We start from the raw sequence: 56,094 nt of genomic DNA on the forward strand, positions 1-56,094 counted from the left end.
AGTGTCGAGTCGCTCACCGCCGATTCCCTGAGCGTCGACGCGCTGTTCGCCGAGGCGCTGGCCGCCGGCTCCATGGCCGGCGAATCCGTGCCTTCCGGCTCCGCGCGCAGCGCACAGGTCGACGACCTGACTCCCCGCCGACGCGCCAGCGCAGGCGGACGCCCCGGGCCGCGCGCCTCGAGCGCTCCCAGCGCCCCGAGAGCCAGCGCGCGCTCGATCACCCGCCGCGTCGCGACCAAGACGACCGTTGTGGTTGCCATGGGCTTCGTTGCGCTGATGGCCGTGGCCACCTCGGTTCCCGCCGAGGCCCTGCTGACGGCCGACGACGTCAAGGCTGCCGCTCTGATCGCGAAGATGCCGAGCAAGTCCGAGCCCGGCCAGTCGGTCATCGCCAGCGGCGCCGACTCGATCACCGTTCAGGCCGACGACTACGAGACGGCCACCATCGCCGAGGCTGCGGCGGCCAGCGGCATCCGGATGGAAGCCACCTTCGTCAACAACCCGAACGGTGCCGTGCAGTGGCCGTTCGCCGTCGGCGTGCACGTCGGCGACCGCTTCGGCTACCGCGACTGCGCCGGCTGCTCCAGCAACCACGGTGGCCAGGACTTCAACCCGGGCCTCGGCGCCGAGATCCAGTCCATCGCCGATGGCGTTGTGACGCTCGCCGAGGACGGCGAGGGCAGCCTCGGCGTTCACATGATGATCGAGCACCAGATCAACGGCGAGACCATCACCAGCGTGTACGCCCACATGCAGCACGGAACGATGCGGTACGGCGTCGGAGACGTGATCAAGGTCGGCGACGTGATCGGCAACACGGGCACCACCGGCATGAGCACGGGCCCGCACCTGCACTTCGAGATCCGCCTGGGCGGCATCAACGGCACAAAGACCGACCCGCTCGACTGGCTGTACGCCAACACCAACTAGCTCCCGCTCCGACACACCGGAGCACGCGCCAGCCACTCCCGGAAGCGGTGCCCGCGTGCGGCCGCTCCTGTGTTCTTTGCGCGCGCAGAAAAACAGGACCACACGCCGACCGCACCGCCATGCGGCGGCCGATCCCGTCTACTCCTGTGTTTTCGCCGCGGCCGTCACCGCCGCCGCCCTGGCCGCGGCGGTGACGCCTGTTGTGCTCCGCGTCTGTTGTGCACAGCGCCCGTTCGCCCCGCAGCTGTCCACAGCCCGCCGACGCGCCCGTCGGGCCGCGGACGGCGTCGAGACGATGAAGGCATGCCCATCGCCCTCGTCTCTCAGGTTCTTGCCTCCCTCGGAGGAGTCGCCCACTACTCTGGCTTGGAACGCGCCGGTGTCAGTCGCGCAGCCGTCGCCGCGGCACTGCGTCGTGGCGAGGTCTTTCGTGTGCGCAACGGCTGGTTCGCCTGCGCCGGGGCCCCGGCAGAGTTGGTACGGGCCGTGCGCGTTGGGGGCACGCTTACCGGCGCCTCTGCGGCCGCCCTCTACGGCCTCTGGACGATCGCCGACCCGCTCCTGCATCTGCGAGTGCGCTCGAGCACGAGTCGACTCGCGGCGCCCAGCGGCGGCGGGCGGCTGGTGCCGGGACGGCACGGCGTCTGCGTGCACTACAGAAGCGATCGGGTGAGCATCGCGGCAGACCCGCTGCTCCGGGCTCTCGCCGAGATGTTCAACTGCTCCGACGAGGTGGCCGCCCTCGTCGCTCTGGACTCGGCGCTGAACAGCGGCAAGCTCGGCGTCTGGCAGTTGCCGGAGCTGAAGGCGCTGATTCTGTCAACGCGGCGGGCGAGCGTCGACAAGGCGGATGCCGGAAGCCAGTCCGGCCTCGAGACGATTGTGCGGCTACTGATGCGCTCGCACGGCGTGCGCCTGCGCAGCCAGGTACAGATCGCCGGGGTCGGCCGCGTCGACCTGCTGATCGGGGACCGGCTGGTCGTAGAGCTGGACGGGCGTGGGTTCCACGAGGGGCGGTTCGAGGAAGACCGGGAGCGGGATTGGGAACTGATCCAGCGTGGCTATCTGGTGGTGCGGGTGAGCTACGCGATGGTCATGCAGCAGCGCGAGCGCGTTGAGGCCGGACTGCTGTCGCTGGTGCGCCGCGGCGCGCATCGCGGCCCGGTGTGGTGAGCGAAACACAGGACCAGGCGCCAGCCGCTGCTTCTGTGGCTCTCTGGGGGTGCGGGTGCAAGAAAGCAGGAGGAGAGCCGCGCCGACGCCGCATGGGCGGCCGGCAGGGCTCTCCTCCTGCATTCTCTGAGGCTGTGCCTAGGCGCTGAGCCAGACGGTCGTGTCGGCCGGCAGCAGGCGGGCGCCATCGGCGGAGCCGAGCGGCCCGCTGGCCAGCAGCACCGTGGCGCCGAGCGACTCCGGCAGTGCCACCGGCTCCGAGCCGGTGTTGCCGATGACGGTCACGGCCCCGTTGCGGAACGCGACCACGTCAGCGGCGTTGGAGCCGTCGACGCCGAGCGCCTCGGCATCCAGCCACTCCAGCGTGCCCGCGCCGAGCGCGTGCTGCTTGCGCAGGGCGAGCGCGCTCTTGTAGAGCTCGAGGGTCGAGCCCTCGACGCCGCTCTGCCGGTCGCGGGCCAGCGTCGCCCACTCGGTCGGCTGCGGCAGCCAGGAGGCGTCGCTCGGGCCGAAGCCGTACGAGGGCGCGTCGCCCTCCCAGGGCAGTGGCACGCGGCATCCGTCGCGGCCGTAGCGCTCCCCGTTGGTGCGGAACCAGGTCGGGTCCTGACGGGCGTCGTCCGGCAGGCCGATGACCTCGGGCAGGCCGAGCTCCTCGCCCTGGTAGATGTAGGCGCTGCCCGGCAGGGCGAGCATGAGGGCGGTCGCGGCGCGGGCGCGGCGCAGGCCGAGCTCGGCGATGGGCAGGCCCTTCGACTTCGGGCCGATGCCGTGGCCCTGCGGGTTCTCGGCGGTCAGCGCGAGGCGCGAGGCGTGCCGCACGACGTCGTGGTTGGAGAGCACCCAGGTGCTCGGGGCGCCGACCGAGGCGAAGGTCGCCAGCGAGTCGTCGATGACCTTGCGGAGGGCGTCGGCCTTCCAGGGCGTCTCGAGGTAGGCGAAGTTGAACGCCTGGTGCATCTCGTCCGGGCGCACCCACAGGGCGGTGCGGGGGAGCGGGTCGACCCACGCCTCGGCGGCGAGGATGCGGTCGCCCTCGTACTCGTTGAGCAGCGAGCGCCAGTCGCGGTAGATCTCGTGCACGCCGTCCTGCGCCCAGTACGGCGCACTCGGCAGCTCGTCCAGCGCGCCCTCGAGCAGGCCCTCGAGGCCGGCCGCGCCGCCCATGCTGCCGCCCTCGGCGGGCGGGGTGTAGTCGGGCAGGCCGTCGGCCTTGACCAGGCCGTGCGCGACATCGACGCGGAAGCCGTCGACGCCGCGGTCAAGCCAGAAGCGCAGGATGCGGCGGAACTCCTCGCGCACCTCCTCGTTCGACCAGTCGAAGTCGGGCTGCGAGCTGTCGAAGAGGTGCAGGTACCACTGGCCGGGCGTACCGTCCGGCTCGGTCACCCGGGTCCAGGCGCGGCCGCCGAACACCGACTCCCAATTGTTCGGGGGCAGCTCGCCGTTCTCGCCGGTGCCGTCGCGGAACAGGTAGCGGCCGCGCTCCGCGCTGCCCTTCGGTGCCGCCAGCGCCGCCTGGAACCAGGGGTGGTCGCTCGAGGAGTGGTTCGGGACCAGGTCGATGATGACCCGGATGCCGCGCTCATGCGCCTCGGCCAGCATCGCGTCGAAGTCAGCCAGCGTGCCGAACAGCGGGTCGACGTCGCAGTAATCGGCCACGTCGTAGCCGCCGTCGCGCTGCGGCGAGGTCTGGAACGGCGAGAGCCAGATCGCGTCGATGCCGAGCTCGGCCAGCGCGGGCAACCGCGAGCTGATGCCGGCGAGGTCGCCCATGCCGTCGCCGTTCGCGTCTGCGAACGAGCGGGGGTAAATCTGGTAAATCGCGGCAGTGCGCCACCACTCTGAAGTCATGTCGCATACTTTAGGCCGGATTTCCCGAAAATGGAAGCGGTTACATACGCGACCGCGGCAGCGGCCCCCCAGAGTGGAACGACTAGTTTGCGTATCCACAGGTAACGATCGGATCACGGCGGTTTGTGTATGCCGAGCCGAGCAGGTATACATGTAATCGCTTGCATTGTTGGCGGCACCGCGACAGGCAGCACATCGAGAGAACGGCCTCTCGGGCGTAGCGGGGCACCAACTGGTGCGCCGGGCGACTGCGAGGCCACTCACAGCGCTTATAGAAAGGCACACACCAATGATGGTGAAGAAGAAGGGCCTCCTGGCTGCCGGTGCAGTCGCGGTCGTTGCAACTCTGGCACTCGCGGGCTGCGCAAGCGGAACCTCCGACGCCCCCACCAGCGACAAGCCCGGCGCCTCCGCCGGAGCGCTCACCGTCTGGGTGGACGCCGAGCGCGTCGACGCCCTCAAGGGCGCGGCAGCGTCGTACACCGAGAAGACCGGCGTCGAGGTCAAGCTCGTCTCCAAGGACAACAACACCATCAAGGACGACTTCATCCAGCAGGTGCCGACCGGCAAGGGCCCGGACATCACCATGGGCGCCCACGACTGGGCCGGCGAGCTCTCGACCAACGGTGTCGTTGCCCCGCTCGAGCTCGGCGACAGCGCCGCCAACTACCTGCCGATCGCGATCGACGCCGCCACCTACGACGGATCCGTCTACCTGCTGCCGTACGCCGTCGAGAACATCGCCGTGCTGCGCAACGCAGACCTGATCCCCGAGCCCGCCGCCAACTTCGACGACATGATCGCCAAGGGCAAGGCAGCCGGCCTCGAGCAGCCCTTCGTCGTCGAGCAGGGCGCAGAGGGCAACCCCTACCACCTGTACCCGTTCCAGACCGGCTTCGGCGCCCCCGTCTTCGGCACCAACGACAAGGGCTACGACGCCACCGACCTGCAGCTCGGCAACGCCGGCGGCGAGCAGTTCGCCACCTGGCTCGGCAGCCAGGGCAAGAACGGCACCGGCGTCTTCAACACCGACATCGACGGTGAGATTGCCAAGCAGGCCTTCCTCGACGGCAAGGCGGCCTTCTGGCTGACCGGCCCGTGGAACGTCGGCGCGGCCATCGACGGCGGCATCAACGTCGCCATCGACACCGTCCCGAGCCCGACCGCCGACGTCGCCTCGCCGTTCGCCGGCGTCAAGGGCTTCTACCTCTCGTCCGAGTCGAAGAACAAGGTTGCCGCCAACGACTTCCTGGTCAACTACATCGGCACCGAAGAGGTCCAGCTCGAGCTGTTCAAGGCCGGCAACGTGCTCCCCGCGCTGAAGTCCGCCGCCGACACCGCCTCCTCCGACCCGATCATCGCCGGCTTCGCCGCCGTCGGTGCCCAGGCCGTCCCGATGCCCGCCATCCCCGCCATGGGCTCCGTCTGGCAGTACTGGGGCATCGCCGAGGCTGACATCATCAATGGTGCAGACCCCGTCGCCACCTGGCAGAAGCTCGCCGCCGACGTGCAGGCCGCAATCAACAAGTAACAACCTCGTGAGCCGGGGCGGATGCCATAAGCATCCGCTCCGGCTTTTCTCACCACCAGTCGAGAAGAACAGGCAGTAAATGAGCACCATGACCAGCAACGTCGGCGTCGACGCCGGCGAACCCACCCCGGAGAAGCCCAGCAAGCGGCAACGGCAGGCGGGCCACATCGCCGATCTGGCGTCCGCCGGCATCAAGGTGCTGCTGATCAAGATCATCGCCCTCGGAATCCTCGACGCACTGGCGCTCACCGCGGTCTTCATCCTGATCGGGCAGCGCGAGTGGCTCGTCACCGCCATCGTCGTCATCGCGACGGGCCTCATCAACTGGATCTACCTCGGCCGGCGCCGGCTGCCCGCCAAGTACCTCACGCCCGGCGTGATCTTCCTGCTGATCTTCCAGGTCTTCGTGCTCGGCTACACGGCCTACATCGGCTTCACCAACTACGGCACCGGCCACAACGGCACCAAGGATCAGGCCGTCTCCGCGCTGATGAGCTCCGCGCTCGAGCGTGTCGAAGACTCGCCCACCTTCGCCGTCACGGTGCTCGAGCAGGGCGACACCCTGAACCTGCTGGTCACCGACCCCGACGGGGCGGTGCGGGTCGGCAACGCCGAGACCCCCCTGCACGCAGTCGACAACGCCCAGATGGACGGCGGCAAGGCCGTCGGCCTCGACGGCTACAGCACGCTGAGCTTCCAGGAGATCCTGGCGCAGAGCGACGCGATCACCGCCCTCGCCGTGCCCGAGTCCGAGGACCCCAACGACGGCGCCCTGCGCACCCCGGACGGCAGCAGCGGCTACCTCTACGTCTCGAACCTCGAGTACGACGAGGCCGCAGGCACCATGACCGACACCCGCACCGACACCGTCTACACCGATGACGGCTCCGGCGCATTCACGGCCGCCGACGGCGAGCAGCTGATGCCCGGCTGGCAGGTCGTCGTCGGTGCAGACAACTTCGTCCGCGCCCTGACCGACGAGAGCATCCGCGGCCCGCTCGTCTACGTGACGATCTGGACATTCGTGTTCGCCCTCGTCTCGGTGGCGACAACCTTCTTCCTCGGGCTCTTCCTCGCCATTGTCTTCAACGACATGCGCATGCGCGGCCGCAAGTTCTACCGCGTTCTGATGATCCTCCCGTACGCCTTCCCGTCCTTCCTGTCCGCCCTGGTTTGGGCCGGCATGATGAACGAGAGCTTCGGCTTCATCAACCAGGTGCTGCTCGGCGGAGCCGCCGTCCCCTGGCTCACCGATCCGACGCTCGCGAAGGTCTCCATCCTGATCGTCAACCTCTGGCTCGGCTTCCCCTACATGTTCCTCGTCTGCACGGGGGCGCTGCAGTCGATCCCCGAGGAGCTGCAAGAGGCGGCGACGGTCGACGGGGCCAAGCCCTGGGCCGTGTTCCGGCTGATCAAGCTGCCGCTGCTGCTCGTCTCGCTGGCGCCGCTGCTGATCGCGTCCTTCGCGTTCAACTTCAACAACTTCAACCTGATCTACATGTTGACCAACGGCGGGCCGCGCGACTCCAGCGCGCCCATACCGGTCGGGCACACCGACATCCTGATCTCGATGGTCTACAAGGTGGCCTTCACCGGCCAGACGCGTGACTACGGCCTGGCCAGCGCGTTCACGATCATCATCTTCATTGTGGTCGCGATCATCTCGATCATCAGCTTCCGCAAGACCAAGGCGCTGGAGGAACTCAACTGATGAGCACCCTGACCAAGACCCCGGGCGCCGACAGCGACGACATGTCCACCCGCGCCATCACCAGCGGGCCCGGCGCGGGCCTCAACGGATACGGCACGTACGAGAAGCGCCCGTTCAACGCCGGCCGCTGGTTCCGGGCGACCGGCTGGCGCCACCTCGTCGGCGTCGTGATGATCGTCTTCTCCTGCTTCCCGCTGCTGTTCGTGCTCTCCTCCTCGCTGAACCCGAAGGGCACCCTGACCGGATCGAACGCGCTGTTCTCGGCCATCGGCCTGGACAGCTACGCGCGCATCCTCTCCAGCCCCGACATCCCGTACACGGACTGGTTCGTCAACACCCTGATCATCGCCGGCATCACGGCGCTGGCCACCGTGTTCCTCGGGGCGCTGGCCGCCTACTCCTTCTCGCGGATGCGGTTCACCGGCCGCCGCGTCGGGCTGGTGTCGATCGTCATCATCCAGATGTTCCCGCAGCTGCTGGCCGTCGTGGCCATCTTCCTGCTCATGTCGAGCATCGGCGACTGGTTCCCGGCCCTCGGCCTGAACACCCGCATCGGCCTGATCATGGTCTACCTGGGCGGCGCGCTCGGCGTGAACACCTACCTGATGTACGGCTTCTTCAACACGATCCCGGCCTCCATCGACGAGGCGGCGAAGATCGACGGGGCCAGCCACGCGCGCATCTTCTTCACCATCATCCTGCGCCTGGCCGCACCGATCCTGGCCGTCGTGGCGCTGCTCAGCTTCATCGCCACGATCAACGAGTTCGTGGTGGCATCCGTGATCCTGATCGACCCGGAGAACCAGACGCTCGCCGTGGGACTCACCAAGCTGGTCTCGAACCCGCGCTACGCCGACTGGAGCGCGTTCAGCGCCGGCGCCGTGATGGCGGCCCTGCCGGTCATGGCGGTGTTCCTGTTCCTGCAGAAGTACATCGTCGGCGGGCTGACCGCGGGCTCGGTCAAGTAGGCCGTACCGCCGCCCCACGCCGCACCGCACGAGACGGAGAATGGGTTTCATGCTCGCACCCCACCACGACGGATCCCCACTCCACGTCTCGACCCAGACGCCAGCGCTCGGTGAGACCGTGCGGGTGCGGCTGCGGGTGCCCGCGGGGGAGGCGGGGCCGGCCGGGCTCGGCCTGGCCGCGCTCGAGGCCGTCAGCGTGCGCTCCAACCCGAACCATGAACCGCGCTTCGCCCCGGCCGTGCTGCTCGGCGAGCACGGCGGCTGGGCCTGGTGGCAGGCCGAGGTCGAGGTCGAGAACCCGGTGCACGGGTACCGCTTCCTGCTGACCGGGCCGGCAGCGGATGCCGCGGGCGCCGGTGACGCAGCGGGCGCCGGCCTCCCGGCCCAGCGCTGGCTGAACGCCACCGGCCTGCACAACATCGAGCCCCTCGACGCAGAGGACTTCAAGCTCGTCGCGAGCCCGGCGGATATCGGCGCCCCGCCCGAGTGGCTGGCCTCCAGCGTGCTCTACCAGGTGTTCCCGGACCGCTTCGCGCGCTCGGCCGCGGCCGACGGGCGCGAGCTGCCGGAGTGGGCGATCGCCGCCACCTGGGGCGACCCCGTCGATCCGGAACCGCCCGCACGCTCCACCCAGTTCTACGGCGGCGACCTCGACGGCGTCACCGAGCGCCTCGGCCACCTGGCGGACCTCGGCGTCACGCTGCTCTACCTGACGCCCGTCTTCGCCGGCCGCTCCAACCACCGCTACGACGCCACCAACTTCGACGCCGTCGACCCGCTGCTCGGCGGCGACGAGGCCCTCGTGCGGCTCGTGGAGGCGGCGCACGCCCGCGGCATCCGCGTCATCGGCGACCTCACCAGCAACCACTCCGGCGACGCGCACGAGTGGTTCCTGGCGGCGCACCACCACCCGGAGTCGCCCGAGAGTGACTTCTACTACTGGAAGGACGCCGCCAACGACGGCTACGAGTCCTGGCTCGGCGTGCCCAGCCTGCCGAAGTTCAACTGGGCGTCCGCGGAGCTGCGCCGCCGCTTCATCGAGGGGTCGGACTCGGTCGTCGCCCGCTGGCTGAAGCCACCGTTCAATCTCGACGGCTGGCGCATCGACGTCGCCAACATGACCGGGCGGCTCGGCGCGGAGGACCTGAACGCCGAGGTGCGCCAGACGATCCGGCGCACGATGGTCGAGGTCAACCCGGACACGATCCTGCTGGGGGAGTCGACCAACGACGCCGCCAGCGACTTCCAGGGCGACGCCTGGCACGGCGCGATGACCTACACGACGTTCACCCGGCCCCTGTGGAGCTGGCTGATGCGGCCGGGCAGCGAGGCGGCCGGCGGCATCGGCTTCGCCGGGAATCGGGTGCCCAGCTACACCGGGCGGCAGTTCCACGCGGCGCACACCCGCTTCGTCGCCGGCTTCCCGTGGCGCACCCGCCTCGGCACGCTGAACGCGCTGAACACCCACGACACCCCGCGCTTTGCCACCAGCGCGCTGCCGGGCGCCGTGCCCGTCGCGCTCGGACTCTCGGTGACGCTGCCCGGCATCCCCGTGGTCTTCGCCGGCGACGAGTTCGGCCTGACCGGCGTCGACGGCGAGGCCTCGCGTACGCCCATCCCGTGGCCGCTGCTGGAGCAGGACCGGGCCGTGGCTGCCGCGGCGCTCGCCCAGGACACCGCCCGCCTCTACGCCGAGCTGATCGCGCTGCGCCGCGGCCAGCCGGCGCTGAACGGCGGCGGCATGCGCTGGCTGCACGTCGGCGACGACGTGCTGGTGTTCGTGCGCGAGTCGGAAGAAAATTCTGTGCTCGTGACGGCCGGGCGTGGCGACTTTTCCGTGACGATTCCCGTCGCCGCCCTCGGTCTCGCGGCGGGCGGCGCGATGGGCCTGCAGCCCTTGTTTGGCGCGGAAGTTGCCGGTGCGCCCGGCGTGCAGCTGGCGGAATCCGACGGCGAAATCCGGCTCAGCGCACACGGCCCGAGCTTCGCCGCGTGGGCATTTTCCGGCGTGAAAATGCCGTAGTGGTCACGAGGGCCCAAATCTTTTGATAATCTCTACTGGTTGCCAAATTCACCGTGAGCTTCACGGAGAACATGGTTTCGCCCCGATAGCTCAGTGGTAGAGCACTTCCATGGTAAGGAAGGGGTCCCGGGTTCAAATCCCGGTCGGGGCCCTGGCTTTGTGTTCACATAGAGCCCACGGCTGAGTAGCTCAGATGGTTAGAGCGCACGACTCATAATCGTGAGGTCGCGGGATCGATCCCCGCCTCAGCTACAGGGCCGATGCCCACCTTTAAAGCTCCAAGATCTCGCCGTCTTGGAGCTTTTTCTTTGCCTGGATGCCGGGGCGCCGCCGCCGCGCCCCGCGCGCCCTGCGCCCCCTGCGCCACTTCGTCGGGGGTTGCGCCACACCATGTGGCGCGGAGGCCGCCGAAGTGGCGCAGAGCGCCTCCCGGCTCGGGCTACCGCGCCGCGCTGAGCGTGAGGGCCAGCTCCCAAGCGACCGGCCTGCCGGGCTCCAGCCAGAGCGCGCTGCCGTGCCCGACGGCCCGGTCCAGCGCGTCGAAGTAGCCGGTGCTGGGCTCCAGCGCGATCACCGGCTCTCTGCTGTACGCCCGGTTGTCGAACCACAGGCCGAGGTAGGGGGCGCGCTCGTCCCAGTCGAGGCGCAGCTCCGACCCGTCGGCGTGCCGCAGGGCCGCCGTCTGCACCGGCGTTCCCGGCTCGACGTAGAGCTTGCGGCATCCGCCCGGCTCAAGGCTGTCGAGCCCGGCCAGCGCGGGCGACCAGGGCCCGACCGGGTGCGTGGGGTCGAGCACGTCGACGACAGCGCCGACTTCGGGCGGCAGGATGACGCGGCTGCCCGCTTCGGCCAGGAACTGCGGATGCGCCGCCCAGAGGAACGGCACCCGGCGGCCCAGGGACTCTGCGGTGTAACGGATCTGGACGGGCGCACCCTGCGCCCGTCCGAGCACGATCTCGCGGCGCAGCCAGAACCCGCACGCCTCGCTCCGCACCGAGAGCAGCGCGCTGGAGGCGTCGACGCGCTCGACCGCCCACTCCCGGGCCCAGACGTCGCCGTGGTCCGGGGCGAGCAGCCCGCCGACCGCGCAGGCGTCGATGGTGGGGGCGCACTCGTCCCAGCCGCCCATCTCGGCGGCGGTGAAGCTGTCGGACTCGGCCGACCGGGCGTCGTCGCCCGGGGCCAGCCACTGCCGCCCGGCGCCGTGCAGCGAGAGGATCTTGCCGCCGCGCTCCGGGCGGATGGTGAGGCGGACGCCGACGCCGACGAGCTCGATGTCGCTCACAGGGGGAGGGCTTTCCGCATCGTCCGAGCATAGGGCGTGGGTGCGGCCGGCTGGCGCGGGTGGTTTCACCAGGGTCCAGCAGTGGAGACGGCGCCGCGCTCAGCCCTTGTGCTGGGCGCGATAGCCGCGCGGGCTCACGCCGTGGGTGGCGCTGAACTGCCGCGAGAAGTAGAGCGGGTCGGCGTACCCGGTCGCGCGGGCGACCGCCGCGATCGGCAGGTCCGTGCCGTCGAGCAGCTGCCGGGCCCTGGCCATGCGCAACGTCGAGTGGTAGGCGATCACCCCGCCGCCGGTCGCCGCCCGGAACAGGGCGCCGAGGTGCGACGGGGAGACCCGGGCGTGCCGGGCGAGCTCCTCGACCCCGACCGGGCGGTCCAGGCGCTCGGCCAAGTAGCCCATGGTGCGCTGCACCGGGTCGTCCCCGCCCGCCTCGCCCGTGCGGGAGGCCAGCAGCGTGAGCAGGTTCCAGGCGAGCCCGGATGCGCGCACCAGGTGGGCCCTGGACGGGTCCCGCTCCAGGGCGGTGACGATCTGCTCGGCGAGTGCGGCCAGCTCGGCGCCCTGGCCGGCATCCGCGAGGCCCGTCACGCCGACGCCGGCCTCCGCGAACAGCTCGGCAGACAGCGAGCCACGCAGGTGCAGCCACCAAATCGTCCATGGGGTGCCCGTGGAGGCGCCGTAGCGGTGCGGCGCGCCGGCCGGGATCAGCGCGACGGCGGGCGCGCGCACCTCCTGCCTCACCCCAGCCAGCTCCACCCAGCCGCTGCCCTCGGTGCAGAGCAGCAGAATCGACTCCGCGCTGCCGTGCTCGCGGGAACGCTGGTGCCCGGCCGCGCGCGGGAACCAGCCGGCATCCGTCACCTGCAGCGCGCCGGTGAGCGGGAGTGCGGCGGCCTCGAGGGCGAGGGGGCGCGGGAGGACGGCCAGCCGCTGCCGCGTGAACCCATCCCGAACCATGGGCCCAGTCTCACAGAGATTTCCAGCGTTTTCTCCATATGTGCCAGCGGATCGCCCATTCTGCGGCCGCCGGGCGCTTCCTAGCCTTGGACCATGAGCACCGAGTCAGGCCAGAACAAGATCATCCTCCCCGACGCCGCGGGCGAACACGCGGAGCGCGTCGCGGCCGGCGGGGCCACCGCCTGGCGCGAGCCGCTGGAGATCAGGAGCTACGCCGCCGGCGAGCCCGACCGCTACCCGATGTTCTTCGAGCACCGGGTGTACCAGGGCTCGAGCGGGCGCGTGTACCCGATCCCGTTCACCGACTCGATCGAGACGACCGCGCACACCCGCAGCTGGGACGCCATCCACCTGGAGAACAAGTGGCTGCGCCTCGTCGTGCTGCCGGAGCTCGGCGGGCGGATCCACATCGGCTACGACAAGAGCGCCGACTACGACTTCTTCTACCGCAACAACGTCATCAAGCCGGCCCTGGTCGGCCTGGCCGGGCCGTGGATCAGCGGCGGCGTCGAGTTCAACTGGCCGCAGCACCACCGGCCGGCGACCTACCTGCCCGTCGACACCGAGATCGAGTACGGCGCCGACGGCTCCGTCACGGTGTGGTGCTCCGACCACGACCCGTTCAGCCGGATGAAGGGCATGCACGGCATCCGCCTGCGCCCGGACAGCGCCCTGATCGAGCTCGTCGCCCGGCTGCACAACCGCACCAGCGAGACCGAGACGTTCCTCTGGTGGGCCAACGTCGCCGCCCGGGTGCACGACAACTACCAGTCCTTCTTCCCGACCGATGTGCAGTGGGTCGCCGACCACGCGCGCCGCGCGATCACCGCCTTCCCCGCGGCCGACCGGCCCTACTACGGCCACGACTACACCGAGCACGCGGCGACCGGCGGCGACCGGATCGACTTCTACAAGAACATCCCGGTTCCGACGAGCTACATGGTCACCGGCACCCAGGACGACTTCTTCGGCGGCTACGACCACGACGCGCAGGCCGGCTTCGTGCACTGGGCCGATCGCCGCGTCGCGCCGGGCAAGAAGCTGTGGACGTGGGGCGATGCCCCGTTCGGCCGCGCCTGGGACGCGCTGCTGACCGACGAAGACGGGCCGTACATCGAGCTGATGGCCGGCGTCTTCACCGACAACCAGCCCGACTTCACGTTCATCGCCCCCGGCGAGACGAAGACGTTCTCGCAGTACTGGTACCCGATCCGCTCGATCGGCGTCGTGCACCAGGCGAACCTCGACTGCGCCGTGCACCTGAGCGTGCAGGCGGCCGCAGGCGGCACGCTGGTGCGCGTGGGCGTTGCCGCCACGGGGGAGCGCGGCGAGCAGCGCATCCTGTTGACGGATGCCGCGGGCGCCACACTCGGCGACTGGGCGGTGCCCCTCGCACCCGAGACGCCCTTCACCGCAGTGGTGGAGGTGCCCGGGGAGGTCCGCGCGGACGAACTCACCCTCGACGTCGTCGGCGCGCTGCGCTGGCGGCCGCGCGTGGAGGCCCCGCAGCCGGAGCCGGAGACGGCGGTCGCCGCCCCGCTGCCGGCCGAGATCGACTCGCTGGACGAGCTGTACGCGACGGGCGTGCACCTGGCCCAGTACCGGCACCCCACCCGGGCCGCCACCGACTACTGGCGCGAGGCGCTGCGCCGCGACCCCGACGACGTGCGCAGCAACCTGGCCATGGCCAGGCACGCCTACGACGGCGCCGACTACGAGACCGCACACGAGTACGCGCGGAGCGCGATGGGGCGGCTGACTGCGCGCAACCTCAACCCCGACTCCGGTGAGGCGTCTTACCGGCTCGGCCAGGTGCTGCGCCGCCTCGGCGAGACCGCCGAGGCCTACGACGCCTTCGCCAAGGCCGTCTGGGACAGGAAGTGGGCGCAACCGGCCGAGTTCGAGTGCGCCCGGCTCGATGCGGCGGCGGGGCGCGACGACCGCGCCCTGGAGCACGCCGCGCGCGCCCTGCGGCTGGACGCCGACGACCTGCGCACCCGGGCGCTGCTCGTCGTGCTGCTGCGCCGCGTCGGGCGGTCCGGCGAGGCCGCGGAGCTGCTGGCCGCGACCCGGGCGCTGGACCCGCTGGACCAGCTCTCCCGCGCCCTGGCCGGGGAGGCCGATGGCGGCGCCCCACTGAGCGCCGACGCGGCGAGCCGTGTGGATGTGGCCGTCGACCTGGCCTCCTTCGGGGCGTTCGCGGAGGCGGTGGCCCTGCTCGAGGATGCGGCGTCGATGCCGGCGACGGCCGCGGGCAACGTTCGGCCGCTCGCGCTGTACACGCTCGCCGCGGTGCTGGAGCGGGCCGGTGACGCGGAGCGGGCCGGCCGCGTGCGGATCGAGGCATCCGGCGCCGACGCCGTGCGCACCTTCCCCAGCCTGCTCGACCACCACGATGCGCTGCAGGCGGCGCTGCAGGCGAACCCGGATGACGTCCAGGCCCGCGCCCTGCTCGGCATGCTGCTCTTCCACCACCGCAGGCACGATGACGCCCTCGAGCAGTGGGAATACGCCCTCGAACTCGGCTCAGAGGATGCGACCGTGCTGCGCAACGCGGCCATCGCCTGGTTCAACCGCCGCGGCGACGGGGAGCGGGCACGCGCGTACTACGAGCGGGCCATCGCGCTCCGCCCCGGCGATGCCCGTCTCTGGTACGAGTCCGACCAGCTGCTGAAGCGCCTTGCGGTGCCGCCGGCCGAGCGGCTGGCGCGGATCCCGCTGGCGGCCACCTCGCGCGACGACCTCGCCGTCGAGTACGCGGAGCTGCTGACCGAGCTCGGCCGGCCGGCCGAGGCGCTGGCGCTGCTGGAGTCGCGACCGTTCAGCCCGTGGGAGGGTGGGGAGGGGCGCAGCCTGGCCGCCTGGGATCGGGCGCGCGCCGCGCTCGGGATGCCGCTCGGCACGCCGCCGGCCTCGCTCGGCGAGGCGCGGCCAGACGTGCAGGGGCCGCAGGCCGAGAGCGTCGACGGCGGCATCGACTACTTCGCCACCTCGCTGCCCGACCTGCTGCTCTTCACCCGCGTCGACGGCTGAGCCCGCTGGCTCGGGAGTCCCACTTGCTCGGGAATCCCGCTGGTCGAGTAGCGAGGAACGAGCGTATCGAGACCGGTTGCGGGGTCTCGATACGGCCCTGGCAGGCCTACTCGACCAGCGGTGTGGGCGGTCTGGTGCTGTCAGGGCTTCGCTCGTGCCTCGCTCAGCCGGCGTGGGGGCGGGGTGGGGGAGTGGCGGGCGCGTCGCTCAGCTGCCGGGGCGCGGGGCGATCTGCTGCTGCACCTGGCGGCGCAACACCTTGCCGATCAGCGAGCGGGGCAGCTCATCCACCTGCACGAAGCGGCGCGGCACCTTGTACGGCGTGAGCGAGCCCTTCGCGAAGGTGCGCAACTCGTCGGCGTCCAGCGCAACGCCGGGCGCCAGCACCACGGCGGCCGTGACGACCTCGGCGCCATCGGCGTCCGGGGCGCCGACCACGGCGATGTCGAGCACGTCCGGGTGCTGCAGCAGCGCCGCCTCCACCTCGGTCGGCGAGACGTTGAAGCCGCCGGTGACGATCAGCTCCTTGGCGCGGTCCACGATCGAGATGAAGCCGTCGGGAGACACCGTGACGATGTCGCCGGTACGCAGCCAGAGGCCGGCATCCGCCGCGGCCGCGTCGCCCTCGACGACGCTCGCCGCCAACAGCACCTCTGCGCTGTCGCTCGGCCGGTTCCAGTAGCCGGAGAACACCTGCGGGCCGCGCACCAGCAGCTCGCCGGCCTCGTCGAAGCCGCGGTGCACGTGCGGCTGCTCCGGGTCGACGACGCGGATCTCGATGTTCGGCAGCGGCAGGCCGACGGTGCCGGCCCGGCGGTTGGCGGCGACCGGGTTCACCGAGATGATCGGCGAGGACTCGGTCATGCCGTAGCCCTCCACCAGCAGGCTGTCGGTGCCGGCCTCCCAGCGCTCCACGAGCGCGGGCGGCAGCGCCATCGCACCGGAGATAGCGAAGCGGATGCTGCCGAGGCTCACGCCCGCGGCATCCGCCGCCGTCAGCATGCGGTCGTAGACCGGCGGCACGGCGGGCAGGAACGTCGGCGGGTTCTTCCTGGCCGCGGCCAGCACGAGCTCGGGGTCGAACGCGGGGAACAGCACCAGGCGCGCGCCCATGCTCATCGCCGACGTGATGCAGAGCGTCAGTCCGAAGGCGTGGAACATCGGCAGCACGCCGTAGAACACCTCGGCGCCGGGCTTCGGCCCGGGCAGCCAGGCCTGGCCCTGCATCGAGTTCACAATCAGGTTGCGGTGGCTGAGCACGGCGCCCTTCGGGGTGCCGGTCGTGCCGCTGGTGTACTGCAGCAGGGCGGTGTCGTCGGCCAGCGGGCGCGGGTGCTCGGCGGCGATTGGCGCGTGCTTGAGCAGGCTGGCCCAGTCGACGGCGCCGGGGGCCGGATGCCCGAGCGTCAGCTTCTCGCGGCCGGCCCGCGCGGCGGCCACCGGCAGGCGCAGCTTGACCCGCATGCCGAGCGGCATCGCGCGGGTCACGTCGACGGCGACGATCGTCTCGACACCCATCTCGGCCGGGAAGTCGGCGACGGTGGCGGCGAGCTTGTCCCAGACGATGGCGGTCTTCGCGCCGTGGTCCTCGAACTGGTGGCGCAGCTCCCGCGGCGTGTACAGCGGGTTGTGCTCGACGACGATCGCGCCGAGGCGCAGCGCGGCGTAGAACGCCACCAGGTGTTGCGGGCAGTTGGGCAGCACGAGGGCGACGCGCTCGCCGGCCTTCACCCCGAGGGCGCGCAGTCCCTCCGCAGCCCGGTCGATGGCCTCGCCGAGCTCCCGGTAGCTCGTCGTCGCGCCGAAGAACTCCAGCGCCGTGTGGCCCGGGTAGCGCCGCACCGATTCTTCGATCACGTCGATGAGCGAGTCTTCTGGCACGTCGATCAGGTGCGGAACTTCCGGCGAGTACGAGCCGAGCCACGGCTTTGCGGCGAAGACGCTCATCGGGCGATTCGGTTCGGGCGCGGCTGTATCATGCGAACAGTCTGCCAGCACAACGGGGGAAACGCCCATCGCAGGGGCTCCTCCGCCTGTGCGCGCTCGGGCCCGGGAACCGAAACGTGGGCACGGACAATTGCACTGGCGCACGCACACATTGCAGAGGAACATGGGCAGCGTGAACGCCGCAGCTCGCCGCATTCAGCGGATCTACCTCACCCTCACACTGGGCAACACGCTGGCGGCGTCGTTCATCTGGGGCGTGAACACCCTGTTCCTGCTGGATGCCGGGCTCAGCAGTTTCGAGGCCTTCGCCGCCAACGCCTTCTTCACACTCGGCATGGTGCTGTTCGAGATCCCCACCGGCGTCGTCGCCGACGGCTGGGGGCGCCGCACCTCCTTCCTGCTCGGCACCATCACGCTCGCCGGCTCGACGTTCCTCTACTACCTGCTCTGGCTCTACCACTCGCCGTTCTGGGCGTGGGCGATCGTCTCGATCCTGCTCGGACTCGGCTTCACCTTCTTCTCCGGCGCCGTCGAGGCCTGGCTGGTCGACGCGATGCGCTTCTCCGGCTACGAGGGCGGGCTCGAGGGGGTGTTCGGCCGCGCCCAGATGATCTCCGGGGTGGCGATGCTCGTCGGTTCCGTCGCCGGCGGCGTCATCGCCCAGGCGACGAACCTCGGCGTCCCATTCCTGATCCGAGTCGGCGTGCTCATGGTCATGTTCGGGGTCGCATTCTGGGTGATGCGGGATGTCGGCTTCACCCCGGAGCGCTCGCGGCACCCGGTGCAGGCCACCAAGGGGGTGCTCACGGCATCCATCGACAACGGCCTCAAGAACCCACCGGTGCGCTACGTGATGCTGGCCGCGCCGTTCACCGCCGGCGTCGGGATCTACGTCTTCTACGCGCTGCAGCCGTTCCTGCTCGACCTGTTCGGCGACCCGAAGGCGTACTCGATCGCCGGGCTCGCGGCGGCGATCGTCGCCGGCTCGCAGGTGCTCGGCGGCTGGCTGGCCCCGCGCATCCGTCTGCTCTTCCGCAAGCGCAGCAGCGTGCTGATCGCGAGCGTGTCGGTGAGCGCCGGCATCCTGGTGGTGCTCGGCATCACCAAGGTGTTCTGGGTGGCCCTGCTGCTCCTCGCGGTGTGGGCGATGGTCGCCGCGGCAGCCATGCCGGTGCAGCAGGCCTATCTGAACGACATGATCCCGTCGAAGCAGCGCGCGACGGTGTTGAGCTTCGCCTCGCTGATGGGCTCCAGCGGCGGGATCGTGGTGCAGCCGGTGCTCGGCCGGGCCGCCGACATCTACGGCTACCCCGCGTCGCTGGCGCTCGGCGGGCTGATCGAGCTGATCGCGCTGCCGTTCCTCGTGGCGAGCCGGCGACAGAACGCGCCGGCCGACAGCGCCCGCGACGGCGACGAGCCGGCCGCCGTCGACGGGCTCACGCCCGAGACGCCATGAGCCCCTGCTCGTAGGCGAAGATCACGGCCTGGATCCGATCGCGCAGGCCGAGCTTCATCAGCACCTTCGAGACGTGCGACTTGACCGTCGCCTCGCCGACGAAGAGCCGGGCCGCGATCTCGGCGTTGGAGAGCCCGACGGCCAGCAACTGCAGCACCTCCGCCTCCCGGTCGGTGAGGCTGGCCAGTTGGGCGGATGCCGGGGTGCCGCGCCCAGGCGCGGGGATTTCGACAGGCTCAATCAGCGGAGAAGGGGGCTCAACCGGCGGAGGGGTGTGCTCAGCCGCCGGCGGAGGCGTCGGGGCGGTGGCCGCCGCGATCACCTGGCGGGTGACATCCGGCGAGAGCAGCGCGTCGCCGCGGGCCAGCACCTGCACGGCGTTGACCAGGTCCTCCGGGGAGGCGTTCTTGAGCAGGAAGCCGCTGGCGCCGCTCTGCAGCGCGGTGAACAGGTAGTCCTCGCGGTTGAAGGTGGTGAGCATGAGCACGCTCGCGCCGAGCGCCGGGTCGGCCGTGATCAGCCGGGTGGCCTCGAGGCCGTCCATGCCGGGCATCTGCACGTCCATGCAGATGACGTCTGGCGCGAGGGCGCGGGCCGCCGCCACCGCCTGCTCGCCGTTGCCGGCCTCGCCGACGACCGTGATGCCGGGCTCGGACTCCAGGATGATGCGGAAGCCGGCGCGCACCAGCTCCTGGTCGTCCACGAGCAGTACCCGGATCGGGGCGGGCGGATGCGGCTCAGTCATGCGGAGTGCTCTCGATCAAGGGGGAGTGGGTGTCGGCCGCGACCGGCGCGATCGGGAACCGGGCACGCACCAGGTAGCCGCCGCGGGCGCGGGGGCCGATCTCGATGCTGCCGCCGACGGCCGCGACGCGCTCGCGCATGCCGACGTGGCCGAGCCCGGAGCCGCTGGAACTGTTGGTGGCGCGCGCCGCCCCGCCGCGGGCGCTCGCGCCGACGCCGCTGTCGCTCACCTCGAGCTCAACGGCATCGGCCAGGTAGCGCACGCGGAGGTCGGCGCGGGCGCCGCCGCCGCCGTGCTTGCGCGCATTGGTGAGCGCCTCTTGCGCCACCCGGTAGACGCCGAGGCTCACCCCGCCGGGCACGGCCCGCGGCTCGCCGATGATGCTGAGCTCCACGGGGAGGCCGCCGCCCGCGGCATCCGCCACCAGCTCGGCGAGCTGTTCGATGCCGCGCGTGCTGCTGCTCTGGGCGGGCACCGGGCCCGTCTCCTGCTGCTCGGAGCGCAGCGTGCCGAGCAGCAGGTGCAGCTCGTCGACGGCGCTGCGGGCGTTCTGCTCGATCAGGCTGAGCGAAGCGCTGGCTTGGGCGGGGTCGCGCTCCAACACCCGGCGGGCGGCGCCGGCCTGCACCCCCATCACCGAGACGTGGTGGGCGACGACGTCGTGCAGCTCGCGGGCGATCCGCACCCGCTCGAGGGCGAGGGCCTGCTGTTTGGTGCGCTCCCGCTCCTCGGCGAGCTCGATCGTGCGCTGCTCGAGCAGCGCCCTGGCTCGAGCGGAGCGGTACGCGCTGTCGCCGAAGAACCAGGCCCCGCCGAAGTAGAGCAGGTTGGTGATGATGTTGATGAGGCCATAGGCGAGGTAGGGCGAGAGGGCGCCCTCGCGGGGCAGCTCGGGCAGGTAGTCCTGCACGGCGGAGTAGTAGATGAGCTGCCAGAACACCCAGGCGAGCATGGCCGAGACGATGACGGCGCGCACGATGGTGGCGATCCGGCGGTTGCGTCCCCAAGCGCCGACCGAGTAGATCGCCACGAACAGGCAGATCTGGCTGAACAGCATCTCGCCGATCTCGAACACGTACGCCGCGGCGAAGGCCAGCGAGGAGATGAGGGCGACGACCTCCGGCCAGCGTCGGCGGAGGGCCAGCGGCATCGTCGCGGCCACGATCCAGATGGCCGCCTGCCAGCCGGGGGCCGTGCCGAAGGTGCCCGTCGCCCGGAACAACACCAGGGTGATCGTCGTCCCGACGGCGAGGGCGAGCGCCAGCAGCAGGTCGTTGCGGTAGCCGGTGCGGCTGGGGCGCGGGCGCACCCATTCCTCGCTCTGGCCGGCCTCCGTGGTCTCGCTCATGGCTCCACGCTAGCGGGGCGGATGCCGCAGGGGATCCACCGCGCGGGGGATGAGGCCGACGAAATTGGACCGAGGTCTTGTTTAAAGGAAGATAGCTTCCTATAGTTTTGCCATGGCACGCAGACGACCGGGAACACTGTTCCCCCTGGAGATCGAGATCCTCGAATGCGGGATCGCGTTGCAGAGCAGTGACGGCGACTTCTATGGCTTCGCCCTGGCCAAGGCGCTCGCCGGGCGCAACGGCGAGGGGCTGACCGCGCACGGCACGCTCTACAAGGCGCTGGCCCGCATGACGGATGCCGGCCTGCTCGACGCGTCCTGGGAGGACGCCGCGCTCGCCGAGGCCGCCGGCCGCCCGCGCCGCCGGCTGTACACGGTCAGCGGCGAGGGCATCCGCGCCCATCAGGCCGCGACGGCCGGTACCCCGGCCGCATCGCCCAGCGGCCTGGCAGCCTTCGCATGAGCGTCACCCCCGTGCCTGCCGCGGCCGGCGCCGTGCGCGCCTGGTGCGAGTGGTACACCCGCGGCCTGCCGGAACAGCTGGCGGCCGAGCGGCGCGACGAGATCGCCTCCGACCTGCACGAGCACGCGGCGTGGGCGGCCGAGCAGGGCATCGCCGAGCGCGATCTGGAGCGCGGCATCCGGCTTCGGATGCTGGGCGGCGCCCTCGCTGACCTGAGCTGGCGGCGCCAGCAGCTGCGCGCGCACGAGACCGCGGAGGCGACCGCGCTGCGCCGCAACGCCCGCGGCGGCCTGCCCGTGCTGGCCTACACGCTCGCCCTGCTGGTGCTCGTCGCCAGCGGTGGCGTGGTGCTGCGGGTGCTGCTGAGCACGGGCCCCGGCGACGCCGCGTTCCACGCGCAGGGCGCCGCCTCTGCCGTGCTCGCGCTGGCCGGGAGCGCCTGCGCCCTCGCCCTGATGGCCCGCCGGCGCACCCGTTGGGTCGGCGCCCTCTGGATGATCGTCGCCGTCTACTGCCTGGTGCGCTACGGAACGAAAGCGCTCGTGTTCGCGAGCGCCACGAGCTCACAGCTGTCCTACTCCGCGGCCGCCTGGGACACCTTCGGCAAGCTCCTCATCGTCGGCCTCACCCTGTTCTTCCTCGGCATGGCGGTGCGCTGGGCGCCCAGCCGGCGCGAGATGGACCGGGGCGCGCGGGCCGTGGCCCGGGCATCGGCGCACATGTCGGAGCAGGCGTCCCGCGTGGGCGAGCCGCTCGCCGTGAGCCGAGGGGCGGTCGGCGGATGACGCGCTCACCCCGCTCCCTCGTCAGCGGCCTGCTCGTGGCGGCCGGCCTCGGCGTGAGCGCCGTCGCCGTCGTCGGCCTGGCGCTCACCGCCGCGGCCACCCCGATGGTGGGCATCGTGCTGCAGCCCGGCGCCCCGGATGCGGGGCAGCAGCCCGCGGCATCCGGAAACGGGGCCATCGACAACTACGAAGAGGCGCTCGACCGCCCGCTCGACCCGTTGACCGCCGACTCCCGCGCCGTCATCGACACCGACCGGGAGCGCGCCCAGTTCGCCGCGTTGCAGGACGACTGCATGGCGGAGGCCGGCTTCGACTGGTGGGATGCGGCCCGCGGCAACACGCCGGCTGGCGAGCCCTGGTGGCTCGCCGAGATCAGCCCGAACGAGGCGACCGCGGTCTACGCGGCGCTGCACGGTGAGAGCGCCGCGGCCGAGTACCGCTGGGAGCAGGCCGGCTGTTACGGCTACGCCCTGCACGAGACCGGCAACGACAACAACCACTAGCCCGACACGGAAACACGGACAGCCCGCACCAGTTCACGCACCATGAGGGGAACATCATGAAACGCAGGATCATCGGCATCGCCGCCGTGGCGAGCGTCGCCGCGCTGACGGCGGCCGCCTTCGCGCTCTCGGCGCAGGCGGCCCCGTGGCAGCAGGCCGCGGCCCCCGCGTCCACCGAGGCACCGGCCGTGCTCGAAGCGGCGACGAATGCCGTACCGGCGGAGGAGCCCGTCGCCCTCGACCCGATGTCGGCGGACTACAACCCGTACACCGACCCGGCCAGCCCGGACTACGTGACGCCGGTCGCCAAGGCCGCCTGGTACGCGAAGGACGCCGTCGTGCGCAAGTGCATGACCGACCTCGGCCTGGGCTACGAGACGGCGCCGTGGTGGCTGGGCGGCAGCGCGCAGCCCAGGGGGCTCGACCACAACCAGAGCATCGACTGGCTCATCGGTTACTCCGGCGCGAACTTCATGCAGCCAACCGGGGTGCCGGAGGAATCCGGGTGCTCCGGGCTCCTCGCGCTCATCGACGCCGGCACGGTCGCGGCCCCGCCCGTGCCCGTCCCCGCCGACCCGGTCGGGCTGCCCACGGAACGCCAGACCTGGCTCGCCTTCGACCAGCTGGTGCGCGACTGCATGACCGAGCGCGGCGTCGAGTACCTCTACTGGGAGTGGTGGAACCCGGAGTACCAGACCCCGTTCGACCCCCTCTCGCTCGAGCCGATGATCCCTGCGGCGCGGCCGCTCGACCTGAACGACGAGCAGATCGCCGCGTGGGAGTTCGCCCTCAACGGCGACGCCGGTGCCGGCGCGGAGTACCGCTGGGAAGACGCCGGCTGCCACGGCTACGCCGTGCACGCCTCGGGCAACGACAACATGCACTAGCCACCGAGATTCCGCGCTCCGCGGCGCCCGGGACATGCAGGAGGGGCGCTGCCGAATGGCAGCGCCCCTCCTGTGCGCAGAGCGGTGTGCGCGGTCGCGTTGTTAGAGCTGTGCGCTCCGACGGCGGGCCACGAGCGCCGCGGCGCCGAGCAGCAGCATCAGCGAGGCGGCGCCGAGCGGCAGCTCGGTCTCCGGCCCGGTCTCGGCCAGCCCGGCCGTGACGTTCAGCGCGTACGCCTGCACGCTCTTCGAGCTCTGGCCCACGACGACGAGGGTGTGGTCGCCGGCGCTCAGCTGCGAGAGCAGACCCGTGGTGAGCTCGACCTGGACGGCGCCGTCGACGACCGCGAACGTGCCGACCAGCACGGGGCTCGAGTACGCATACACATCGACGAAGCTGTCCGCACCCGACCAGGTGATGTTGGCGGCGTGGTTCGATCCGGCGTTGAGCGATCCGGCAGGCAGGCCGGCGGCATCCTGCGCCTGCACTCCGGCGGGAGCGTTGGCCGCCAGGAAGCCGGCGAGCTCGGAGGAGCTCGCGGCCGGGGCGGGAGCAGCGGGCGCGCTCGGGGCCGTCACGGCGGCCGTGATCCCGCTGTTCAACCCGGTGGCGGAGAAGCCCTCAGCGGTTCCGGTGACGCGGACGCCGAGGAAGCGCGTGACCACGTCGTGCGTGACGGTGTAGCTCGTGCCCGTCGCGCCCTCGATGCCGCCGCCCATCATGCCGCCGTTCCAGAACCACTCGTAGCTGAGCGTGGTCCCGGCCGGCCAGCCGGCGGAGGCTGCGGTCAGCGTCTCGCCGACGACGGGGGAGCCGGTGAGGGTGACGGTGACGCCCTCCAGCGGGAGGGAAGGCGGGCCGCCGAAGGTGAACGCCGCGCCGGGCACGTCGAGCGAGACCAGGTAGCTGGCGCTCCGCTCGGAGTAGATGCCGTAGCTGATGACCTCGGTCAGGCCGGCGGCGTCGAGCGCGGGGAGAATCGTGGCGAGAGCCGTCGGGGTGCCGGCGGTGAGCCCGGGGACGTCGCTGTTGACGGTCCACGAGGAGCCGAGGCCCGGGGTGTTGGTGCCGGAGACGGCGCCGACGAAGCGGAGCGTGGTGCTCTCGAGCGCGCTGTTCTGCACAGTGAGCTCGAGCGCGGAGGGAGTGGTGTCCTCGGTGGTCGTCCATGAGACGCGCGCGTCGGCGAAGGCGCCAGCGTAGTCAGAGAGGGGCGTTGGCGTGTCCAGCGTATTCGTGATCGCGGTGGAGTAGGAGATGGACAGCGCGCCGCCGACGTCCTCCAAGCCCTGGGGCGCGTAGGTCTGCCAGCCGGCTTCGCCCGGAACGGCGCCGATGTCGGCCGTGGTGATGTGCGTGACGCCGGCGTCGGCCTGTGCCGGGGCGGCAACGGCGAGGCCGGCTCCGGAGAGCAGGGCGACTCCGAGCCCGAGTGCGGCGCCGCGGCGAAGCCGGGCGACGAGTGTGGTCTGGTTCACGTGTGTGGTTCCGTTCGTAGGGGGCAGATCACCCGTGCAACGAACCAGACAGATCTCGCCTGCAATTCGCCAGACGAACGCCGACTCTTCCGGCGAGATCCGCCTGAGCTTATCCACGTGTCTGCGCGCACGGCGCGACGATCGGCAAATGACACCAGCACTGGGGGCCCGGCGGCGGCCGCCCTCCACCCGATGAGCGCGCGAACTGCGGCCAGCCGGCCGTGTCGTGCCGCCGGAACCGTGGCGCCCTAGGCGGCGTCGACGAGCCCGACGATTCCGGCGACGGCGGATGCCGCGGCCAGCACCAGCGCGGAGCCGATCAGCACGGCGTGCACGGTGAGGAACTTCGTCGGCTTGCCCGCGGCATCCCGCGCCCGCGGGTCGCGGGAGACACGGCGCCAGAAGGTGGGCCAGACCAGCACGTTGAAGGCGGCGTTGACGAGGAGCAGGATGGAGAGCCAGACAGTCATGATGGGTCCAGCCTATTGGCGGTGAAACCCGGGGCCGGCGGGTCGCCTACGCGGGGTCGAGCGGGATGTACGCCCCGTTGAGCTCCGCCGCCGTGGCGTCCCACAGCCCGACGACGCGCTCGGCCAGCTGCTGTTCCAGGCCCGCCAGCGACTTCACGACGAAGATGACGGCGGCGGCAGTGGGGGGCTCGGGCGCTGTGGCCTTGGCGAAGCCCTGCGCGACGGCGCGGGTCCACGCATCGGCGGCCGCTTTGGCGGCGGCGTAGTTGGCGCCGCCGGCGAGCGGGCGCGCGACGGACGCGCTCGAGACGATGGCGAGGCGGCCGGCGTCCGAGGCCAGCAAGTCGTCGTTGAACGCCCGCGTCGTGTTGCGCAGGGTGCCGAAGGCCGCCTCGAGCGCCTGCCAGTCCTCCTCGCTCTGCCCGGCCAGGCCGCCGCCTCCGCGCCAACCGCCGACCAGATGGATCAGCCCGTCGATCCCGCTGTGGCCGTGCGCGGCTGCCTGCGCCCTGATCTCCTCGGACAGCTCGGTGACCGCGGCGAAGTCGCCGAGGTCGCAGACGCGGGTGATGACCCCGGGCACGGATGCCGCGAGCTCGGCGAGCCGCCCGGCATTGGAGCCGACGGCGATCACCCTGGCCCCGGCCGCCGTGAGCGCCGCGGCGCAGGCGTGCCCGGAGGCGCTCGTGGCGCCGGCGATCAGGACGGTGCGCCCGGCGACGCCGGGCGCTGCGGTCGACGTGCTGACGGGCTCAGGCATGCTCATGCTCTCAGGCTAGTGAAGTCGGGCCTCCGCGCCACTTTGCGGCCCTCCGCGCCACACCGGGTGGCGCGGAGGCCGCCGAACTGGCGCGGAGCGCGGGCTAGGCGTCGGGCGAGTTGCCCGTGATGCCGAGCGTCGACTCGATGACCGGCTTCATCTTCTTGTCGAGCGCCTCGAAGAACATCGACAGCGGGAACTCGTCGTCCAGCACCAGGTCGGTGTAGCCCTTCGGCGCACCGGCGAGCACGTCATCCGGAAGCCCCTTGGCCCAGTGCGACGCCGGGTTCGGGGTGAGGGTCTCGGCGATCATGTCGTAGGCGGCAAGCCAGTGCGCCTTCTTCGGGCGGTCGATCGACTTCCAGTACAGCTCGTCGATTTGGGCGCCGAGGGCGATGACGACCTCCGGCACGGCATCCCAATCGAAGGCGAGCTGCGTGTCTGTCCAGTGCAGCACGTGGTGCTGGTGCATCCACGCGAACAGCAGCTGGCCGCCGAGCCCGTCGTAGTTGCGCACCCGGCTGCCGGTGATGGCGAAGCGGAAGATGCGGTCGAAGATCACCGCGTACTGCACCAGCTTGGCGTGCTTGCGCGCCTCCGGGCTCGCGTTCTCGTCGCGCTCGATCGCCACCGACTCGCGGAACGCGGTCAGGTCGCAGCGCAGCTCCTCCAGCGAGTAGAGGAAGAACGGCATCCGCTGCTTGATCATGAACGGGTCGAATGGCAGGTCGCCGCGCATGTGCGTGCGGTCGTGGATCAGGTCCCACATCACGAAGGTCTCTTCGGCCAGCTTCTGGTCGTCGAGCAGCGAGGCCGCGTCCTCCGGCAGTTCGAGCTTGGTGATCTCGGATGCCGCGCGCACCACACGGCGGTAGCGGGCCGCCTCGCGGTCCTGGAAGATCGCGCCCCACGTGAACGTGGGGATCTCGCGCATCGCGACGGACTCGGGGAACAGCACGGCCGAGTTGGTGTCGTAACCGGGCGTGAAGTCGACGAAGCGCAGCGGCACGAACAGCTTGTTGCCGTAGTCGCCGGCCTCCAGCTCGCCGATGAACTCCGGCCACATGACCTCGACCAGCACGGCCTCGACGAAGCGGTTGGTGCTGCCGTTCTGCGTGTACATCGGGAACACGACGAGGTGGCGCAGGCCGTCGACCCGGTGCTGCTGCGGCTGGAACGCGGTCAGCGAGTCGAGGAAGTCGGGCACGGCGAAGCCGCCGGTGCTCCACCGCTCGAAGTCGATGGCGAGCGCGGCCAGGTAGGCGGCGTCGTGCGGGAACAGCGGGGCGAGCTCGCGCACGGCGGCCACGAGCGTGGCGACGTTCTCGGCGGCGGCCGGGTGGTTCGCGGCATCCGGAACCGAGCCGTCCTGTGCCTGCACACCCTGCAGGGCGATCGCGGCCTGCTTGAGGCGGGCCCACGCCGGGTGGTTCTGGACATCGGCGGCGAGCGCGATGTCGAGGGCGGTGGTCAGGCCGTCTTCGACAACCTCGGGCTCACCGACCAGTGCTTGTGCAATGTAATTCGACATGGGAACCTCCCGTCCTCGTAGACGGCCGCGCGCGATGCGAAGTGCAGGCAAACGGCAGTGTGTGCGCCGAAGTGGCGTGTGATCAAGGCTAACGAGCAGAGCGCTGCGTTTTCATGAGGGAGTGCGCAAGGAAGCTGCGTGGTCGCCCGTTCTCGCGCTGAGAATCGGTGCTGCGCTGCGGATTCTCGCGTTCCCGTCGGGACGTAGGCTGAGCGCGTGCAATTCTCGCTCTGGCTCGCCCTGCTCGGCGCCACCCTCCTGATCAGCTTCACGCCCGGCGCCGGAGCGATCAATACGATGAGCAACTCCCTGAACGCGGGCTTCCGCCGCTCGATCTGGGGGATCCTCGGCCAGCAGGCCGCGCTCGTGATCCACATCGTGATCGTGGCGCTCGGCGTCGGCGTGCTCGTGGCCAGCTCGCCGATCGCGTTCAACGTGATTCGCTACACCGGTGCCGCCTACCTCGTCTACCTCGGTGTGCGGCAGTTCCTTGCCAAGCCCTCGACAGACGAGGAGAGCATCGAGCTCCGGCGCAACGAGCCTGCCTGGTCGATGTTCCGCCGCGGTCTCTGGGTGAACCTGCTCAACCCCAAGGCGATCGTGTTCTTCCTCGCCTTCCTGCCGCAGTTCATCCGGCTCGACCAGCCGCTGCTGCCGCAGTACCTGGTCGTCGCCGTCACGGTGATGGTGGTCGACATCCTGGTGATGTGGTTCTTCTTCGCCGGGGCGGCACGCAGCTTCCAGCGCTTCACCCGTGACGCCCGCGGCCAACTGGTGTTGAACCGCGTGTTCGGCTCGCTGTTCGTCGCCGTCGGCGCCATGCTCGCCGTCATCCACTAGCCGGCTCGGCCGGGGTCAGAGGCGGCCGAGGGCGTGCTCGAGGATCGCCGCGTGGCTGGGCGCCAGGTTGGCCTTGGCCGCGAGCGTGATCGAGCGCGGGTCGGCGAACGCGTCGGCGCTGACCTCATTGCCGCGGGCCACGGGCATGCAGTGCATGAGCACGCCGCCGGCGGCCGTGAGCTCGAGCACGGCGCTCGTCACCTGCAGCGCCTGGAATGCGTCCCGGATGCCGCCGGGCTCCAGCGCCGCGGCCGGCCAGCCGTCGCAGTAGAGCACCTCGGCGCCGGAGCACGCCGCCTCGAGCTCGGTGCTCGTGGCGACGGCGCCGCCCCGGGCCCGGATGCCGTCGAGGTAGGCGTCGGGCGCGGCGAACCCGGCGGGTGCCAGCTGGGTGACGGTGATCGCGTACCGGGTGGAGAGCTCGCACCACGAGCGGAACAGGTTGGTGTCGGCGCCGACGAAGGTCAGGGCGAGCCCGTCGAGGCTGCCCCGGCGCTGGCGCAGCGTGAACGCCTCCGACACGACCTCGCAGGGGTGCCCGAGCGCGGTCATCGCGCTCACGACGGGCACGCCAGAGTGGGCGGCGAGCTCGCGCACCTCGGCGTCGTCGCCGTGGCGGACGACGACGGCGTCCACCCCGCCGCTCAGGATGGCGGCGGTGTCGCAGATCGGCTCGCGCTCGCCGAGGGCGATCGGCAGGTCGACCCGGTGCCCGCCGATCAGGTCGATGGCCGTGTCGAAGGCCAGCCGGGTACGGAAGGCCGGCCCGGCGAACACCGTCGCGATGCGCACGCGGGGCCCGCGGGGCTCCGCGCTGCCGGCCGCCCACTCGGCCGAGCGGGCGAGGACGGCGTCGAGTTCGGCGCGGGTCACGGTGAGCAGGTCGAGGAAGTGCGGCATCGCCCCAGTCAACCATCGGTCGCGTAGAGTCGCGCCATGACAGCGGATGCGGCCACGCCACAGGTGCCCGATGGCGCTGCGGCCGTGCAGCGGGCGCTCGCCGAGCTGGCCGACCCGGAACGGGCGGCCTCCAGCCAGCGCTTCTTCAAGACCGGGCCGGGCCAGTACGGCGAGGGCGACGTGTTCGTGGGCGTGACGGTTCCCCAACTGCGGGGCGTCGCCCGCCGCTTCGCCGAGCTTCCGCTGGCCGAACTCGACCTGCTGCTGGCGAGCCCCGTGCACGAGCACCGCCTCATCGGGCTGCTCATCGCTACGAGACAGTTCGAGACGGCGAGCATGCCGCGCGGCCTCGACGAGGGCCGGCGGGCGGCGCTCGCGGCGTGGTACCTCGGTGCCGTGCGCCGGGGGCGCGTCAACAACTGGGACCTGGTCGACAGCTCGGCCCCCGGCATCCTCGGCGGCTGGCTGTTCGACCGGCCGCGGGACGTGCTGTTCGAGCTGGCCGCGAGCCCGGTGCTCTGGGAACGCCGCGTCGCCATGATCTCCACGCAGGGCTTCATCAACCGCGGCGATGCGTCGACCGCGCTCGAGCTGGCTGCGCTGCTGCGCGACGACCCCGAGGACCTCATGCAGAAGGCGGTCGGCTGGATGCTGCGCGAGATCGGCAAGCGCGTGGACCGCGGCCTGCTGATCGCTTTCCTCGACGAGCACGCGAGCCGGATGCCGCGCACCGAGCTCAGCTACGCCACCGAGCACCTCGACCCCGCGCTGCGCGCCCACTACCGCGCGCTGCGCTGAGAGCGCCTCGCCGCTCGGCTGTTGGCTTCGGTCGCTGGCGCTCCCTCGAGCCAACGTGGGCTTTGGCGGGCTGGACCGCGGGGTCGCCTCTGTCCACGTCGGCTGGAGGGCGCCGCGCCGCGACGAAGGAGCAGCGCAGCGCCCGAAGCCCTGAGCGTCTTGGCAGACACAGGTGCCCGCGGCATCTGCGTACGCCGCGCAGGCTCGTCGGGCGGCGGCTGTTGGCTTCGGCCGCTGGCGCTCCCTCAAGCCAACGGGGTTTACTCCGCCGCGGCGAGCCGCCAGAGCGAGGTGATCTCGGCCGCGCGGGCCACGTGCAGCGGGTCGCTCGTGTCGCTGGCGCGGCCGTGCGTCGGGCGAGTGTCGTGGCGCTCGATCACGCGCAGGCCCGAGTCCTCGATCAGGTCGAGCAGCTCGCCGCGCGAGCGCAGCCCGAGGCGCTCGGCCAGGTCCGAGATGACCAGCCAGCCCTCGCCGCCGGGCGCCAGGTGCGCGGCCAGCCCGCCGAGGAAGCCGCGCAACATCCGGCTCTCCGGGTCGTACACGGCGTAGTCGCTCGGGATCCGCGCCTCGACCGGCAGCCACGGCGGGTTGCAGACGATCAGCTCGGCGAGCCCCGGCGCGAACAGGTCGGCCTCGACCACCTCGACCTGCTCGGCCAGCCCCAGCCGGTCCAGGTTCTCGCGGGCGCAGGCAATGGCGCGCGGGTCCAGGTCGGTCGCCGTCACGCTGCGGATGCCGCGCCGCGCGAGAATCGCGGCGAGCACCCCGGTTCCGGTGCCGATGTCCATCGCGCGGCTCACCTCGGGCAGCGGGGCGCTCGCCACGAGCTCGAGGTACTCGCCGCGCACCGGCGCGAAGACGCCGTAGTGCGGGTGGATGCGCCCGGGCAGGCCCGGCGCGTCCAACTCCGGCACCTCGACGCCGCGGCGGCGCCACTCGTGCGAGCCGATCACGCCGAGCAGTTCGCGCAATGAGACGAGCGAGTCCTGCGCGGCGTCGACTGGTCCGTACACCTCCACGCACGCCTCGCGCACGTCCGGCGCGCGCCGCAGCGGCACCGCGTGGCCGGCGTCCAGCGGCACAAGCAGCAGGCCGAGCAGCTGCGCCCGGTGGAAGCTCTGCTCGCGGTGCTGGCGGAAGGCCAGTGAGAGATCCCGCGGCGGGCGGCGGTTGCCCTTGTCGATGCGGGCCGCGAGCGCCCGCAGCAGCTGGCGGGCGGCCTGGTAGTCGCCGCGCCAGAGCAGCGCCGTGCCCTCGGACACCAGGCGGTGGGCCTCGGCGGCCGGCATCCGCTCGTCGGCGATGGCCACGCGCGCCGGAACCGGCCAGCCGCTCTCCGAGCGCCAGAGCGCCGTGTGCCGCTCGCCGCCCTCGAGCCAGCTCACGCGGGCGGGCTCGGCCTGCCGGTCGAGGGGCGTGGACTCAGTGCTGGGCATGGTGGCCAATCTGCGCGGCGGCGGCCGCGGGCGGCCCCGCGCGAGCGCGAGAAAATCGTGTCGGCGGAGGACCCACCGTGCCATCGAGTATCCCAGCCCGAGCTGGGGCCGGCGCGGCACCTGCGAGAATGGGGCCATGTCCCGAACTGTTCGCGGTGCCCGCGTTCTCATCACCGGAGCCGCCAGCGGCATGGGCCGCCTCTACGCCGAGCGCGCAGTGGCAGAGGGGGCGGCATCCGTCGTCCTCTGGGACAGGGATGCCGCGGCACTCGCCCGCACCGTCAAGGAGCTCGGCGGGGAATCGCAGGGCCGCACCCGCGTGCACTCCTACGTGATCGACCTCGCCGATCTCGGCGCGATCGCGCAGACGGCCCAGCGGGTGCGCACCGAGGTGGGCAACCCCGACGTGCTCATCAACAATGCCGGAATCGTGCGCGGCAACCAGTTCTTCTGGCAGAGCGACAACGGCGAGGACACCCGGCCGACGGTGCAGATCAACGCGCTCGCGCCGATGTACACGACCCGTGAATTTCTGCCCGGCATGATGGCGAACCCGTATCGGGCGGCGCGCATCGTGAACATCGCCTCGGCCGCCGGCACCCTGTCGAACCCGCGGATGAGCGTCTACGCCGCCTCGAAGGCGGCCCTCATCGGCTGGAGCGACTCGCTGCGGCTCGAGCTCGAGCAGGAGGACCACGGCAACGTGCGGGTGACGACGGTGTGCCCGAGCTACATCTCGACCGGCATGTTCGCCGGCGCCCGCGGGCCGCTGCTCACGCCCGTGCTCACCCCCGAATACGTCGTCGACCGGGTCTGGCGCGCCATGCTGGCCGGCAAGCCGCAGCTGCTGCTGCCCTGGTCGGTCGGGCTCTCCAAGGCGCTGCGCGGCGTGCTGCCTGTGCGGGTCTGGGACGCCGTGGCCGAGGTGTTCGGCGTCTACCGCTCGATGGCCGGGTTCACGGGCCGGGAGCGCAGCGGCGAGCACGGCGGCAGCCGCCCCTGAGTCAGAGGCCGCAGCCGAGACCGGTGCCCGGCGCCACGCGGAACCGGCCTGGCCAGGTGTCTCTACACTTGAAGCGTGGATATCACCGGATTGAATGAGTTCCTGGCCGACATCGAGTTCTCGGGCGTCGTGCTTGTGCGGAAGGGCGACCAGACTCTCTTCGAGGCCGCCAGCGGCCTGGCCACACAGCGCTGGGGCGTCGCCAACCGGGTGGACACCCGGTTCGACACCTCCGCGATCACCAAGCTGTTCACCAGCGTCGGCGTGCTGCAGCAGGTCGTGGCCGGTCGGCTCGATCTCGAGGCCTCCATCCACGACTACGTCGACCTGACCGGCACCACCATCGGCCGTGACGTCACCCTGCTGCACCTGCTCACCCACACCAGCGGGCTCGCGGATGACGCCGACGAGGCCGCCGGCGAGGACTACGCCGAGCTCTACGTCGACACCCCCAACTACTCGATCTCCCGCACCAGCGACCTGCTGCCGTTCTTCGCGCAGAAGGCCCCGCTGGAGGCGCCCGGCGTGGAGAGCCACTACATCAACGCCGGCTACGTGCTGGCCGGCCTCGCCCTGGAGCAGGCCACCGGGCTCAGCTACCGCGCCTACATCGAGCGCGACGTCTTCGCCGCCGCGGGCATGAAGTCGAGCGGCTTCTTCGAGCGCCAGGGCGCCACCCCGAACGTCGCAGAGGGCTGGGACCAGGCCGAGGACGGCAGCTGGGAGTCCAACATCTACAAGGCGCCGCCGATCGGCGGCCCGGACACCGGCGCGCACGCGACCGCCGAGGACCTGCTGCGCTTCCTCACGGCACTGCGCACCGGCGTGCTGCTGAACCCCGAGTACACCAGCGAGTTCTTCACGCCGCAGGTCGAGCACGACGAGGAGACCTTCTACGGGCTCGGCCTCGAGTTCGACATGAACGAGGACGGCAGCGTGCGCTCCTACTTCAAGGACGGCATCAGCGCCGGCGCCAGCGGCATCCTGCGCCACTACCTCGACGAGGGCATCGACGTCGTCGTGCTCAGCAACGCCGAGGAGGGCGCATGGGACGTCATCCGTGAGCTCGACGAGCGCCTCGGCGGCTAGTCGGCAGCTCTGCCGCGCGCGCTCCTCGTCTCGCTAGGATGGCGGCACGCGAACGAAGGGGATGCGCGATGGCGCTTTCGGGCTGGCACCTGCTCGTCATTCTGGCCGTGCTCCTCGTGATGGCGGCCGGGGCGGTCGGCATCATCTTCCTGGGCGTGTACCTCGCCCGGCGTGCGGCGCCGGCATCGCCGGCGTTCACGGCCGAGCCGGGGCACGCGCCCGCGGCGCAACCGGAACCGGCCGAGCTGCGTGCCGCGCGCCTGGCCGAGCTCGAGGACCTGAGCGCGCGCAGGCTGCTCAGCGTGGCGGAGTACGAGGCCAAACGGGCGGAGATCCTCGACGAGATCTAGCGCTCCCCGGCGCTCGGGACCACGGCAGCTGCCTCCAGAGGCGGGCGGCGAACTGGGGGCCTAGGTCCCCTGACTTCGCCGAACCGGCTGCGTAGCGTGGCGGCATGCCTACGCAATCCACGGGGATCTCCCTGCGCCACGTCGTTCTGCCGGGGGTGGCTGCTGCCACCGCCCTGGCCTTGGCCGCCGTCGCCCCGGCATCCGCCGAGCCCGCTGACACCATTGCAACGGTCACCACGCACACGGTCGCCGCCGCGAGCGTCGCGCCGATGGACCCGAGCCTCAACCCGTTCATCGACGGGATGCAGGAGGCCTGGTACTCCACCGGCGCGATCGCGCCCGCCGGGCCGATCTCGTTCCCCCACATCGTCTCGGACGCGTCGGGGGCGGATCCGAGCGGAGACACGAGCGACGGGGGCTTCGTCGACAACCTCTTCTTGCTTCCGGCGACACCGCAGAACTGCACGCGCACGGTCTCGAGCTTCAGCTACTCCTACGACCTCCTCGAGGTCATCTCCTGGCACACCGACATGGTTGAGAGCTACAGCGCGCTCCTCTCCGGACCGGACGCCGCTGCGGTGCCGATGAGCGACGAGAGCGCCTCGACAGACGGGATCGGCTGGCTGGAGTACCCCGAAGAGGCGCCCGGCCTGGTCTTCCACGGGCTCACCACGCCCTACGCGGACGTCATGCCGCTGGTCGGCAGCATCACGATGGCGTACCCGGAGCCGGTGGATGCGGCAACCGCCATGGCGTACGTCGGGTTCGGGTATCCCGTCGTCTCCGCGTGGACCCTGACCGACGCCTCGTTCGTGGTGACCGACACCTGCACCACGAACAAGCCTGTCGTGGTGCCGCCGGTTGTTGTTCCGCCGGTTGTCGTGCCACCGGTTGTCGTGCCGCCGGTTGTCGTGCCACCGGTAGTCGAGCCGCCGGTTGTCGTGCCGCCGGTCGTGGTGCCACCGGTCGTCGAGCCGCCCGTGGTGGTGCCGCCGGTCGCGCCCGCGCCCGTCGTGGTTCCGGCCGCAACGCCTGCCCAGCCCCTGGCCGAGACCGGGGTGGAGGCGGGCGCCATCGGTGCCGCCGCCGCGCTCCTGCTCGGCGTTGGTGCAGCTGCAGCGCTGTTTGCTCGCCGCCGCGCGACCAGCTAGGAGCCCGCGCTCAGAACTGCCGCTCGCTGCCGCCGCCGAGCAGGCGGGCCCCGCCCGCCTGCTCGGCCCGCAGCGGCTTCGCCATCTCGAACTCCAGCCTGCTCCGGTCCAGCGGGTACGGGTGCACGGCGCCGGTCTCCTCGAAGCCGTGCCGCTTGTAGAACCGGCGGGCGGCGGTGCTGTCCTGGTGCACCTCCAGCGTGAGCACATCGCCGTGCAGCCCCGCCCACTCCTCGATGCCGGCGAGCAGCGCGCCGCTCACCCCGGCTGCCGCCCCGCGCCAGTCCGGCGCCACATACACGCCCACGAGCCGCGCACCGGCGGCGCCCTCCGGCAGGATCGCCGCCATGGTGCCGACCCACCGGCCGGTCTCCTCGCCCCCGGTGAGGATCGCCGCGAGGCTGATGGCGCCCGGCCCCGCCGTGCGGCGCGCGCGCTCCCGCCAGCCCGCCTCATCGCGCGCCGCGGCATCCGCCACCGTCTCGAGGTAGGCGTGCGGGGTGTCGGCGAGCATCTCCAGCCGGAGCGCCCGCGTCTCGGCCCAGTCCTGCTCGGTCGTTCGGCGGATGAGGAACGGGGCGGCGGTCATCTCCCCAGTCTGCCCGATGCACCCGGGCGGCGTGGCTTCGGGCCGTGCTAGGTTTGCCATGCGCACATAAGTGCGTTTGGCAAACATTCTGACGATGTGGTTGGGTGGGCTCGGCATGATTTCAAAGGTGGTCCCCGCGGTTGCGGATGCCGTCGCGGGCGTCGCGGACGGCGACACGATCCTGGTCGGCGGCTTCGGCCGGGCCGGCCAGCCGGTCGAGCTGATCGACGCGCTGCTCGCACAGGGCGCGCGCGACCTCACCATCGTCAGCAACAACGCCGGCAACGGCGACGTCGGCCTGGCCGCGCTGCTGGCGGAGGGGCGCGTGCGGAAGATGGTCTGCTCGTTCCCGCGGCAGGCAGACTCGCACGTCTTCGACGCCCTCTACCGGGCGGGCAAGGTCGAGCTGGAACTCGTGCCGCAGGGCAACCTGGCCGAGCGGATCCGGGCGGCCGGCGCCGGCATCGGCGCCTTCTTCACGCCGACCGGGGTCGGCACCGTGCTCGCCGAGGGCAAGGAGACGCGCTCCATCGACGGCCGCGACTACGTGCTCGAGTACCCGATCCGCGCCCAGTTCGCGCTGATCAGCGCGTTCAAGGGCGACCGCTGGGGCAACCTCGTCTACCGCAAGACGGCGCGCAACTTCGGGCCGATCATGGCGACCGCGGCCGCCATCACGGTCGCCCAGGTCGACGAGATCGTCGAGCTCGGTGTGCTCGACCCCGAGACGGTCGTCACGCCCGGCATCTTCGTCAACCGCGTCGTGCAGGTGTCGGAGCGCGACTGGCTGCGCGACGGACACTTCGTTGGCCAGCGGGAATCGGCAGTGACGGGGGCAACCGCATGACCACCAGAATCAGCCGCGACGAGCTGGCCGCGCGCATCGCCCGCGACATCCCGGAGGGCTCCTACGTGAACCTCGGGATCGGGGCGCCCACCCTGGTCTCCAACTTCCTCCCGCGCGACCAGGAGATCATCCTGCACACCGAGAACGGCATGCTCGGCATGGGCGAGGAGCCGGCCCCCGGCCAGGTCGACCCCGACCTGATCAACGCGGGCAAGCTGCCGGTCACGGAGTTGCCGGGCGCCTCCTACTTCCACCACGCCGACTCCTTCGGCATGATGCGCGGCGGCCACGTCGACGTCTGCGTGCTCGGCGCGTTCCAGGTGTCGGAGCGCGGCGACCTCGCCAACTGGAGCACGGGCGCGCCCGGCTCCGTGCCGGCCGTCGGCGGCGCCATGGACCTGGCCGTCGGCGCGAAACAGGTGTTCGTGATGACCGACCTGCTCGGCAAGGACGGCACCTCCAAGCTCGTGGCCGCCTGCAGCTACCCGCTCACCGGGGTGCGCTGCGTCACCCGCGTGTACACCGACCACGCCGTCTTCGACGTGGGCGAGAGCGGCTTCGTCATCCGCGAGCTGTTCGCCGACAACACCCGCGAGAGTCTGCAGGCGCTCACGGGCCTGACCCTGACCGAACCGACCCCGATCGAGGGAGCATCATGACCGGCAGCTTCATCTACGACGCCGTGCGCAGCCCGTTCGGGCGCTACGGCAAGGGCCTGGCCGAGGTGCGCCCGGACGACCTCGCGGCGCACACCCTCAGCAGCCTGCTCGCCCGGCACGCCGGCCTCGACCCGGTGCTGATCGACGAGATCCTGCTCGGCGCCGCCAACCAGGCCGGCGAGGACAACCGCAATGTGGCGCGGATGACGGCGCTGCTCGCCGGGCTGCCGACGAGCGTCACCGGGGCGACCGTGAACCGGCTCTGCGGCTCCGGCATGGAGAGCGTCATCCAGGCCAGCCGCGCGGTTGAGTCCGGGGACGCATCCCTCGTCGTCGCCGGCGGCGTCGAATCGATGAGTCGGGCGCCCTGGGTGCTGCCGAAGCCCGCGCGCGGCTACCCGGCCGGCAACGAGACCCTGCACTCGACGACGCTGGGCTGGCGCCTGACCAACCCGCGGATGCCCGCGCAGTGGACGGTCGGGCTCGGCGAGACCGCCGAGATGCTCGCCGACCGCTTCGCCATCTCGCGCGAGGAACAGGACGCCTTCGCGCTGCGCAGCCACCGACTGGCCGCCGCGGCGTGGGACGCCGGGGTTTTCGACGACGAGGTCGCCGCCGTGCCCGGCACGAGCGTCAGCCGCGACGAGGGCGTCCGGGCCGAGTCCACTCCGGAGGCGCTGGCCGGTCTGAAGCCCGCCTTCCGGCCGCAGGGATCGGTCACCGCCGGCAACTCCTCCCCGCTGAACGACGGCGCATCCATGCTCTTCGTCGGCGGCGAGCGGACCGCCCTCGGAATCGACCCGCTCGCCCGCATCATCGGCCGCGGCGTGGCCGGCAACAACCCGGACGAGTTCGGCATCGCCCCCGTCGAGGCCGCGAACCGGGCGCTGGCCCGCGCGGGCAAGAGCTGGGCGGATGTCGACGTGCTCGAGATCAACGAGGCCTTCGCCTCGCAGGCGCTGGCCTGCCTGCGGCTGTGGCCGGAGTTCGACCCGGAGAAGGCCAACATCCACGGCGGGGCGATCGCCATCGGGCACCCGCTCGGCGCCTCCGGCGGCCGCATCATCGGACACCTCGCGCACGAGCTGGCCCGCCGCGGCGGCGGAGTCGGGGTCGCGGCGATCTGCATCGGCGTCGGGCAGGGGCTCGCGGTCGTGCTCGAACGCTAACCTGAAGCACATGGAGACCAAGCCCAGCAGTGACTATGTGCAATCGCTGGCCCGCGGACTCGCCGTCATCGGCGCCTTCGACGCGGAGCACCGCGAGCTCACACTGAGCGACGTCGCCGCCCGCACCGGTCTCACCCGGGCGACGGCCAGGCGGTTCCTGCTCACGCTGGTCGACCTCGGCTATGTGCGCGCAGACGGCCGCGGCTTCTCGCTCACCCCCAAGGTGCTCGAGCTCGGCTACAGCTACCTCTCGGCGCTCGGCCTGCCCGAACTCCTGCAGCCGTTCCTCGCCGAGCTCAGCCGCGAGCTCGGCGAATCGACATCCGCGGCCATCCTGGACGGGTCAGACATCGTCTACGTGGCGCGGGTGCAGGCCAAGCGCATCATGAGCGTCGGCATCACGATCGGAACCCGCTTCCCCGCCCCGACCACCTCGATGGGGCGCGTGCTGCTGGCCGGGCTCGGCCAGCCGGCCCTCGACGCGGTGCTGGCGGCCGCGCCGCCCACCGGGATCACGGCGGGCACGCTGACGGATGTCGCGGCGGTGCGCCGGAGGATCGACGAGGTCCGCACGGCCGGCTGGTGCCTCGTCGACCAGGAGCTCGAGGTCGGGCTGCGCTCGATCGCCGCGCCGATCCGGGCGGCCGACGGCCGGGTGCTCGCGGCCATCAACGTGTCGACGAGCGTCGCCACAGTGTCGCTGGAGCAGTTGGCCGGACCCTACAAGGACGCCCTGCTCGACGTCGCGGCGCGGGCCAGCGCCGCCGCCGGCCACGGCGCGTTCCACGCGCACTAGCGGCCGCGGCGTCCGCCGGCCCCGCCGCCCTAGAAGGTGAGGAGCCGGGGAACGGCGCTCAGCGAGATCCAGGAGCCGAGCAGGAGCCCGAGGCCGACCGCGACGGTGCCGAGCAGCGGAACCCAGTAGGCGACCCGGCGAAGGCGCAGGAAGGCGATCGTGGTGACGATCGTCACCAGGGCGAGGAGGATGGGCAGCGCCACCGCCACGACATAGCCCAGTTGCATCTGCTCGGGGCTGCACCCCTCGCCGCAGCCGCCTGCGGCCATCGGCAGGGACAGGCCGACCAGCGCGGAGCCGCCGGTTGCCACGAGCAGCACGAGGATGAACACGGAGGAGAGCGCGACGTCCCAGACGCGGATACGGCGAGTGACAGTCATTGAACCAAATGTACCGGCGCCGCCTCCACGTCTCCTGAAGCCGCTCGGGCGACGACCGGCTAGCTGGCGAGCAGCGCCCGGTCGTCGAGCGTTGCGCCCTTGATCTTGGCGAACTCGGCCAGCAGGTCGGGGACGGTCATGGAGCGCTTCTGCTCCTCGGCGGCCTCGAAGATGATGCGGCCCTCATGCATCATGATGAGCCGGTTGCCGAGGCGCAGAGCCTGTTCCATGTTGTGCGTCACCATCAGCGTGGTCAGCCTGTCCTTCTCGACGACGTTCTTCGTCAGCGTCGTGACCAGCTCGGCGCGCTGCGGGTCGAGGGCGGCCGTGTGCTCGTCGAGCAGCAGGATGCGCGGCTGGGTGAAGCTCGCCATCAGCAGCGACAGCGCCTGGCGCTGGCCGCCGGAGAGCAGCCCGACCTTCGCCTTGAGCCGCTTCTCGAGGCCGAGCTCCAGCGCCAGCAGCTCCTCGGCGAACTGCTCGCGGCGGGCCCGCGTCACGCCCCGGCCGAGGCCGCGCGACTTGCCGCGGCGCAGCGCGAGCGCGAGGTTCTGCTCGATGCTGAGCGTCGGCGCGGTGCCGGCCATCGGGTCCTGGAACACGCGGCCGATGTAGGCGGCGCGGGCGTAGTCCTTGAGCCTGCTGACGTTGCGGCCATCGATCGAGATGGTGCCGGTGTCGACGCCGAGCTTGCCCGAGATGGTGTTGAGCAGCGTGGACTTGCCGGCGCCGTTGCTGCCGATCACGGTGACGAAGTCGCCGGCGTTCAGCTCGAGCGAGACCTCGCTGAGCGCCTTGCGCTCGTTGACCGTGCCCGCAAAGAAGGTCTTGGAGATGTTGTCGATCTTCAGCATGTCGATTCCTCTGGAACTCTGGGCTACTTGGCGGAGGCGGTCGAGGCGAGCTCGGGCTCGGGCTCGGCGGCGGCGGCATCGGACGAGGCGGGCGCCGCGGCATCCGGCATCTCGAAGGTCGAGCGGCCGCCGCCGATCCGCAGGCGCGGCAGCTTCTTGAGGAAGCCCCAGCGCGGCAGCAGCAGCGCGGCGACGACGAGGCCGGCGGTGACCAGCTTCATGTCGTTCGGGTCGAGGCCGCCCGCCAGCGCGAAGAAGATGACGAGGCGGTAGACGATGGCGCCGACGATCACCGCGAGGGTGCTCACCATGACGCTGCGGCCCGACAGGATCGCCTGGCCGATGATGACGGATGCCAGGCCGACCAGGATCAGGCCGATGCCCATGCTGATGTCGGCGAAGCCCTGGTACTGGGCGACGAGGGCGCCGCAGAGGGCGACGAGGCCGTTGGAGAGCGCGAGGGTGAGGATCGTGGTGCCGTCGGTGTTGACGCCGAAGCTGCGGATCATCTGGTCGTTGTCGCCGGTGGCCTGGATGGCGAGGCCTCGGTCGGTGCCGAGGAACCAGTCGATGGCGAACTTGATCACGAGAACGAGGATCGCGAAGACGAGGATCGCCCCGGGGCCGCCGATCAGGCCATTCTCGCGCAGCGGCGTCATGACGGTCTCCTCGCGCAGCAGCGGCAGGTTGGATTTGCCCATGATGCGCAGGTTGATCGACCAGAGGGCGATCATGGTCAGGATGCCGGCGAGCAGGCCGTCGATCTTGCCCTTGGTGTAGAGCAGGCCGGTGACGGTGCCGGCGACCAGCCCTGACGCCGCCCCCGCGAGGGTGGCGACAGGGGCTGGCACGCCCTGGAGGATGAGTGATGCGGCGACCGCAGCACCGGTCGTGAAACTGCCGTCGACGGTGAGGTCGGGAAAGTTCAGTACCCGAAAAGTGAGGTACACCCCGAGCGCCATGACGCCGTAGAGCAGACCGAGTTCGATCGCCGCATTCATCTCAATGTCCTTCGTGAAGGTGATTCGTTGGTGGCGGAGGCCGTGTTACTCGATGACCTGGTCTGCACGGTCGACGAGGGAGGCGGGCAGGGTGACACCCATGCGCTCCGCGGCGGCCGGGTTGATGATGACCTCGAGGGTGTCGAGGGTCTCAACGGCCATGCTGGCCGGGTCGGCGCCCTCTTCGAGGATGCGGATCGCCATCAGGCCGGTCTGGTAGCCCAGGTCGGAGTAGTTGATGCCGTAGGTGGCGATGGCGCCGCGGGTGACCTGGCCGCCCTCCGCGCCGAACAGCGGAACGCCGTTGGCCTCGGAGAACTGGATGACGGCCTCGAGGCCCTCGGTCACGCGGTTGTCGGTGGGGATGTAGATCGCATCGACGCCCTTGAGCGAGTCGGCGGCCTGGGCAACCTCGCTGGAGTTGGTGACCGTGGCCTCCTTGATCTCCAGGCCGAGCTCCTTGGCAGCATCCTTGGCCATGTCGACCTGCACGGAGGAGTTGACCTCGCCCGAGCTGTAGATGATGCCGACCGTCTTGGCGCCGGGCACGACCTCGGTGATGAGGGCGATCTGCTCGGCGACCGGGTTCAGGTCGCTGGTGCCGGTGACGTTGCCGCCCGGGGCCTCCCAGCTGGCGACGAGGCCGGCCTCGGCCGGCTCGGTGACGGCGGTGAAGAGGATCGGGATGTCGGTGATGGCCTGTGCCGCGGCCTGCGCGGTCGGCGTGGCGATCGCCAGGACGAGGTCGACCTTGTCGGTGGCGAACTTGCCGGCGATGGTCGTGGCGGTGGCCTGCTCGCCCTGGGCGTTCTGCTCGTCGTAGATGACGTCGGTTCCGTCGACGTAGCCGGCGTCGGTGAACGCCTTCTTGAAGCCCTCGCGGGCGGCGTCGAGGGCCTCGTGCTGCACGATCTGACTGATGCCGATGCGGATCGGCTGGGTGCCGGACTCGCCCCCCTCACTGGCGCCGGGGCCGGCCGCGGGGGCGCAGCCGGCGAGTGCGGTTGCGGCCGTGGCGACGATGGCCAGGCTGAGCAGTGCGCGTGAACGCTTCATGGGTGGTTCTCCTTTGAACGGGTGGTGCATTGCTGTGAGAGGTGAAGTGTCAGGGCGTGGGCTGCAGCGTCGCCATCGCCGCGAGGAAGCGGTTGTTGGCCTCTGTGCTGCCGATGCTCACGCGGATGCCCTCGCCGGGCCAGGCGCGGGCGAGCACGCCGTGCTCGGTGAGCGCCGCGTTCACGTCGTCTGTCTGGGCGCCGGTGCGCAGCCAGACGAAGTTGGCGAGCGAGTCCGAGTGCTTCCACCCGCCCGCCGCGAGCTCGGCGGATACGCGGCCGCGCTCGGCCATGATCTGGTCGATGCGCTCGCCGAGCTCGGCCTCGGCGTCGAGCGAGGCGACGGCCGCGCGCTGGGCGAGGTCCGTGACCGCGAACGGCACGGCCACCCGGCGCAGGTTGGCGGCGACGGTGGGCTGGGCGATGGCGTAGCCGAGGCGCAGGCCGGCCAGGCCGTACGCCTTCGAGAACGTGTGCAGCACGGCGATGTTCGGGTAGCGGCGGAAGAAGTCGATGCCCTCCGCGGTGTTCTCGTCGCGGTTGAAGTGCACGTAGGCCTCGTCGATGACGACGAGCACGTCGGCGGGGACGCGCTCGAGGAAGCGCTCCAGCTCGGCCCGGGTGACGCCGGTTCCGGTGGGGTTGTTCGGGTTGCAGACGAAGATCAGCCGGGTGCGCGGGGTGATGGCATCCGCCATCGCGTCGAGGTCGTGCGCGTCGTCGGCCGTCAGTGGCACTGCGATCGGGGTGGCGCCGGCCACGGTCACGAGGATCGGGTAGGCCTCGAAGGAGCGCCAGGCGAAGATGACCTCGTCGCCGGTGCCCGCGCTGGCCTGGATCAGCTGCGCCGCGACCTCGACCGAGCCGGCGCCGAATGCCACGTTGTCGACGTCGACGCCGAACTTCTCGGCCACGCGCTGGCTGATGGCGGGTGCCGACATCGCCGGGTAGAGGTGGATCGTGCTGAGCGCCTCGACGACGGATGCCACGACGGAGGGCAGCGGCGGGAACGGGTTCTCGTTCGACGACAGCTTGAACACGTCGGCGCTGGACGGCGTCGCGCCCTGCTTGTACGCGGGCAACTCCGCAATGACCTCGCGCTGCCGAACCATGACTCACGACCTTCTGGGTACTGGGCCGTGACTTCTGCGTCAACGGCGACGTGATGAGTGAGCGTAGTTCGAATCAGAACGACCATGCAAATTGGATGTGGATTACCGAACAAGCTGTAGTATCTGCGACGTAGTTGCCCATAGATGTGTGACAAGTTGGCAGGTAGATCATGAGCGTTGACGCTTTGGACTATGCGATCGTCAAACTCTTCGCCGAGGAACCCGGCGTCAGTGTCGTCGAGGCGTCGCGGCGCCTCGGGGTGGCCAGGATCACGGTGCAGGCCCGGCTCAGCCGGATGCACGAGAACGGCGTCATCGAGCGCATCGAGCCGCGGCTGAACCCGGCGGCGTTCGGCTACCCGGTCTCGGCGATCACCCACGTCGAGCTCGACCAGGGCGTCGGCTACGCGGTGGCGTTCGAGTCGCTGCGACAGATCCCCGAGGTGATCGACATGTACACGACATCCGGCGACAGCGACGTGGTGATCCGCATGGTGGCGCGCTCCAACTCCGATCTGCAGCGCGTGTTCGACGCCATCATGCAGTCGAAGGCGGTCACCCGCACTCGCAGCTCGATCGTGCTGGAGACCCAGTTCGAGAACAAGGTGATGCCGCTGTTCGCCGCCGCGGCCGCCGAGCGGTCGACGCCCGACCGACGCCGCACCGCCCCGCACCACGACGCCGCAGGGTCGCCGACTCGGGCCGAGCCCGCCGCCCCCGCTGGGTGAGCCTGCTGCCGCTGGTTGAGCCCACCCCGCTGGTTGAGCTTGTCGAAACCTAGAAGAAGTTGGGGATCGCAGTCATAACCAGGGCAGCGCCGATGAGCAGCCCGACGACCACACCGCCGATTCCGGCCAGCGGCACCCAGAAGGCCAGCCGGCGCTTCACCAGGAACACGATCGTGATCACGATCGCCGCGAGAGCCGCCACGATCGGCAGCGCCAGGGCCAGGATGACGCCGACCTCGATCTGGCCGATGTTGCAGCCCTGGCCGCAACCGTCGGAGGCCATCGGCAGGAAGATGCCGATCGACAGCGCGGTGAGGGTCGCCGCGAGCAGGGCCAGCACGAGCACGGCGGAGAGGACGATGTCCCAGACACGGACGGGGCGAAGTTCAGACATTCCACCCACGCTAGCGGCGCCCTCCGCCCGGCCCGGCGGCGCCGCGGCCCCAGTTCTGGGCGGGCGCAGTGGGAATGCACGTCGGCTGAGGCGGCCGCGCCGCGAGGAACGAGCAGCGGAGCCGCCGCTGCCCGGGAGCGGGCGTGGTCGTGCGGTTGTTGGCTTCGGTCGCTGGCGCTCCCTCGAGCCAACGGGAGGAGACCCGCACCGTCCCGCCCCGATCCCGTTGGTCGAGTAGCGAGGAACGAGCGTATCGAGACCTCGTACTGCGCACTGTCGCACGCCGGAAGCCGGGTCTCGATACGGCCCTGGCGGGCCTACTCGACCAGCGGGGCAATGTACCTCGGCTGTGGCGCGGCCAGCGGGGCAATGCGCGTCGGCTGGAGGCGGCCGCGCCGCGAGGAACGAGCAGCGCAGCCGCCGAAGCCCGGGAGTCGGCGTGGTCGTCCGGTTGTTGGCTTCGGCCGCTGGCGCTCCCTCGAGCCAACGGGAGGTGCCGCGCCCCGCCGCGATCCCGCTGGTCGAGTAGCGAGGAACGAGCGTATCGAGACCTCGTACGGCGCACAGTCGCACGCCGGAAGCCGGGTCTCGATACGGCCCTGGCGGGCCTACTCGACCAGCGGGCCAATGCGCGTCGGCCGATGCGTGACCAGTGGGGCGAAGCACGTCGGCTGGGGGCGGCCGCGCCGCGAGGAGCGAGCAGCGCAGCCGCCGAAGCCCGGGAGCCGGCGTGGTCGTTCGGTTGTTGGCTTCGGTCGCTGGCGCTCCATCGAGCCAACGGGAAATGCCCCGCCGCGATCCCGTTGGTCGAGTAGCGAGGAACGAGCGTATCGAGACCTCGTACCGGGTACAGTCGCACGCCGGAAGCCGGGTCTCGATACGGCCCTGGCGGGCCTACTCGACCAGCGGGGAGCGCACGTCGGCTGAGACGTGACCAGCGGGGAGCGCACGCCGGCTGAGACGTGACCAGCGGGCGGGGCGGCGAGACCGGGGCAGCGCGCTAGTAGAACATCGGCCGATCGTCGTCGTCGCCGTCGAGCTCGACGTCGACCACCACGGGCACGTGGTCGCTCGGGGCGTCGCCCTTGCGCTCGTCGCGGTGGATGCTGGCATCCGTCACCGCGTCGGCGAAGGCCGGCGAGCCCAGGATGAAGTCGATGCGCATGCCCTCGTTGCGGGGGAAGCGGAGCTGCTTGTAGTCCCAGAAGGTGTAGCCCTCCGGCACCAGCGGGCGCACCACGTCGCTGACGCCGGCCGCCTCGAGCGCGGCGAACGCGGCCCGTTCGGGCTCGGAGACGTGCGTGGAGAGGCCGGGGGTGAAGCTCGGGTCGCCCATGTCGCCCTCGAGCGGGGCGACGTTGAAGTCGCCCATCAGTGCGAGCGCCAGCTCGGGGTTCGCGGCCAGCTCGGCGCGGGTGTGCTCGGTGAGCGCCGCGTACCAGTCGAGCTTGTAGTGGAAGTGCGGGTCGCCGAGGGCACGGCCGTTCGGCACGTACAGGCTCCACAGCCGCTGCTCGTTGACGGTCACGCCGAGGGCGCGCGCCTCGAGCGGCTGGTCGGGGCCCTCGAGCCCCTTCTGGAACCCGGGCATGCCGGGGAAGCTGGTGGCGACGTCCTCGAGCGGATGCCGGCTGGCGAACGCGACGCCGTTCCACTGGTTCAGGCCGTGGATCGCGAGTTCGTAGCCGGCCTCCTCGAAGGCGTCGACGGGGAACTGCTCCGGCTTGCACTTGATCTCTTGCATGGCGAGCACGTCGATGTCCTCGCGCACCATCCAGTCGACGACGCGGCCGACGCGGGTGCGGATCGAGTTGACGTTCCAGGTGGCGATGCGCATGCCCCCAGCCTATTTGGCCCTGCGGATGCTCGCAGCCCGGCGACGAGTGCCCGACGCGTGCCCGGCGAGAGCTCGGCGCGAGGGCCCGGGGTGCGAGAATCGGGGAGTGACCAGCGCAGAGATCGGCTACGCCGCCATGTTGGAACGCTTCGCACCCTCCGAGGCGGTGGCCTTGGCCGCGCACGCGGAGGCGCACGGGTTCCGCGGTGTGATGGCCAGCGACCACTTCCAGCCGTGGGTGCCGGCGCAGGGCCAGTCCTCCTTCGTCTGGAGTGTGCTCGCCGCGATGGGCGAGCGCACGAGCGGGGCGCTCGGCACCGGGGTGAGCACCCCCGGCTACCGCATGCACCCGGCCACGCTCGCCCAGGCATCCGCCACCCTCGCCGCGCTGAACCCCGGCAGGCACTGGCTCGGCATCGGCTCGGGCGAGGCCCTCAACGAGCACGCCGTCGGCGAGTACTGGCCGGAGCCGGCCGACCGCATCAACCGCATGTTCGAGGCGGTCGACGTGATCAAGAAGCTGTTCTCGGCCTCACTGGCCGGGCGCGACGTCAAGCACACCGGCCCGCACTTCCGCCTCGAGTCGAGCCGGCTCTGGACGATGCCGCCGGTCGCCCCGCCGATCTACGTGGCGACGGCCGGCCCGGTCACCGCCAAGCGCGCCGGCAAGACGGTCGACGGCCTCGTCACGACCGGCGCCCCGCGCGACAAGCTCGAGCACCTGCTGGCCCGCTTCGCCGAGGGCGCGCGGGAATCCGGGCGCAGCTCGGCCACGATGCCGAAGGTGTTGCAGCTGCACCTCTCCTGGGCACCCACGCACGAGGAGGCGGTGCGGAACGCGCTGCGCGAGTGGCCGAACGGCGGCATGCGCTTCGCCAAGAGCGACATCCGCTCGCCATATGAGTTCGACCAGATCGCCAAGATGGTGCGGCCAGAGGACTTCGAGGGCCGGCTGCTCATCTCGAGCGACCCGGAGGAGCACCGCGCGCACATCCAGGGCTTCCTCGACCTGGGCTTCGACCGGATCCACCTGCACAACGTCGGTCGCAACCAACGCGAGTGGATTGAGGTGTTCGGGCGTGACGTACTGCCGAAACTGCGAAAGTAGGGCCAGATGAACCGATTCAGTGCATGGGCGCTCGAGGGCATCCCCGAGGTGAGCCCCGGCGACGACCTCGTCGAGTTGGTCGCCGCCGCCACGGCATCCGGGGCCGACGGGGCCGGCCTGCCGAGCTGGGAGCTGCAGGACGGCGACATCCTCGTCGTCACCTCCAAGATCGTCTCCAAGGCGGAGGGCCGCATCGTGGCCGCCGCCGACCGCGAGGCGGCCATCACCGCCGAGACTGTGCGCCTCGTCGCCAGCCGGGAGCACCCGGGCGGGGTGACCCGCATCGTCGAGAACCGCCTGGGCATCGTGGCCGCCGCCGCCGGGGTCGACGCGAGCAACACCGCCGACGGCACCGTGCTGCTGCTGCCGGTCGACCCCGACGCCTCGGCGCGGGCGCTCGCCGTGGGGCTGCGCACCCTGACCGGCGCCCGGGTGGGCGTCATCCTCAGCGACACCCTCGGCCGGCCCTGGCGCGAGGGGCAGACCGACGTGGCGATCGGCGCCGCCGGCGTGCACGTCTTCGACGACCTGCGCGGGCAGACGGATGCCGCGGGCAAGCCGCTGCTGGTCACCATGCCGTGCGTCGCCGACGAGCTGGCCGCCGCCACCGACCTGGTCAAGGGCAAAGCCACCGGCTGCCCGGTCGCGCTCGTGCGCGGGCTCGGTCGCCTGGTGGGCGAACTGGACCTGCCCGGCGCGGCCTCGATCGTACGGCCGCCGGAGCGCGACATGTTCCGCCTCGGCAGCGACGAGGCCCGGGCGGAGGGGGTCGAGGCCGGTTACGCGAGCGGCTACACCGACGGCTACGCGGACGGGTTCGCCGAGGCGGACGCCGAGGACGCCTAGCGGGCGGTGCCGGCTCCGCAGGGTCTCGGCCGATCGCGGGCCGATCGCGGGTTGATCGCGAGTTCATCGCGCCACGCTCGAATGAGCAACGCACGATTCGGCTGCGCCATGAGAGCATCGAGGGCATGACGTTGACCCTCGGATACAAGGCCTCTGCAGAGCAGTTCTCCCCCCGCGAACTCGTCGAGATCGCGGTCTCGGCCGAGAAACACGGCTTCGAGTCGGTTGCGACGAGCGACCACTTCCAGCCGTGGCGGCACGAGGGCGGGCACGCCCCCTTCTCGCTGGCCTGGATGGCGGCCGTGGGGGAGCGCACCTCCACGATCAAGCTCGGCACCAGCGTCATGACGCCGACGTTCCGCTACAACCCGGCCGTCATCGCCCAGGCCTTCGCCACGCTCGGCTGCCTCTACCCGGGGCGGGTCATGCTCGGCGTCGGCACGGGCGAGGCGCTCAACGAGATCGCCACCGGGTTCCGCGGCGCCGGCGAGCAGGACTGGCCCGAGTTCCGCGAGCGCTTCGCCCGACTGCGCGAGTCGATCCGCCTGATGCGCGAGCTGTGGGACGGCGACCGAGTCAACTTTGAGGGCGAGTACTACTCGACCCATGACGCCTCGATCTACGACCGCCCGGAGGGCGGCGTGCCCGTCTACATCGCGGCGGGCGGCCCGGTCGTCGCCAAGTACGTCGGCCGTGCCGGCGACGGCTTCATCTGCACCTCGGGCAAGGGCATGGAGCTCTACACCGAGCAGCTGCTGCCGGCGCTCCGCGAGGGCGCAGAGGCGGCCGGCCGCGACTACGACGCCATCGACAAGATGATCGAGATCAAGCTCAGCTACGAGGAGGACGAGCAGACCGCCCTCGACAACTGCCGCTTCTGGTCGCCGCTCTCGCTGAGCGCCGAGCAGAAGCACAGCATCACCGACCCGGTCGAGATGGAGAGGGCCGCCGACGCGCTGCCGATCGAGCAGATCGCCAAGCGCTGGATCGTGGGCACCGATCCCGATGCGACCGTCGCCGAGATCAAGAAGTACACGGATGCCGGCTTCAACCACCTGGTCTTCCACGCCCCCGGCCACGACCAGGAGCGCTTCATGACCCTGTTCGAGCGCGACCTGGCCCCCCGCCTCCGCGCCCTCTGAGCACCACCGTGCGCCCGCCCGGCCTCGCGCCGGGCGGGCGCAATCGCGCGATAGTCTGTGCGAAAGACTGAGGCGGGGAGCCCGCCGACGACCGAGGGGGCCCTGTTGTCGCGAACGGCCACGATCTCGCGGCAGGCCGCTTCGCCTGACGCCCACCCGCTGCTCCAGGGTGCGGTCCAGCCCGACGGCACCGCTCTGCTGGAGGGCTCGGAGCAGCTCGTCATCGTGCGCGCACTGCCCGGAATGGGCAAGACCCGGTCGGTTGACGCCTGGCGCGCGCTGTGCGAAGAGCGCGGCGTGCAGACCACCATCGCCTCGGCGCGTGAGCTGCGGATGCCGCTGGCCGAACTGGTGGCCGAGGCGGCAGCGACGGCATCCGGCCTGGCCCACACCCTCGTCATAGACGATGCCGAGCTGCTCACCGCGCCGCAGCTCGGGCAGTTGTACGCGCAGCTGCAGGTCGAGCCGGGGCTCCGCGCGGTGCTCTGCACCTCCTGCGCGGCCGCCGCCGATGCCCCGGCGCTGCCCGCTGGCCTCACCGTGCGCGAGGTCGGGGCTGCGCAGCTGAAGCTGACCGTGCGCCAGAACCCTGACGCACGGCACGACGCCGACGCGTCGCCGAGCGCCCTCGCCGCGCAGCTGCTGCAGGCCGCCGACGGGTGGCCCGGCTTGATGATCCGCCTGGCGGATGCGGCCCCGGCCGGCGGTACGGAGCTGGAGAGCGCAGGCGCCGAGGACGCGGCGGCCGCCGTCGCACTCGCGGTCGGCACGCCCGCCGTGGCCCAGTGGCTGCGCGCCGCCGTGGAGCGCGCGCTCGGCGACGGCGAACTGCTCTCGATCGCGCGCAGGATGGCGCTCGCGCCGCAGCTGCTGGAACGCCACATCGCCCTGCTTGGGCTGGAGGGCGATGCCGTCGTCGGGACGCTCAACACCCTGGGCTTCTTCGTGCAGTCGGGGGCGGCCGGCGCCCCGGGGGCGCGGCAGATGGTGCCGGCCATCCGGGCGCTGCTGCGGGATGACGCGCGCACGCACTCCCCGACCGAGTTCCGGGAGTGGAACCGGGTCTTCGCCGACGGGCTGGTCAGCCACGGCGGGCGGGACGAGATCTGGGTCGCGCTGGAGCACGCCAGGGCCGCGGAGGCCTGGGACATCCTGGCGTCGCTCTGGGCCAGGCACGGCCTCGGTCTCCTCAACCGCAACTTCACTGTGGCCGTCGGCGCCTACTCTGACCTGCCGGACGGGGCCATCCGGGAGTACCCGGAGCTGCGCCTGGCGCAGCTCGTCCTGATGAGCCTGGATGCCGCGGGGAGCGCCCCGGGCGCCACAACCGGAAGCACGACGGGCGGCGTCTGGCTGCGCGCGTCGACCCAGGCCGCCACCCCGCTGCTGCCCCAGTTGAGCGACTCCACCACGGCGGACGGCCTCATCGGCGTGATGTCGGCCGTGCTCGTGAACCAGCGGGTGACCGGCGCCGTCGCCGGGGCGCTGGAGTCGTCACGATTGCTCGCCGAACAGCTGGATCAGCGCGCCGCGCTGGGCGAGCAGCCGAGCGCCTCGAACTACGCCTGGGCCCGGTTCCAACATGCGGTGACCCTGCTCCTGGCCGACGATCTGCCCGGGTCGTTGGCCGCGGCCACCGATTCCTACGAGTGGGCTGTGGGCGCCGGAATCGACGCCGAGCATGTCGTCGTCAACGCCGCCGCCCACCTCGCCCTCTGCCACGCGCTGAGCGGAGCGGAGGAGGATGCGCTGGACTGGCTGGATGTGGCCGGCCCGCATGACCCGAGCCAGTGGCACGGAACCCTCACCCGCGTGCCCGCACAGGTCGCAGCGGCATGCGTCGCCACGGAGCGCCTCGACCGCGCGGCTGCCGAGCTGGCGCTCGCCGCGACGGGTGACGGCTCCGCGCCGATCGAGATGTGGCCGTTCGTGGCGGCGCAAGCCGCGCGCTCCGCGCTGACCTTCGGCGACCCGACCGTGATGCTGGCCGAGTTCGACAGGGTCGAGCTCGCGCAGGCCCGGCTGGGCCGGACAGGCTCGAACGGGGCGCTGTTGATGATGGCGCGCACGCGCGCAGACGGCCTCATCGCGACCGGCGCCGCCGGCCGCGCAGTCGAGCTGCTCGAGATGGTGGCGCACCGGGTCTGCGCCGCGAAGCCGGACGCCGTGCCGGAACTGCTCGTCAGCTACGCGCGGGCACACCTCTACGGCGGTCGTGCTGCCCAGGCGGCGCGGCTCGCCTCGACGGCGGTGAACTCGCGGCGCACGACACCGACCGACGGCGTCGAGGCATCCCTGATCCTCGCCGAGGCATTGCTGCGGCAGGGCGAGGAGGCGGCGGCGGTCGAGGCCTTCACGCACGCCCACACGCTGGCGGTGCACCGGAGGCAGTGGCGTGTCTTCCTCGGCATTCCGCGCGAATCACTCGCCCGGCTCTCGGCTGCGAGCGGCGCGACACTGCCTGCGGTCGCCGCCGAGCGCCTCGCCGGGCTCAACCCGCTCTTCCCGGAGTCGGAGCAGATCGCCGAACTGACCGCACGCGAGCTGGTCGTGCTCGACGGGCTCCGGAGCGGCGGGTCGACGGCCGAGGTGGCAGCGGCGCTCTCGGTCTCACCAAACACGGTCAAGAGTCAGATTTCCTCGATCTTCGCCAAGCTCGGTGTGCGCGACCGCGAGCGGGCGCTCAGCGTCGCCGAGCGCCGTGGCCTGCTCCGCCGGCGGCCGTAAGCGCCAGATCCTGTGCGTTCGCCACGGAACAGCCCCGATCCGCGGGGGCGAGGCGTAGCCTGAGCCCATGCGCGCTCAGAGCTCCCGCACACAGAACAGCACGGCATCCCGCACCTTCAGTCGCTGGATCCCCGCGATCGTCGCGCCGATTGTGATCGGCGTCGGCGTCATCCTCGTGCCGCTGCAGGCCAATGCGGCGGTCGACCTGCCGGACAAGACCCCGGCCGAGCTGTTGCAGTTCGCGGCGGAGAGCCCGGCACAGCCGCACTCCGGCACCATCGAGCAGAGCTCCGAGCTTGGGCTGCCAGACCTCTCCGGCCTGACCGGCGCCCTGGGCGGTGCGGGCGCTGACGGTTCGTCGGCACCCGCTGCCGCGTCGTCCGCCGACCTCGAGCAGCTGCTCTCCCTCGCCCTCGGCTCGCACACCGCCCGCGTCTACCTTGACGGGCAGAACGCGCGGCTGCAGGTGCTCGACCCGCTCGCCGAGCGGAACGTCTACCGCAGCGCCGACGGCGTCTGGATCTACGACTCCGCGGAGAAGGCCGCGACCCACATCACCGTCGACGAGGCCGCCGTCGAGGCGCTCAAGGCCGAGCTGCAGACGGGCCACGCGGATGCCGGGGCCAGCGCGGAGCTGCCGACGCCGGAGGCCATGCTCGACCAGGCTCTCGCCCGGCTGGATGAGTCCACCGCCGTCACCGTCGGCACCGACGCCCTCGTCGCCGGCCGCGCCGCCTACGAGCTGGTGCTCACCCCGCGCGAGCGCGGCACCCTCGTCGGCCAGATCTCGGTGGCGATCGACGGCCAGACGGGAACGGCCCTGGCCGCCTCCGTCACCGCGCGCGGCGCAGACACCCCGGCCTTCAGCGTCGCCTTCACCGACGTGACGTTCGCGGCGCCGGACCCGGCTGTGTTCGCCTTCACCCCGCCGGCCGGCACCGCCGTGACCGAGAAGCCGATCCCGGTGCCGACCGCCGCCGAGCTGCAGCAGGCGAAGGCCGAGGCCGGCTCCGGCGCCGCAGACGCCCCAGGCTCCGCCGACTCCGCCGCGAAGCCGGTGCTGCACGGCACCGGTTGGACCACCGTGGTGGAGCTGCCGGCCGGGGCGCTGCCGGCCGGGGCGCTGCCGGCCGGGGCGCTCGGCGCACCGGCATCCGGCCCGCTCGACACCATCACGCAACCCGTCGACGGCGGCCGCGTGCTCACAACCTCGCTCGTGACCGTGCTGTTCACCTCCGACGGGCGGGTGTTCGCCGGCGCCGTGGACGTCGCAACGCTGCAGGCCGCCGCGAGCGCGCCGGCTGCTTCGAGCGGGCGCTGACGGGCGCCGGGAGTGACGGGCTTCGCGATCGAGACAGCGGGGCTGTCCAAGCGCTTCCGCGCGCAGATGGCCGTTGACGGCATCGACCTCGCCGTGCCGAGCGGCTCCGTGTTCGGCTTCCTCGGCCCCAACGGCTCGGGCAAGACCACGACGATCCGGATGCTGCTCGGGCTGGTCGCGGCCAGCAGCGGCACCGCGCGCGTGCTCGGCACCGACATGCCCCGCGGCGTCGGCAGCGTGCTGCCTCGGGTCGGCGCGCTGGTTGAGGGGCCGGCGTTCCTGCCCTTCCTCTCCGGCGAGGCCAACCTGCGCCGCTTCGACGCGGCCGACCGCAGCGCCGGCGGCCGCAGCCGCTCGGCCCGGGTGGCCGACGCCCTCGACCGGGTCGGCCTCTCGCACGCGGCGGACAAGAAGGTGCACGCCTACTCGCTCGGCATGAAGCAACGCCTCGGGCTGGCCAACGCCCTGCTCATGCCGCGCGAGCTGCTCGTGCTTGACGAGCCGACCAACGGCCTCGACCCGCAGGGCACCCGGGAGGTGCGCAACCTGATCCGCTCGCTCGCCGGCGACGGCACGACTGTGTTCGTCTCCAGCCACCTGCTGGCCGAGGTCGAGCAGATCTGCACGCACGTCGGCGTGATGCGCGCCGGGCGGCTCGTGACACAGGGCACCCTCGACGACTTCCGCAGCACGGGCGCGGTCAGCGTGCGGCTGCAGACCCCGGACGTCGCGGATGCCCGCGCGGTGCTCGCCCGGCTCGGCCTGACCGTGGACGCGCCGGCCGGCACACCGGCGCCGGCCGCTGTCCCGGCCGACGCCACCCGCCTGGTGACGGCCCGGCTCGACGCAACGCCTCCGGAGGCCGTCGTCGCCGCCCTCGTCGCCGCCGGGGTGCGGGTGCGCGGCTTCGAGGCCGCACACACCAGCCTGGAGCAGCGTTTCGTCGAGCTGACGGGGGAGGGCTTCGACGTTGTCCAGTGAGCCGCAGTCCGCGCCAGACCCGCAACCCGATGCGGGGCGCCGACCGGCATCCGCCCCGAACGCCGACCCCAGCACCCAGTTGCCGATTTTCGGGGGTGTGGGCGACGCGACACCCCCGAAAAACGGCAACCGGGGAGCGGGACACGGCGGCGTGCGCGCCGAGCGCCGGGGCAGCACCGCTGCGCTGTTCGGCTCGGAGCTGCTCACGCTGTTCCGGCGGCGCCGGACCGTCGCTCTGCTCGCCGCGCTGGCACTCATCCCGGTGCTGATCGGCGTCGCGATCCGGCTGGCCGGCGACGCCGGGAGCGGCCGCGGGCCGGCCTTCCTCGACCAGATCACCAACAACGGGCTGTTCGTCGGGGTGACGGCGATCATCGTCGCGATCCCGCTGTTCCTGCCGCTGACGATCGGCGTCGTCGCCGGCGACACGATCGCCGGGGAGGCCAGCCACGGCACCCTGCGCTACCTGCTCATCGCGCCGGCCGGGCGGCTCCGGCTGCTCGCGGTGAAGTACCTGAGCGCCGGCGTTTTCTGCCTCGCCGCCAGCTTGACGGTCGTCGTCGTCGGCACGCTCGTCGGCTGGGCGCTGTTCCCGATCGGCCCGGTCACGCTGCTCTCCGGCAGCACGGTGAGTGTCGGCGAGGGGCTGCTGCGCCTGCTCGGCATCGCGGCCTACGTCTGCGTCTCGCTGCTCGGCCTCTCGGCGATCGGCCTGTTCCTCTCCACCCTGACCACCGTGCCGGTCGGCGCCATGGCGGCGACCGCGATCCTCGCCGTCGTCGCGCAGATCATCGGGGCGCTGCCGCAGCTGGACTGGCTGCACCCGTGGCTGTTCAGCGAGCACTGGCTGGGCTTCGCCGACCTGCTCCGCGACCCGGTGCAGTGGGCGTCCTTCGCCGACAACGCGTTGCTGCAGGCCGGCTACATCCTTGTCTTCGGGGCGCTCGCCTGCGGACGCTTCCTCACCAAGGACATCCTCTCCTAGCCCCCGCACGCCCCCGCGGCCCCGCACACCCCGTCGAGACTGCGCGACTTGTAGTTGGAGGCCGCTAAAACTACAAGTCGCGCAGTCTCGACGGGTACGGGTATGGGTGGGGTGGGATGGGGTGGAGTGCGGGTGCGGGTGCGGCTAGGGGCGC

50 protein-coding genes, 2 tRNA genes and 1 pseudogene (2 of these 53 cut by a window edge) are annotated in these 56,094 nt (G+C 71.4%); 32 read left to right on the forward strand and 21 right to left on the reverse strand.

Annotated elements, in window-relative coordinates:
- Positions 1 to 930: the 3' portion of a M23 family metallopeptidase gene (locus BLT62_RS02655; RefSeq protein WP_172829615.1), read on the forward strand. The gene continues 609 nt to the left of window position 1, outside the view; the window shows 930 of its 1,539 coding nt (coding positions 610–1,539); its start codon lies beyond the left edge, outside the window; its stop codon occupies positions 928 to 930.
- 303 nt (positions 931 to 1,233) lie between these two features.
- Entirely contained in the window at positions 1,234 to 2,103 is an 870-nt protein-coding gene (locus BLT62_RS02660; RefSeq protein WP_083362667.1) for an endonuclease domain-containing protein, read from the forward strand.
- A 138-nt stretch (positions 2,104 to 2,241) separates the two neighbouring features.
- Here BLT62_RS02660 and BLT62_RS02665 read toward each other — a convergent pair whose 3' ends face one another.
- Positions 2,242 to 3,957: a glycoside hydrolase family 13 protein gene (locus BLT62_RS02665; RefSeq protein WP_083362668.1), complete on the reverse strand. Its 1,716-nt coding sequence runs from the start codon at positions 3,955 to 3,957 to the stop codon at positions 2,242 to 2,244.
- Between the two features lie 289 nt (positions 3,958 to 4,246).
- Between BLT62_RS02665 and BLT62_RS02670 the strand changes: the two genes are divergently transcribed.
- The 6 genes from BLT62_RS02670 (at position 4,247) to BLT62_RS02695 (ending at position 10,442) form a co-directional block, all read left to right on the forward strand.
- Complete coding sequence (locus tag BLT62_RS02670; RefSeq protein WP_083362669.1) at positions 4,247 to 5,488, forward strand: sugar ABC transporter substrate-binding protein; 1,242 nt, start codon at positions 4,247 to 4,249, stop codon at positions 5,486 to 5,488.
- 88 nt (positions 5,489 to 5,576) lie between these two features.
- Positions 5,577 to 7,199 (forward strand): ABC transporter permease subunit, encoded by a 1,623-nt coding sequence (locus BLT62_RS02675; RefSeq protein ID WP_083365269.1) that lies wholly within the window; start codon positions 5,577 to 5,579, stop codon positions 7,197 to 7,199.
- On the forward strand, positions 7,199 to 8,167 hold the full coding sequence (locus tag BLT62_RS02680; RefSeq protein WP_231919315.1) for a sugar ABC transporter permease: 969 nt from the start codon (positions 7,199 to 7,201) through the stop codon (positions 8,165 to 8,167). Before BLT62_RS02675 ends, BLT62_RS02680 begins: the two co-directional genes overlap by 1 nt.
- Before the next feature lie 49 nt (positions 8,168 to 8,216).
- Positions 8,217 to 10,190, forward strand: coding sequence for a glycoside hydrolase family 13 protein (locus tag BLT62_RS02685; RefSeq protein ID WP_231919316.1), 1,974 nt, complete (start codon positions 8,217 to 8,219; stop codon positions 10,188 to 10,190).
- A 79-nt stretch (positions 10,191 to 10,269) separates the two neighbouring features.
- A tRNA-Thr gene (locus tag BLT62_RS02690) sits at positions 10,270 to 10,341 on the forward strand.
- Positions 10,342 to 10,368: 27 nt separating this feature from the next.
- A tRNA-Met gene (locus BLT62_RS02695) sits at positions 10,369 to 10,442 on the forward strand.
- 187 nt (positions 10,443 to 10,629) lie between these two features.
- Here BLT62_RS02695 and BLT62_RS02700 read toward each other — a convergent pair.
- Positions 10,630 to 11,475 carry an aldose epimerase family protein gene (locus BLT62_RS02700; protein WP_083362671.1) on the reverse strand — a complete coding sequence of 282 codons (846 nt, stop codon included), beginning with the start codon at positions 11,473 to 11,475 and terminating at the stop codon, positions 10,630 to 10,632.
- Between the two features lie 99 nt (positions 11,476 to 11,574).
- Complete coding sequence (locus BLT62_RS02705) at positions 11,575 to 12,432, reverse strand: helix-turn-helix domain-containing protein (RefSeq protein ID WP_083362672.1); 858 nt, start codon at positions 12,430 to 12,432, stop codon at positions 11,575 to 11,577.
- A 93-nt stretch (positions 12,433 to 12,525) separates the two neighbouring features.
- Between BLT62_RS02705 and BLT62_RS02710 the strand changes: the two genes are divergently transcribed.
- Complete coding sequence (locus BLT62_RS02710; protein ID WP_083362673.1) at positions 12,526 to 15,465, forward strand: DUF5107 domain-containing protein; 2,940 nt, start codon at positions 12,526 to 12,528, stop codon at positions 15,463 to 15,465.
- Positions 15,466 to 15,672: 207 nt separating this feature from the next.
- Here the strand turns inward: BLT62_RS02710 and BLT62_RS02715 are convergent, their stop codons facing one another.
- Complete coding sequence (locus BLT62_RS02715) at positions 15,673 to 17,412, reverse strand: long-chain-fatty-acid--CoA ligase (protein ID WP_083362674.1); 1,740 nt, start codon at positions 17,410 to 17,412, stop codon at positions 15,673 to 15,675.
- A 172-nt stretch (positions 17,413 to 17,584) separates the two neighbouring features.
- Between BLT62_RS02715 and BLT62_RS02720 the strand changes: the two genes are divergently transcribed.
- A complete protein-coding gene (locus tag BLT62_RS02720) occupies positions 17,585 to 18,868 on the forward strand; it encodes an MFS transporter (RefSeq protein WP_231919317.1) in 1,284 nt (427 codons plus the stop codon).
- Here BLT62_RS02720 and BLT62_RS02725 read toward each other — a convergent pair.
- Together BLT62_RS02725 and BLT62_RS02730 are read right to left on the reverse strand one after the other, a co-directional pair.
- Positions 18,849 to 19,613, reverse strand: coding sequence for a response regulator (locus BLT62_RS02725; protein ID WP_083362676.1), 765 nt, complete (start codon positions 19,611 to 19,613; stop codon positions 18,849 to 18,851). The genes BLT62_RS02720 and BLT62_RS02725 overlap by 20 nt on opposite strands.
- Complete coding sequence (locus BLT62_RS02730) at positions 19,606 to 20,961, reverse strand: sensor histidine kinase (RefSeq protein ID WP_083362677.1); 1,356 nt, start codon at positions 20,959 to 20,961, stop codon at positions 19,606 to 19,608. The genes BLT62_RS02725 and BLT62_RS02730 overlap by 8 nt, the downstream gene beginning before the upstream one ends.
- 112 nt (positions 20,962 to 21,073) lie before the next feature.
- Here BLT62_RS02730 and BLT62_RS02735 point away from each other — a divergent pair, with 112 nt between their 5' ends.
- Genes BLT62_RS02735 through BLT62_RS02750 form a run of 4 tightly spaced genes read left to right on the forward strand, consistent with a single transcriptional unit; the run spans position 21,074 to position 23,599 of the window.
- Positions 21,074 to 21,424, forward strand: a complete 351-nt coding sequence (locus BLT62_RS02735) for a PadR family transcriptional regulator (RefSeq protein WP_083362678.1) — start codon at positions 21,074 to 21,076, stop codon at positions 21,422 to 21,424.
- On the forward strand, positions 21,421 to 22,209 hold the full coding sequence (locus BLT62_RS02740; protein ID WP_083362679.1) for a hypothetical protein: 789 nt from the start codon (positions 21,421 to 21,423) through the stop codon (positions 22,207 to 22,209). Before BLT62_RS02735 ends, BLT62_RS02740 begins: the two co-directional genes overlap by 4 nt.
- A complete protein-coding gene (locus BLT62_RS02745; protein ID WP_083362680.1) occupies positions 22,206 to 22,712 on the forward strand; it encodes a hypothetical protein in 507 nt (168 codons plus the stop codon). The genes BLT62_RS02740 and BLT62_RS02745 overlap by 4 nt, the downstream gene beginning before the upstream one ends.
- Before the next feature lie 56 nt (positions 22,713 to 22,768).
- Positions 22,769 to 23,599 (forward strand): hypothetical protein, encoded by an 831-nt coding sequence (locus tag BLT62_RS02750; RefSeq protein WP_083362681.1) that lies wholly within the window; start codon positions 22,769 to 22,771, stop codon positions 23,597 to 23,599.
- A gap of 102 nt (positions 23,600 to 23,701) precedes the next feature.
- Here the strand turns inward: BLT62_RS02750 and BLT62_RS02755 are convergent, their stop codons facing one another.
- The 4 genes from BLT62_RS02755 to BLT62_RS02770 form a co-directional block, all read right to left on the reverse strand.
- A complete protein-coding gene (locus BLT62_RS02755) occupies positions 23,702 to 25,078 on the reverse strand; it encodes a hypothetical protein (protein ID WP_083362682.1) in 1,377 nt (458 codons plus the stop codon).
- 248 nt (positions 25,079 to 25,326) lie between these two features.
- On the reverse strand, positions 25,327 to 25,548 hold the full coding sequence (locus tag BLT62_RS02760; RefSeq protein ID WP_083362683.1) for an SCO4848 family membrane protein: 222 nt from the start codon (positions 25,546 to 25,548) through the stop codon (positions 25,327 to 25,329).
- Between the two features lie 46 nt (positions 25,549 to 25,594).
- Positions 25,595 to 26,314: an SDR family NAD(P)-dependent oxidoreductase gene (locus BLT62_RS02765; RefSeq protein ID WP_083362684.1), complete on the reverse strand. Its 720-nt coding sequence runs from the start codon at positions 26,312 to 26,314 to the stop codon at positions 25,595 to 25,597.
- Between the two features lie 97 nt (positions 26,315 to 26,411).
- Positions 26,412 to 27,839 (reverse strand): DUF6421 family protein, encoded by a 1,428-nt coding sequence (locus BLT62_RS02770; RefSeq protein ID WP_083362685.1) that lies wholly within the window; start codon positions 27,837 to 27,839, stop codon positions 26,412 to 26,414.
- Positions 27,840 to 28,055: 216 nt separating this feature from the next.
- Here BLT62_RS02770 and BLT62_RS02775 point away from each other — a divergent pair, with 216 nt between their 5' ends.
- The gene (locus tag BLT62_RS02775) at positions 28,056 to 28,679 is read left to right on the forward strand and encodes a LysE family transporter (protein ID WP_083362686.1); all 624 of its coding nucleotides are present in this window, start codon (positions 28,056 to 28,058) and stop codon (positions 28,677 to 28,679) included.
- A gap of 15 nt (positions 28,680 to 28,694) precedes the next feature.
- Here BLT62_RS02775 and BLT62_RS02780 read toward each other — a convergent pair whose 3' ends face one another.
- A complete protein-coding gene (locus tag BLT62_RS02780) occupies positions 28,695 to 29,579 on the reverse strand; it encodes an ornithine carbamoyltransferase (protein WP_083362687.1) in 885 nt (294 codons plus the stop codon).
- 36 nt (positions 29,580 to 29,615) lie between these two features.
- On the opposite strand from BLT62_RS02780, the gene BLT62_RS02785 reads away from it, so the two are divergent.
- The gene (locus tag BLT62_RS02785; RefSeq protein WP_083362688.1) at positions 29,616 to 30,377 is read left to right on the forward strand and encodes a DNA alkylation repair protein; all 762 of its coding nucleotides are present in this window, start codon (positions 29,616 to 29,618) and stop codon (positions 30,375 to 30,377) included.
- Between the two features lie 260 nt (positions 30,378 to 30,637).
- Here BLT62_RS02785 and BLT62_RS02790 read toward each other — a convergent pair whose 3' ends face one another.
- Positions 30,638 to 31,816, reverse strand: coding sequence for a methyltransferase (locus BLT62_RS02790; RefSeq protein WP_083362689.1), 1,179 nt, complete (start codon positions 31,814 to 31,816; stop codon positions 30,638 to 30,640).
- A 136-nt stretch (positions 31,817 to 31,952) separates the two neighbouring features.
- Here BLT62_RS02790 and BLT62_RS02795 point away from each other — a divergent pair, with 136 nt between their 5' ends.
- From BLT62_RS02795 to BLT62_RS17835, 4 genes are all read left to right on the forward strand, one after another.
- Positions 31,953 to 32,819: an SDR family oxidoreductase gene (locus tag BLT62_RS02795; RefSeq protein ID WP_083362690.1), complete on the forward strand. Its 867-nt coding sequence runs from the start codon at positions 31,953 to 31,955 to the stop codon at positions 32,817 to 32,819.
- 75 nt (positions 32,820 to 32,894) lie between these two features.
- Positions 32,895 to 33,908: a serine hydrolase domain-containing protein gene (locus tag BLT62_RS02800; RefSeq protein ID WP_083362691.1), complete on the forward strand. Its 1,014-nt coding sequence runs from the start codon at positions 32,895 to 32,897 to the stop codon at positions 33,906 to 33,908.
- Between the two features lie 68 nt (positions 33,909 to 33,976).
- A complete protein-coding gene (locus BLT62_RS02805; RefSeq protein WP_083362692.1) occupies positions 33,977 to 34,258 on the forward strand; it encodes a hypothetical protein in 282 nt (93 codons plus the stop codon).
- A 104-nt stretch (positions 34,259 to 34,362) separates the two neighbouring features.
- Entirely contained in the window at positions 34,363 to 35,409 is a 1,047-nt protein-coding gene (locus BLT62_RS17835; RefSeq protein WP_172829616.1) for a hypothetical protein, read from the forward strand.
- Positions 35,410 to 35,419: 10 nt separating this feature from the next.
- Here BLT62_RS17835 and BLT62_RS02815 read toward each other — a convergent pair whose 3' ends face one another.
- Positions 35,420 to 35,998, reverse strand: coding sequence for a GNAT family N-acetyltransferase (locus BLT62_RS02815; protein ID WP_083362694.1), 579 nt, complete (start codon positions 35,996 to 35,998; stop codon positions 35,420 to 35,422).
- Positions 35,999 to 36,113: 115 nt separating this feature from the next.
- Between BLT62_RS02815 and BLT62_RS02820 the strand changes: the two genes are divergently transcribed.
- The 4 genes from BLT62_RS02820 to BLT62_RS02835 are packed head-to-tail and all read left to right on the forward strand — an operon-like array spanning position 36,114 to position 39,469.
- Complete coding sequence (locus BLT62_RS02820; protein WP_083362695.1) at positions 36,114 to 36,845, forward strand: 3-oxoacid CoA-transferase subunit A; 732 nt, start codon at positions 36,114 to 36,116, stop codon at positions 36,843 to 36,845.
- Entirely contained in the window at positions 36,842 to 37,504 is a 663-nt protein-coding gene (locus tag BLT62_RS02825; protein ID WP_083362696.1) for a 3-oxoacid CoA-transferase subunit B, read from the forward strand. Before BLT62_RS02820 ends, BLT62_RS02825 begins: the two co-directional genes overlap by 4 nt.
- Positions 37,501 to 38,673, forward strand: coding sequence for a thiolase family protein (locus BLT62_RS02830; protein ID WP_083362697.1), 1,173 nt, complete (start codon positions 37,501 to 37,503; stop codon positions 38,671 to 38,673). The genes BLT62_RS02825 and BLT62_RS02830 overlap by 4 nt, the downstream gene beginning before the upstream one ends.
- Before the next feature lie 10 nt (positions 38,674 to 38,683).
- The gene (locus tag BLT62_RS02835; protein WP_083362698.1) at positions 38,684 to 39,469 is read left to right on the forward strand and encodes an IclR family transcriptional regulator domain-containing protein; all 786 of its coding nucleotides are present in this window, start codon (positions 38,684 to 38,686) and stop codon (positions 39,467 to 39,469) included.
- A gap of 29 nt (positions 39,470 to 39,498) precedes the next feature.
- Here the strand turns inward: BLT62_RS02835 and BLT62_RS02840 are convergent.
- The 5 genes and pseudogenes from BLT62_RS02840 to hisC form a co-directional block, all read right to left on the reverse strand.
- Positions 39,499 to 39,915 (reverse strand): annotated as a pseudogene (locus BLT62_RS02840) (hypothetical protein); the annotation flags it as partial.
- Positions 39,909 to 40,703: an ABC transporter ATP-binding protein gene (locus BLT62_RS02845; RefSeq protein WP_083362700.1), complete on the reverse strand. Its 795-nt coding sequence runs from the start codon at positions 40,701 to 40,703 to the stop codon at positions 39,909 to 39,911. The gene BLT62_RS02845 and the pseudogene BLT62_RS02840, both read right to left, overlap by 7 nt.
- Before the next feature lie 23 nt (positions 40,704 to 40,726).
- A complete protein-coding gene (locus BLT62_RS02850) occupies positions 40,727 to 41,704 on the reverse strand; it encodes an ABC transporter permease (RefSeq protein WP_083362701.1) in 978 nt (325 codons plus the stop codon).
- Between the two features lie 45 nt (positions 41,705 to 41,749).
- Positions 41,750 to 42,760, reverse strand: a complete 1,011-nt coding sequence (locus tag BLT62_RS02855; RefSeq protein WP_083362702.1) for an ABC transporter substrate-binding protein — start codon at positions 42,758 to 42,760, stop codon at positions 41,750 to 41,752.
- 49 nt (positions 42,761 to 42,809) lie between these two features.
- Positions 42,810 to 43,871, reverse strand: coding sequence for a histidinol-phosphate transaminase (hisC, locus tag BLT62_RS02860; RefSeq protein ID WP_083362703.1), 1,062 nt, complete (start codon positions 43,869 to 43,871; stop codon positions 42,810 to 42,812).
- Positions 43,872 to 44,041: 170 nt separating this feature from the next.
- Between hisC and BLT62_RS02865 the strand changes: the two genes are divergently transcribed.
- Positions 44,042 to 44,599 (forward strand): Lrp/AsnC family transcriptional regulator, encoded by a 558-nt coding sequence (locus BLT62_RS02865; RefSeq protein ID WP_083362704.1) that lies wholly within the window; start codon positions 44,042 to 44,044, stop codon positions 44,597 to 44,599.
- 49 nt (positions 44,600 to 44,648) lie between these two features.
- On the opposite strand, the gene BLT62_RS02870 is transcribed toward BLT62_RS02865, so the two are convergent.
- The gene (locus BLT62_RS02870; RefSeq protein ID WP_083362705.1) at positions 44,649 to 44,993 is read right to left on the reverse strand and encodes a hypothetical protein; all 345 of its coding nucleotides are present in this window, start codon (positions 44,991 to 44,993) and stop codon (positions 44,649 to 44,651) included.
- Positions 44,994 to 45,993: 1,000 nt separating this feature from the next.
- A complete protein-coding gene (locus BLT62_RS02875) occupies positions 45,994 to 46,830 on the reverse strand; it encodes an exodeoxyribonuclease III (RefSeq protein WP_083362706.1) in 837 nt (278 codons plus the stop codon).
- A gap of 106 nt (positions 46,831 to 46,936) precedes the next feature.
- Between BLT62_RS02875 and BLT62_RS02880 the strand changes: the two genes are divergently transcribed.
- From BLT62_RS02880 to BLT62_RS02910, 7 genes are all read left to right on the forward strand, one after another.
- Complete coding sequence (locus tag BLT62_RS02880; RefSeq protein WP_269457795.1) at positions 46,937 to 47,938, forward strand: TIGR03557 family F420-dependent LLM class oxidoreductase; 1,002 nt, start codon at positions 46,937 to 46,939, stop codon at positions 47,936 to 47,938.
- Positions 47,939 to 47,944: 6 nt separating this feature from the next.
- The gene (gene cofE / locus BLT62_RS02885; RefSeq protein WP_083362707.1) at positions 47,945 to 48,784 is read left to right on the forward strand and encodes a coenzyme F420-0:L-glutamate ligase; all 840 of its coding nucleotides are present in this window, start codon (positions 47,945 to 47,947) and stop codon (positions 48,782 to 48,784) included.
- A 125-nt stretch (positions 48,785 to 48,909) separates the two neighbouring features.
- Positions 48,910 to 49,926, forward strand: a complete 1,017-nt coding sequence (gene fgd / locus BLT62_RS02890; protein ID WP_083362708.1) for a glucose-6-phosphate dehydrogenase (coenzyme-F420) — start codon at positions 48,910 to 48,912, stop codon at positions 49,924 to 49,926.
- Between the two features lie 105 nt (positions 49,927 to 50,031).
- Positions 50,032 to 52,653, forward strand: a complete 2,622-nt coding sequence (locus BLT62_RS02895) for a helix-turn-helix transcriptional regulator (RefSeq protein WP_083362709.1) — start codon at positions 50,032 to 50,034, stop codon at positions 52,651 to 52,653.
- 67 nt (positions 52,654 to 52,720) lie between these two features.
- On the forward strand, positions 52,721 to 53,974 hold the full coding sequence (locus BLT62_RS02900; protein ID WP_083362710.1) for a LolA family protein: 1,254 nt from the start codon (positions 52,721 to 52,723) through the stop codon (positions 53,972 to 53,974).
- 66 nt (positions 53,975 to 54,040) lie between these two features.
- On the forward strand, positions 54,041 to 54,955 hold the full coding sequence (locus BLT62_RS02905) for an ABC transporter ATP-binding protein (RefSeq protein WP_083365272.1): 915 nt from the start codon (positions 54,041 to 54,043) through the stop codon (positions 54,953 to 54,955).
- A gap of 151 nt (positions 54,956 to 55,106) precedes the next feature.
- Entirely contained in the window at positions 55,107 to 55,940 is an 834-nt protein-coding gene (locus BLT62_RS02910) for an ABC transporter permease (RefSeq protein ID WP_172829763.1), read from the forward strand.
- Positions 55,941 to 56,084: 144 nt separating this feature from the next.
- On the opposite strand, the gene cofD is transcribed toward BLT62_RS02910, so the two are convergent.
- Positions 56,085 to 56,094, reverse strand: the final stretch of a protein-coding gene (gene cofD / locus BLT62_RS02915) for a 2-phospho-L-lactate transferase (RefSeq protein ID WP_083362712.1). 1,106 nt of this gene lie beyond the right edge of the window; 10 of the gene's 1,116 nt are visible here — the last part of the coding sequence; its start codon lies beyond the right edge, outside the window — the gene reads right to left on this strand; its stop codon occupies positions 56,085 to 56,087.

The sequence above is a fragment of the Microterricola viridarii genome (assembly GCF_900104895.1).
Taxonomy (GTDB): domain Bacteria; phylum Actinomycetota; class Actinomycetes; order Actinomycetales; family Microbacteriaceae; genus Microterricola; species Microterricola viridarii.

Excerpts from the sequence above, each read along its gene's own strand:
- BLT62_RS02660 (WP_083362667.1), top strand. The coding sequence starts at position 1,234 with ATGCCCATCGCCCTCGTCTCTCAGGTTCTTGCCTCCCTCGGAGGAGTC.
- BLT62_RS02665 (WP_083362668.1), bottom strand. The coding sequence starts at position 3,957 with ATGACTTCAGAGTGGTGGCGCACTGCCGCGATTTACCAGATTTACCCC.
- BLT62_RS02670 (WP_083362669.1), top strand. The coding sequence starts at position 4,247 with ATGATGGTGAAGAAGAAGGGCCTCCTGGCTGCCGGTGCAGTCGCGGTC.
- BLT62_RS02675 (WP_083365269.1), top strand. The coding sequence starts at position 5,577 with ATGACCAGCAACGTCGGCGTCGACGCCGGCGAACCCACCCCGGAGAAG.
- BLT62_RS02680 (WP_231919315.1), top strand. The coding sequence starts at position 7,199 with ATGAGCACCCTGACCAAGACCCCGGGCGCCGACAGCGACGACATGTCC.
- BLT62_RS02685 (WP_231919316.1), top strand. The coding sequence starts at position 8,217 with ATGCTCGCACCCCACCACGACGGATCCCCACTCCACGTCTCGACCCAG.
- BLT62_RS02705 (WP_083362672.1), bottom strand. The coding sequence starts at position 12,432 with ATGGTTCGGGATGGGTTCACGCGGCAGCGGCTGGCCGTCCTCCCGCGC.
- BLT62_RS02710 (WP_083362673.1), top strand. The coding sequence starts at position 12,526 with ATGAGCACCGAGTCAGGCCAGAACAAGATCATCCTCCCCGACGCCGCG.
- BLT62_RS02715 (WP_083362674.1), bottom strand. The coding sequence starts at position 17,412 with ATGAGCGTCTTCGCCGCAAAGCCGTGGCTCGGCTCGTACTCGCCGGAA.
- BLT62_RS02725 (WP_083362676.1), bottom strand. The coding sequence starts at position 19,613 with ATGACTGAGCCGCATCCGCCCGCCCCGATCCGGGTACTGCTCGTGGAC.
- BLT62_RS02730 (WP_083362677.1), bottom strand. The coding sequence starts at position 20,961 with ATGAGCGAGACCACGGAGGCCGGCCAGAGCGAGGAATGGGTGCGCCCG.
- BLT62_RS02735 (WP_083362678.1), top strand. The coding sequence starts at position 21,074 with ATGGCACGCAGACGACCGGGAACACTGTTCCCCCTGGAGATCGAGATC.
- BLT62_RS02740 (WP_083362679.1), top strand. The coding sequence starts at position 21,421 with ATGAGCGTCACCCCCGTGCCTGCCGCGGCCGGCGCCGTGCGCGCCTGG.
- BLT62_RS02745 (WP_083362680.1), top strand. The coding sequence starts at position 22,206 with ATGACGCGCTCACCCCGCTCCCTCGTCAGCGGCCTGCTCGTGGCGGCC.
- BLT62_RS02750 (WP_083362681.1), top strand. The coding sequence starts at position 22,769 with ATGAAACGCAGGATCATCGGCATCGCCGCCGTGGCGAGCGTCGCCGCG.
- BLT62_RS02760 (WP_083362683.1), bottom strand. The coding sequence starts at position 25,548 with ATGACTGTCTGGCTCTCCATCCTGCTCCTCGTCAACGCCGCCTTCAAC.
- BLT62_RS02765 (WP_083362684.1), bottom strand. The coding sequence starts at position 26,314 with ATGAGCATGCCTGAGCCCGTCAGCACGTCGACCGCAGCGCCCGGCGTC.
- BLT62_RS02770 (WP_083362685.1), bottom strand. The coding sequence starts at position 27,839 with ATGTCGAATTACATTGCACAAGCACTGGTCGGTGAGCCCGAGGTTGTC.
- BLT62_RS02780 (WP_083362687.1), bottom strand. The coding sequence starts at position 29,579 with ATGCCGCACTTCCTCGACCTGCTCACCGTGACCCGCGCCGAACTCGAC.
- BLT62_RS02785 (WP_083362688.1), top strand. The coding sequence starts at position 29,616 with ATGACAGCGGATGCGGCCACGCCACAGGTGCCCGATGGCGCTGCGGCC.
- BLT62_RS02790 (WP_083362689.1), bottom strand. The coding sequence starts at position 31,816 with ATGCCCAGCACTGAGTCCACGCCCCTCGACCGGCAGGCCGAGCCCGCC.
- BLT62_RS02795 (WP_083362690.1), top strand. The coding sequence starts at position 31,953 with ATGTCCCGAACTGTTCGCGGTGCCCGCGTTCTCATCACCGGAGCCGCC.
- BLT62_RS02805 (WP_083362692.1), top strand. The coding sequence starts at position 33,977 with ATGGCGCTTTCGGGCTGGCACCTGCTCGTCATTCTGGCCGTGCTCCTC.
- BLT62_RS17835 (WP_172829616.1), top strand. The coding sequence starts at position 34,363 with ATGCCTACGCAATCCACGGGGATCTCCCTGCGCCACGTCGTTCTGCCG.
- BLT62_RS02815 (WP_083362694.1), bottom strand. The coding sequence starts at position 35,998 with ATGACCGCCGCCCCGTTCCTCATCCGCCGAACGACCGAGCAGGACTGG.
- BLT62_RS02820 (WP_083362695.1), top strand. The coding sequence starts at position 36,114 with ATGATTTCAAAGGTGGTCCCCGCGGTTGCGGATGCCGTCGCGGGCGTC.
- BLT62_RS02825 (WP_083362696.1), top strand. The coding sequence starts at position 36,842 with ATGACCACCAGAATCAGCCGCGACGAGCTGGCCGCGCGCATCGCCCGC.
- BLT62_RS02830 (WP_083362697.1), top strand. The coding sequence starts at position 37,501 with ATGACCGGCAGCTTCATCTACGACGCCGTGCGCAGCCCGTTCGGGCGC.
- BLT62_RS02835 (WP_083362698.1), top strand. The coding sequence starts at position 38,684 with ATGGAGACCAAGCCCAGCAGTGACTATGTGCAATCGCTGGCCCGCGGA.
- BLT62_RS02845 (WP_083362700.1), bottom strand. The coding sequence starts at position 40,703 with ATGCTGAAGATCGACAACATCTCCAAGACCTTCTTTGCGGGCACGGTC.
- BLT62_RS02850 (WP_083362701.1), bottom strand. The coding sequence starts at position 41,704 with ATGAATGCGGCGATCGAACTCGGTCTGCTCTACGGCGTCATGGCGCTC.
- BLT62_RS02855 (WP_083362702.1), bottom strand. The coding sequence starts at position 42,760 with ATGAAGCGTTCACGCGCACTGCTCAGCCTGGCCATCGTCGCCACGGCC.
- hisC (WP_083362703.1), bottom strand. The coding sequence starts at position 43,871 with ATGGTTCGGCAGCGCGAGGTCATTGCGGAGTTGCCCGCGTACAAGCAG.
- BLT62_RS02865 (WP_083362704.1), top strand. The coding sequence starts at position 44,042 with ATGAGCGTTGACGCTTTGGACTATGCGATCGTCAAACTCTTCGCCGAG.
- BLT62_RS02870 (WP_083362705.1), bottom strand. The coding sequence starts at position 44,993 with ATGTCTGAACTTCGCCCCGTCCGTGTCTGGGACATCGTCCTCTCCGCC.
- BLT62_RS02875 (WP_083362706.1), bottom strand. The coding sequence starts at position 46,830 with ATGCGCATCGCCACCTGGAACGTCAACTCGATCCGCACCCGCGTCGGC.
- cofE (WP_083362707.1), top strand. The coding sequence starts at position 47,945 with ATGAACCGATTCAGTGCATGGGCGCTCGAGGGCATCCCCGAGGTGAGC.
- fgd (WP_083362708.1), top strand. The coding sequence starts at position 48,910 with ATGACGTTGACCCTCGGATACAAGGCCTCTGCAGAGCAGTTCTCCCCC.
- BLT62_RS02900 (WP_083362710.1), top strand. The coding sequence starts at position 52,721 with ATGCGCGCTCAGAGCTCCCGCACACAGAACAGCACGGCATCCCGCACC.
- BLT62_RS02905 (WP_083365272.1), top strand. The coding sequence starts at position 54,041 with ATGGCCGTTGACGGCATCGACCTCGCCGTGCCGAGCGGCTCCGTGTTC.